Here is a 56,108-nt window from a genome sequence, read left to right as displayed (position 1 = left end):
CGACCATTTCCGCAGCGACGCCGATGCCCCGGCACGGCAACCGGCGATGGCCACGCGCACGCCGGTGTTGCATCACGACGGTCGCGATCTGGCGGCGGCCTGGGTGACCATCCTCGAGATCGGTGATCCGGGCGCACTGGCGCGCAGCGTGGAGGATGCGTTCCCGGGCGCCACGGTGGGGTTCGAGGAACTGGATGGCCGGCTGGCCCTGCGCTTCCACCAGCCGGGGCTGCTGCGGCCGTTGTCGATGGCCGAGCTGTCCGACGGCACGCTGCGCTTCCTGCTGCTGGCCGCGGCACTGCACACGCCGCGCCCGCCGCCGCTGCTGGTGCTCAACGAACCGGAGACCAGTCTGCATCCGGACCTGCTGCCGGCGCTGGCGCGGCTGATCATCGCGGCCAGTGCGCGCAGCCAGGTGTGGGTGGTCTCACACGCCAGCCGACTGATCGCAGCACTGGAGCAGGCGCCCGGCTGTCATTCGCTGCATCTGCACAAGGAACAGGGGCGCACGCTGTTGAGCGGGCAGGGCTTGCTGGATGCCCCGGCATGGCACTGGCCGCAGCGCTGACAAGGCGATTCGCACCCTGCGCGGATGCGCTCAATCGGCGATGTTGCGCGCCTCGGCCGTGCCAAGGATTTCCGGATGCTGCACCGGCTTGCGGCGGTTCAACAACGGATGCAGGAACACCGCGCCGACGATGATCGCCACGCCCAGGTAGAACCACGGGGTGACTTCGTGCTGCTCGCGCAGCAGCACCACCGCGAGCACCACCGCGTAGACCGGTTCCAGGTTGGTCACCAGCTGCACCGTGTAGGCGCTCAGGTGGCGTAGCGCGACCAGGGCCAGGGCGAACGGCAGCAGCGTGCAGAACCCGGCCAGTACCAGCAGCAGGATGCCGTCGTGCAGGTCCGGAACCACCCATAGCGGGCTGGCCAGCGCCGGCAGCAGGTAGGGCATCAGTGGCGCCAGCAGGGTCAGGGTGAGGGTGCCGGCGCCCAGCTCCAGTGCGGTGACCGTAAGCGGATCGGCGTGGCTGACCATGCGCTTGTTGAGCGAGCCGAACACCGCCACCAGCAACGCCGATATCGCGCCGATCAGTACACCCAGGCGCATGCCATCGGGCACGCCACCGACCACCAGTGCAACACCCGGCAGCACGGCCAGGCCGAAGGCGAGTTCACGCAGCTGGAACGGTCGCTTGGCTACCCACGGTTCGATGATCGAGGTGAATACCGGCGCCAGCGCGATGCAGGTGGCGGCCACCGAGGCGTTGGCCAGCTTCACCGCGCCGTAGAACGTCAGCCAGTGCAGGGCGACCAGCGCGCCGATGCCGGCGTAGCCCGCCACCAGGCGCAGTGGCAGGGTGCGCAATCCGCGCCAGACCCGCGGCAGCAGCGCCAACATTGCCGTTACCAGCAGCATGCGCCACCACACCAGCGGCAGCGCCGGCAGGGTGATCAACTTGCCGAGGATGGCGGTGACGCCCCACAGCAGGACACAGAAGTGGATCTGCCACAGCGCTTTGCGGGTGTCGGGTGTGCTCATCCGCCTATTGTGAGGCAAGGCGATGACCGCAGCGCTATCCGCGTGAGGAATTGCTGGCCCCATTTACCCGCCGCTGCAGGGCCATCGCCGCCGCCGGGTTGCGTGCCTTGCCCGCACCAATGCACAGCAGGTAGACCTCGCGCGGTTCTGACGGTGCCGGCGCGGCCTGGCAGGGCAGGTCGTCCACCGGCTCGCCGCGTGACCAGTGGAGCGCGCGTTCGGCCCAGCGCTGCTGCAGGGGTGCCGGCAGACCCTCGTTCAAGCGGGCCTGGCTGCGCTTGATCCTGGCGTAGACGAAGCCGGCACTGACATCGCCGTGTAGTGGCGCCTCGTCGCTGTCCTCGATCACCAGCGCCACGCCGTGTCGACGGGCGGCAGCAACCAGTGCCGGGCCATGTGCCTCGGCGTTGCGGACCTCCAGCGCATGCTGCAGCGTCACCCCTTCCAGTTGCTTCGGCAGCTGCGCCATCAGGGCACCCAATGCATCGGTATCGGCCGGATGGCGCGGATCGAACTGCCACAGCAACGGCCCGAGCCGGTCACCGAGTGCAATCGCCGCCTGCAGGAAGGGCGCGGCCGCTTCCACCGTGCTGGACAGGTCTCGGCGCTGTACCAGGTACCGTGGCGCCTTCATCGAAAACTGGAAGCCTTCCGGCGTCTGTGCGGCCCACTGCGCGCACTGCGCCGCGGTGGGCGTGCGGTAGAAGGTGCCGTTGATTTCGATGCAACGCAGGGCACGGCTGGCATGGGCCAGTTCTTCACGCTGCGGCAGGCCAACCGGGTAGAAAACGCCGCCGCGCCATTCGGGAAACACCCAGCCACCAATGCCGCAGCGGATCTCTGCCTGCCGGGCGGTCGCGGTCACTGGCCGTGGTCCGCGCGCCACGGGTCGTAGCTGCCGAACCACCACAGATAGCCTTCCGGGTCGGCGCAGGCGTAGCCGCGTCCGCCATAGTCCTGGTCGGCGATGTCGATGACAATGCGGGCACCGGCGGCCTTGGCCCGTGCATAGTGCGCATCGGCATCGGTGACGATCACGCAGGCGTTCTGGGTCTGGCGGCCGCCGACCTCATCAGGCATCGCCGCATGCTGGTTCCACTCGCTTTCCTTGTCGGCCGAGCCGAGCATGATCATGCCGGTGCCGAAGGTCAGCTGTGCATGGAACACCGTATCGCCATCGGCGTAGACGGCCTGGGCATGGAAGCCGAAGGCGCGCTGCAGCCAGTCGATGGCGGCCTGCGCGTCGCGATAGCGCAGGCATGGAATGATGGTGGAGCCGTTGCTCGGTTGGCCGTTCCCGCCCATGACACCCCTCCTATGGCACAGGGCAGGGTGCGCCGCAGACCGTTACCATCGCGCGAAACCCCGGTGACGGCCTGCACATGGCCGCCACCCCTGTTCGGAGATCGTGCTGGATGAAACCCTGGATTGGAGGAGCCGTGCTGCTGGCGTGCACGACCATGGCGAGTGCTGCCACCCCGGCGCAGCTGCAGGACCTGGATGCGACCGTCGAGCGCGTGCGCGCGCAGTTCGACGTGCCCGGCATTGCCGTGGCCGTGGTCAAGGATGGCGAGGTGGTGCTGGAACGCGGCTGGGGCGTGCGCGAGCAGGGCAAGCCGGAACCGGTGCAGGCCGATACGCTGTTCGCCATTGCTTCCAACACCAAAGCGTTCACCGCCACCTCACTGAACCTGCTGGCCGAGGACGGCAAACTGAAGATGGACGACAAGGTGATCGACCACCTGCCGTCGTTCCGCATGTCCGATCCGTTCGTGACCGGGCAGATGACGATCCGCGACCTGCTGTCGCATCGCAGCGGGCTGAGCCTGGGCGCAGGTGACCTGCTGTTCTGGCCGACCACCTCCTACAGCAATGCCGAAGTGGTGGAGCGGCTGGGCAAAGTGCCGCTGAAGGGCGGTTTCCGCGAGAGCTATGCGTACGACAACATCCTGTACGCGGTTGCCCAGCAGGTGATCGAGCATGTCTCCGGCATGAGCTACCAGCAGTTCCTGCAGACCCGCATCTTCGACAAGGTGGGCATGGCCGGCACACGCTACAACGCCGATCACCTGAAGCCGGGCGACAAGGCCGCGGTCGGCCACGCCAAGTACGATTTCAAGGACCTGCGTACCGTTGCACCGCTGACCTGGTCGAACAATGCCGGTGCCGGTGGCATCTATTCCAGTGCGCACGACATGGCGCGCTGGATGCAGGTGCAGCTGGACGAAGGCAAGCTGGCCGATGGCACTGCGCTGTTCAGCGACAAGAGCCAGCAGCATATGTGGCGGATGATCACGCCGCAGTCGATTCCGGCGCCGAGCGTGCCGGAGCTGGCGCCGGCGCGGGCCAACTTTGCCGGCTACGGCGAAGGCTGGAGCCTGAGTGACTACCGCGGCCGGAAACTGGTCTGGCATACCGGTGGCTGGCCGGGCATGGTCTCGCGTTTGACCCTGGTGCCAGGCGAGAAGCTGGGCGTGGTGGTGCTGACCAACCAGGAAGTAGGCGCGGCGTTCAACGCGATCACCCTGAGCGTGCTTGATGCTTACCTGGGCGGTGAGAAGCACGACTGGGTGGACGCCTATGCCAAGGCCGTGGCCAAGGGCCAGGACAAGGCCGACGAGGCCTGGGCCAAGCACCAGAGCGCGCGTGACAAGGGCAGCAAGCCATCGCTGGCACTGGCCGGCTACACCGGCACGTTCCGCGACCGCTGGTATGGCGACATGCAGGTCAGTGCCGAGGGCAAGGGCCTGCGCCTGCGCTTCATGAAGACCGCGCAGCTGAGCGGGCGCCTGGAGCATTGGCAGCATGACACCTTCATCGTGCGCTGGGACGACCGTTCGCTCAACGCCGACGCGTTCGTGAACTTCAGCCTGGATCCGGACGGCAAGGTGCGCGAGGTGCGCATGCAGTCGATCTCCGACCTGACCGATTTCAGCTTCGATTTCCAGGACCTGCTGTTCACCCCGGTGAAATGACGCCGCCGGGCGTGGCCCGGCGCTGCCGTTTGACGAATCCGAAGGGTAGTGCCGGCCGCTGGCCGGCAACCTCATGATCCCCGGATGCGTCGCAAGGGTGCCGGCCAGCGGCCGGCACTACCGGAACCGCGGTGATCATCGGCTGGCGTACACACGCGGCGTGGGATACTCCGCCGGCTATTGATGGCGAGGGAATGCGATGTTCCGTTGGTTTGAATCCCTGATTCCGGTGTTCCCACCCGTGGACGGGCGCATGCCGCCGCGCAAGGTGCTGCCGTTCTACCTGCACTACCTGCGCCCGGTGTGGCCGGTGCTGCTGGCCACCCTGATCGCCGGCCTGCTGCTGGCGCTGGTGGAAGTGGCGATGTTCGATTACCTGGGCCGCATCGTCGACATGGTCGCCGAGCAGCCGGGGGCCGATTTCTTCAAGCGCCATGCCAATGAGCTGGGCTGGATGCTGTTCATCACGGTCATCGCGCGGCCGATCCTGGTCGGCCTGCACAACCTGCTGGTCAACCAGGCCATCGTGCCTGGCCTGAGCAACCGCTCGCGCTGGCTGATGCACAACTACGTGGTGCGGCAGAGCCTGAACTTCTTCCAGAACGACTTCGCCGGCAGCGTGGCCAACCGGGTGATGCAGACCGGTACCTCGCTGCGCGAATCGGCAGTGCAGATGGTCGACTCGCTCTGGTACATCGTGGTCTACACCGGCACCGCGCTGTACCTGTTCGCGCAGGCCGACTGGCGGCTGATGGTGCCGTTGATCCTGTGGCTGCTGGCCTATGCAGTGATCCTGGCCTACTTCGTTCCGCGCGCGAAGGAACGCGCATGGATCGCCTCCGAAGCGCGTTCCAAGGCGATGGGCCGCATCGTTGATGGCTACACCAACATTCCCACGTTGAAGCTGTTCGCCCATGGCGGACGCGAGCAGGCCTATGTGGCCGAGTCGATCCAGGAACTGGCGGTCAAGCACCGTGCGCAGACCCGCATCACCACCGGCATGGACCTGACCATCGCCATCGTCAACGGTTTCCTGATTGCCGGTACCTGTGGGCTCGCGCTGTGGCTGTGGAACGGTGGCCACATCACTGTTGGCGCGATCACGCTGGCGACCGGCCTGGTGATCCGCATCCACAACATGTCCGGCTGGATCATGTGGACCATCAACGGCATCTTCGAGGACATCGGCACGGTGCAGGACGGCATCACCACCATCGCCCAGCCGCTGACCGTGCAGGACCGCGAGGATGCGGTGCCGTTGCAGGTGACCCGTGGTGGCGTGCACTTCCAGGACATCCACTTCCACTACGGCAAGAAGGGCGGTGTGATTGCCGGCCTGGACCTGGTGGTGAAGCCGGGCGAGAAGATCGGCCTGGTCGGCCCGTCCGGTGCCGGCAAGTCGACCCTGGTCAACGTGCTGCTGCGCCTGTACGACCTGGAAAGCGGCCGCATCCTGATCGACGATCAGGACATCGCCCATGTCACCCAGGAGAGCCTGCGCCAGCAGATCGGCGTGGTCACCCAGGACACCTCGCTGCTGCATCGCTCGATCCGCGACAACCTGCTGTATGGCCGCCCCGATGCCACTGACGAGCAGCTGCATGCCGCCGTGGCCAAGGCGCGCGCCGCAGCCTTCATCGATACGCTGGTGGACGGGCAGGGCCGGCGTGGCTACGACGCGCACGTGGGCGAGCGCGGCGTGAAGCTGTCCGGTGGTCAGCGCCAGCGCATCGCCATCGCCCGCGTGCTGCTGAAGGACGCACCGATCCTGGTGCTGGATGAGGCGACCTCGGCACTGGACTCGGAAGTGGAAGCGGCGATCCAGGACAGCCTGGACCAGCTGATGGGCGGCAAGACGGTGATCGCGATCGCGCACCGGCTGTCGACCATCGCACGCATGGACCGGCTGGTGGTGATGGACCAGGGCCGCATTGTCGAGACCGGCACCCATGCCGAGCTCATTGCGGCCGGTGGCCTGTACGCGCGCTTGTGGGCGCGGCAGACCGGTGGTTTTGTGGCTGCAGACCAGTAGACCAGTAGACCCACGCCATGCGTGGATGCATTCCTTGGGGTCGGAGGCCCGCATGATTCGTTCTCTACGCCCCCTGCTGCTGGCGCTGGTGCTGGCACTGGTCGCCACTGCCGCAGCCGCTGCATCGCCATCAGTGGAAGGCGAAGCCCTCGAGCAGGTCATCCTTCTCAGCCGCCACAACCTGCGCGCACCGGTGGTGGCATCGGGCGCGTTGGCCAATGCGACTCCGGAGCGCTGGCCGAGCTGGGACGTAGGCGCCGGCGAGCTGACCACCAAGGGCGGCGTGCTGGAGGTCTACATGGGCCGTTACATCGGCCAGTGGCTGCGGCAGGCAAAGTTGCTGCCGGCAACGGGCTGCCCGCAGCCGAGCGACTTCCACGCCCATGCCAACAGCCTGCAGCGCACCCAGGCGACCGCACAGTTCTTCGTTGCAGGTGCCTTCCCGGGCTGCCACGTTGCGATCGAGCAGCGCATGCCGCTGGGCACGATGGATCCCTTGTTCAATCCGGTGATCCACAACAGAGACACGCTCTTCCGCGAGCGTGCGCTGTCGGCGATGCAACAGGCGCAGGCCGCATCGGATCTGGCACCGGCGCTGGCGGCGGTGGAGGCGATCACCCGCTACCCGCAGTCGGCTGCGTGCGCAGGCCGCAGCGAATGCCACCTGACGCCGGCCGATTCCATTTTCAGCGCAGAGCCGGGCAAAGAACCGCGTACTTCCGGTTCGCTGGCCCTGGCCAGCGGGTTGGTCGATGCCTTGTTGATGGAGCACTACCAGGGAAGTGGCATCCCCCGCGAAGGGTGGGGCCGATTGAACACGGAGGCCAAATGGCAGGCGCTGGCGCAGATCCGCAACCGCTACCAGGACATCCTGTTCGGAACACCCGAGGTGGCGCGGGACGTGGCCGCGCCGCTTTTGGCAAGAATAAACGGGCTGTTCGAAGATCCGGCGTCACCGAAGGTGAGCCTGCTGGTCGGCCACGATTCCAACATCGGTTCCGTGCTGGCGGCGCTGGGAATCACGGACTACACGTTGCCGGGCCAGTATGAGAAGACACCGATCGGCGGCCTGCTGCAGTTTGAACGCTGGCGTGATCGTGGGGCCGGCGAAGTGCGTTTCCGCCTGGCCTACGTCTACCCGACCACCGCGCAACTGCGAGATGCGCTGCCGTTGAGCGATGCACAGCCACCCGGTCGGGTGGAGCTCGCGCTTCCCGGGTGTGGGCAGAATGGATGCAGTGACGTGCAGTTCGAGCGCCTGCTGCATCGCGCGCTGAATTGAATGCCATCCACGCATGGCGTGGATCTACTGGCAGGCGGGTAGTAGATCCACGCCATGCGTGGATGGGTCCACCCCGGGACGCCGAACAGAAAACGGCCCGGGTTTCCCCGGGCCGTTCTGTTTCCGCTCACACCGGCGCGATCACTCGATCGGCTGGTCCAGCATCAGCTGGCGTGCGAAACGCACCGGCGGCGCGCCGTAGGACAGCATCTGGTCGTGATAGGCCTTGAGGTTGAACTTGTCGCCCAGCTTGTCCTGCATCGCCTTGCGGGTGTCGAAGTGTTCCTGCGCACCGACGAAGTAGGTCGGCAGCTGTGCCGAGGTCAGCTGCGCGCGCACCCACTTGCCGGCGGCTTCGCTCTCCTGCTGGAAGGCATCATGGGTCATCAGGTGCATCGCCTTTTCGCGATCCCAGTTGTCCACGTGCACGCCCTGGTCGAGGATCGCGTTGGAGATCGTGCGCAGGTAGAACTTCAGCTGCACCAGGTGGAACAGCGGGTCGTTGTTGAGGTAACCCTGCTCCTGCATCATCCGCTCGGTGTAGACCGCCCAGCCTTCGGCGAACAGGCCCGAACGCAGCACCGCACGCAGGGTGGAGGGGAACTTGGCCGAGTGCCAGCCTTCCAGGTAATGGCCCGGAGTACCTTCGTGGATGCTCAGCAGGTGGATCATGCGCGAGTTGTACTCACGCAGGAACGAGTCGACCTGCTTGTCGTTCCAGTCGTCCGGAATCGGCGACACGGCGTAGAAGGTCTTCAGGTTCTTGTCCAGCGGGCCCGGCGAATCGCAGTAGGCCACGGCCACGCCACGCTGGAATTCCGGCATCAGGATGATGTCCACCGGCGCGTCGGGCAGGGTCATCAGATCGTGCTCGCGCACGAATGCGGTGGACTGCTCCAGTGCGGCCTTGGCATCGTCGACGACCTTGTCGCGTGCCGGCTTGTCGGCGTAGGCCAGCTCCAGCGCGGCCTCGATCGCCTTCTGCTGCTGCTCGTCGGTCGGCTGTGCCGGCATCTCCGGTGCGCCCGGCTTGTCCTTCAGCACGGTCTGCGCGATGCCGTACATGTCTTCGCGCACGCGCTTGAGTTCGGCGCGTGCTCGCTCACCGATCTCCTGGCGCGACAGCGACGAGTTCAGCGCGAACTTCAGCTTCTGGTCGTACTTTTCCGCACCGATGCGGAAGTCGCCCTTGGCGTTCGGCACCAGGGTCTTGTCCAGCCAGGTCTGCTGTTCGTCCACGGCCTTCTTCAGGCCGTCGATGGCGGCCTGCAGGCGCTGCTGGTCGGCCTGCGGCAGTTCACCGATGTGCGGGGTGATGAAGGTATCGACGATGCTGAGGATGCCCTTGTTCTGCTTGGCCACCGTCTCGGCATGGATCTTCGGCACGCGGGCCGGATCCAGGTTCTCGCGTGCCTGGGCGAAGATCGCCGGCAGCTTTTCCATACGCGCGGTGGCCGACTTCAGGCGCTCCGGCAGCGGCGCGAACTCGCGGGCCATCAGGCCGTAGATCGCGCTGCCGGCAATGCCGTTGTACAGCTGCGGGTCCCACTTGCCGGACTGCATGACCTCGGCATTCCAGATCTCGGACTGCAGCTGGTTGCGCAGGATCGCCGCGTCCACCTGGTTCTCGCGGCCCAGCTTGGCCACCTCGATCTTGTCCAGCTCGCCCAGCAGCGCCTTGTAGGCGGCCAGGGTCTTCTGCTGGCCGGCGGTGCTCAGGTCGTCGATCTCGCTGTCGTAGCGGTGGTCACCGATCTGGGTGGCGCTGACCGGCGAGAGCTGCATCCAGGTGTCCAGGGCGCGCTTGGACAGGTCGGCGAAGGCGGCATCAACCGCCGCGTCACCGGCCTGCTGGTTGGCGGCCGGGGTGGAAGCGTTGGTCGGGGCGTCGGCCGGCTGGCAACCGGCAAGGGCGGCGACCAGGGCGAAGGCAAGAAGATGCGGGCGCATCGGCGTTCCTGTACAGGGTCAAACCCCGAGCATAGGGCCCCGGGGCTGCTTTGTCCCCGTGCCATAGGATTACCATGGGCACTGACAAGGACCCTCCAGCGGAGCACAGGACATGGAATACCAGGGAAGCTGCCATTGCGGCAGGATCGCATTCACCGTACAGGCCGAGGCGCCGATCAGCGACGTCATCGACTGCAACTGCTCGATGTGCCGCCGTCGCGGCAGCCTGCTGTGGTTTGCCCCGCGCGAGGCGTTTCAGCTGAGCACCAATCCGGCGGACGTGGCCACCTACCACTTCAACAAGGCCCACATCGATCATCACCACTGCCGCGAGTGCGGCGTTGCCCCCTACAGCGAAGCGGTGGATCCGCGCACCGGCACGCCGATGGTGGCGGTGAACGTGCGCTGCGTACCGCAGGTGGACCTGGCCACGCTGGCGGTGATGTCCTACGACGGAGCGGCACTGTGACGCCGCTGCGCGCGTGGACGCGTGTGGTGGCAATGCCGGTGCTGCTGCTGGCGCTGGCGGCCTGTGCCAAGAACGGCGAGAGGGCGCAGGAGGCGGGTGCGGCCGCTGCCGATGCTGCTGTCGCTTCGCCGGAAGGTGCGTTCCTGGCCTACGAGCATGACGTGCAGATCCAGCTGGAAGCGGCGCAGATCGCTGTGCGCATCCAGCAGGTGGCGCAGGCCTGCCAGAGTGCGAAGTTCGGTGATTGCGCGGTGCTGCAGGTCGACCAGCGCAGTGGCGAGCAGCCCAGCGGTGAGGTCAAGGTACGAATCGCGCCGAAGGGCACCGAGCCGTTGATCGCTCTGGCCGGTGAGGGGGGCACGCTGCAGTCGCGCAATACGCGCGCCGAGGACCTGGCGCAGGAGGTAGCAGACACCGCACTGACCAAGGCGCGGCTGGAGAAGGAACATGCGCGGCTGCTGTCCTACCAGGACCGCAAGGACCTGAAGATCGAGGACCTGATGGCGATCACCACGCGCCTGTCGGAGATCGAAGCGGGCGTCGAACAGGCCAACAAGGATTCGGCGCAGCAACGCCGGCGCATCGATACCCAGCTGGTCACGATGCACTTCGATACCACCTCGGGCCAGCGCAGCCGCAGCGAGATTGGCGAGGCGCTGAGCGAATCGGGCAGCATCCTCAGTACCAGCGTTGCGTTCCTGATCCGCGCCGCGGCCGCGCTGCTGCCGGTGGCGGTGCTGGCCCTGATCGCGGCCTGGGGTGTGCGGGCGTGGTGGCGTCGCCGCCGCCGCAGGCTGCCGCCCAGCCTCTGAGGTGAAGGTTGATGCCGGCAACCCGCCGGCATCAGCCCTCGTCGGTCTCGTACTCGACGAACACGTCCAGCTCCAGTGCCAGTTCCTGCACGGCATCGCGCACCTTCTGCGCGGTGCTTTCATTGCCGACTTCCACTTCCAGTTCGTGGATGCCCGGGCCGATGTCATCGGACAGCCCGGCCGAACTGGAATCGTCGTCGTCCATGTGCGGCATCAGGTCGTCGGTTTCCTCGACATGTTCGATGCCGTCCAGGCCGAGCAGCAGGTCGCTGATGGCACGGGCGTCGTCTTCGGTTCCGGTGATGCGCAGTCGCAGCATGGCCATGGCGTCGATACGGTGTGGGGTTGCCTGCAGCCTAGCCAGCGTGAAGCAAAGAACGGGTGAGGGCGCAGTCAGGCGCGTGTGGCCGGGCGCCCGAGCAGGCTTTCCGGCAACGCGGGAATCGGCGTGCGTTCGTCCTGCGCCTGCTCCAGCAACCAGTCAATGAACAGGCGCGCGGCGTGGCTCGGCGGTTGCCCTTCGGCGTGCACCACGTGATACGCATAGCGCGCTTTCAGTGCCGGGCCGGGCAGGCGTACCACTTCGTAGCGCTGCAGGTAGGGCTGCGCGATGTGGGTACGTGCCAGCACCGCGCCCATGCCGTACACCGCGGCACGCATCGCATCGGTACTGTCGGCGAAGGTGTGCATCGGCGGCAGTGGCGAGGGTGGGCGCACGCCGGCATGGCGGAACCAGTCACGCCAGCCCTGCGGCGACAGATCGGTCAGCAGCGGCAGGTCGGCGATGCGCGCCGGATCGACCAGCGTTTCAACCCCGGCCAGCGCCGGCGAGGCCACTGGGAACAGGTAGTCATCCATCAGGTGCTGTGCACGCAGGCCCGGCCACTGGCCCAGGCCATAGCGGATGCCGACTTCCGGGCCGTTGTCGTCGTAGCGATCCAGCCCGCTGCCCGTGTGCAGTTCGATGCGGATGTGCGGATAGGCCTGGGTGAAGCGTGGCAGCCGTGGCAGCAGCCAGCAGTAGGACAGCGAGCGCAGCGTGGTGATCCGCAGCGGCACGCTGTCGGCATCCGGCTGCAGGTGATGGGCGACGGCCGCGACATCGGAGAAGGCGGCGCTGGCGGCGTCGGCCAGCTGCCGGCCCTCGGCAGTCAGGCGCACGCCGCGGGCGTGGCGCAGGAACAGCCGGGTTTCCAGCACCTCCTCCAGCCGGCGCACATGGTGGCTGACCGCGCTGGCGGTCAGGTGCAGCTCCTGGGCGGCCTGGGCGAAGTTCTGGTGGCGCGCGGCGACCGCGAACACGGCCAGTGCGGGGAGCAGGGAAGGGCGTAGCTGCATGTCGAGCCTCAAACCATATTTGTGGCTGGCAGCGATACTACGCGCTTGTGCGGCGGGCGTCTGCGCTCGATCCTATCTGCCTTGGCGAGGAACAGACGATGGACGGAGGCAGGGCATGAATGCGGTCCCACAGGCGGCCGAGCGCGACTGGCGCACGCCGCTGGAATTGACCCTGCTGGGCGCCATCTGGGGCTGCTCGTTCCTGTTCATGCGGGTGGCGGTGCCGTCGTTCGGCCCGTTCGCGCTGGTCGAGGTGCGGCTGGTGCTGGGCGCGCTGGTGCTGCTGCCGTTCCTGTGGCGCGCCCGCGCGCAGTTCCCGCCGCGGCGCTGGCTGTGGCTGGCACCGATCGGCCTGATCAACTCGGCGCTGCCGTTCGTGCTGTTCGCCTATGCCGCCGAACAGGCACCGGCCGCGATCGGTGCGATCTGCAATGCGATGACCGTGCTGTTCGCCGCGCTGATCGCCTTCCTGTTCTTCGGCGAGAAGATCGGCATGCGCCGTGCGGGCGCGCTGCTGGTCGGCTTCGCCGGCGTGGTGGTGCTGGCCACGGCCAAGGTCTCCGGCCTGAGCATCGGCACCGCGGTGCTGGCCGGTGCGGCGGCTTCGTTGCTGTACGGCCTGGGCGTGAACCTGGTGAAGCGGCACATGACCGGCCTGCCGTCGGCGGCCGCGGCGGCGGCAACGCTGTCGTGTGCCTCGCTGTGGATGCTGCCGATGGCGGTCAGCCATTGGCCGCAGGCGGCGATTCCGGCCAAGGCCTGGGGCGCAGCGATCGCGCTTGGCGTGGCCTGCACCGGGCTGGCGTTCCTGATGTTCTATCGTTTGATCGGCCGTATCGGCCCGTCGCGTGCGTCGACCGTGACCTATCTGATTCCGCTGTTCGGCGCGGCGTTCGCGTGGTTGTTCCTGGGTGAGCCGGTGACGCTGCAGATGCTGATTGCGGGTGCGTTGATTCTGGGTAGTGTGGCGGTGAGTCAGAAGGGCTGATGCGTTGGCGTTTTGCGCGTGGCGCGTGCTGAAGGTGCTTCATTGTTCATGGGCGTTACTTTTCTTTGTACGCAAAGAAAAGTAACCAAAAGAAACGTTCCGCCGGTCACGAGCCGATGCGCGTTGCGCATCGGTGCCCTGCGCTCCTCGGCCCGTCGAGGGACGGCGCGGGAACTCGCTGCGCTCAGACACCCGCGCCTCTTCGCCCTCGCCGGACCTGCGGTGCTCGGCTCGCTCAAGGCGGATCCAGATCAAAGGCCACAGCTGCACCCAGTAGATCCACGCCATGCGTGGATGCTTTTGCGGTTGATCTTTACCTTCCAGTCCGCCTTGAGCGAGCCGAGCATCGCAGGGGAATCAGGGGCGAAGAGGCGCCGATGTTTGAGCGCAGCGAGTTCGGCGCCGTCCCCTGATTCACCGAGAAGCGCAGGGGACCGGCGTGCGAAGCACGGCGGCTCGCGACCTGGCGGCGCGTTTCTTTTGGTTACTTTTCTTTTCGCGCGAAAAGAAAAGTAACGCCCATGAACGATGAAGCACCTTCAGCACGCGCCACGCGCAGAACCTGCGACGGCGTTACTTCACCGGTACCGGAATATTGCAAAGATCGATATGCCCCGCCGGGCGCTTGTAGAAATCATCCACGCGATTCCGCCGCGCTTCCACCGTATCGGCGAAGGTCTTCGAATCGGTGCGCAGCACCTGGATCGGCGTGCGCTCGGCTGCCGGCACGTCGCTGGCACGACGGATCGACACGATCGGCGTACGCAGCTTCGGGTCGGTGTAGAAGCCCATCGGCGCCGGGCCGCGCGGGGTCGCGCTGAGCAGCTCCATGCCCTTCAGCACGCGGCCGACCAGGGTGATGTTGCGGTCCAGCTGGCGCGGCGACTGGCCGGTCACCACGTACAGTTCGGCACCGATGCTGCTGTCTTCCTCGTTGCTGCGGCCAGCGCCGAGCATGCCGTAGCAATGCGCCAGCCAGGCCTTGCCGGCCTGCGGGTCCTGGCCGACCGGGAAGCCGTCGACGAAACCGGTCTGCGCGGCCCAGCCATCGCGGTCCGGCAGCACGCTGACCTTCAGGCCGGCACTGGCACGTTCGAACTCGGCCGGCAGCTTGCGCGCGGCGCTGCCGAACGGCTTGGCCTTGGCGGCGTCATCGGCGTCGGCATCGCCGAACTGCACCACGAAGTTGTCCTGCGAGCGGTAGATGCTGGTGCCGTCCCAGAAGTGCTCGTGGGCGAAGGTCTGGATGTTGGCGACATGGCGCGGAGCGAACTGCGGTGCCAGTTCGATGATCACCCGCCCGGCCGGCAGGTCCATGTACAGCAGGTTGGCGGGGTCGGGCGTGCGCCAGTCGCTGGCCGCCGAAGCATCAAGAATCTGCTGCGGGCTGCGGTAGGGCGTGGCCGAACTGGCCAGGGCGGGCAGCAGGCAGGACAGGGCGAGGGCGGTCAGGGCAAGGCGACGGCGGTGCGGCATGGGAACCCCGGAACATGAACGAGGCTTCGATTCTGCGCGAGCGGCCCGGCCACGCCAACCGGCAGAGTGACTAACGACACATTCGCTATACCGAACTTCGCACTACTGTGGACTTCAACGTAGTGGAGGGCCGGTCATGTCCGAGGACGATGTCCAGCTGAAGAAGTTCCAGAAGGAGCTCAGCGCCGGAACCGTGTCGCTGGCCCTGCTGGCGGTGCTGGCCCGGGCCGGCGAACCGCTGTACGGCTACCTGATCGCCAAGGAGCTGGAGCGGGTGGGCGAGGGCGTGCTGAGCGGCAAGCAGAGCGCGCTGTACCCGGTGCTGCGCAATCTGGAGGGCGCCGGCCTGCTGGAAAGCCATGTGGAGCCGTCCAGCAGCGGGCCGCCGCGGCGCTACTACCGCATCAATGAACGTGGCCGCGAGGTGTTGGCGCAATGGCGCCAGGCCTGGCAGGCCACACGCGATTCCGTCGATTCCGTGTTGGAGGGGGTACCACAATGAACGACCCGAGCCTGGCAGGCCGAGCCCTGCCCACGACCATCCCGCAGTACCTGGCGCAGCTGCGCGCGGCGCTGGAAGGCGCCGACCCGGCGATGGTGCAGGACGCGCTGTACGACGCCGAGGAGTACCTGCGTTCGGAGTTGGCCGCGCAGCCCGGCCGCAGCGAGGCCGAGGTGATCGCTGACGTCGCCGGCAGCTATGGCGCGCCGGACGAAGTGGCCGAGATCTACCGCGAGACCGAAGTGACGGTGAACCGTGCGTTGCGCTCACCGCGTGCGGATACCGCGCCGATGCTGCGTGCGGCCGCGCAAGCGAGTGGCGTGGAGCCTGCCGCGCCGCCGCCGACGCCGGTGCAGCGCTCGCTGCTGGCGCGTTTCTTCGGCGTGGTGGCCGATCCGCATACCTATGGTGCGCTGTTCTACATGTTGCTGTCGCTGGCGACTGGCACCTTCTTCTTCACCTGGGTGGTGACCGGCCTGTCGCTGTCGCTGGGCCTGCTGATCCTGATCATCGGCATCCCGCTGACCGTGCTGTTCTTCGGTTCGGTGCGCGGGCTGGCGCTGCTGGAAGGGCGACTGGTGGAAGCGCTGCTGGGCGAGCGCATGCCGCGTCGTCCGCGCTACACCGACCGCAGCCGCACCTGGCTGCAGCGCATCGGCGACATGTTCACCGACGGCCGCACCTGGCTGACCCTGCTGTACTTCGTGCTGATGCTGCCGCTGGGCGTCATCTACTTCACCATCGCGGTGACGTTGCTGTCGCTGTCGCTGAGCCTGATCTGGGCGCCGGTCGCGGCGATCTTCAGTGGCGACATCCCCGGCGTGTACGTCAACGACGTGAACGTGCTGCCGATGGCGGCCTCGCCGCTGGTGGCAATCGCGGTTGCCGCGGCGGGCGCGCTGCTGCTGCTGCTGACGATGCACCTGGCACGCGGCATCGGCAAACTGCACGGGCTGATCGCCAAGAACCTGCTCGTGCGGCTGTAAGCGGGTGCCGACGCTCCGGTAGGTGCCAACCTTGGTTGGCACGATCCATCAGTGCAGGGGCGCTTGGCGGAATTCGCTTTGGTAGGTGCCAACCTTGGTTGGCACAATCCTTCAGATACCGGGATTCAGGGTAGAGCGCCAACCAAGGTTGGCATCTACCAGGGCGTACCGACCAAGGTCGGCACCCACCCTGGGCGAGTTACCCCGCCTTTCGCCGCAACGGGGTGACGTTGCTCTTCTTCTTCGTGACCTTCGCCGCCGGTGCTTCGGCATGCGCGGCGAAGAAGTCGCGCACCTTCGGGTACACGACTTCGCGCCAGCGACGGCCGCTGAAGATGCCGTAGTGGCCGGCACCTTCGACGATGAAATGCTCACGGCGGCCAGCGTCGATGCCGGTGCACAGCGCCTGCGCGGCTTCGGTCTGGCCGAGGCCGGCGATGTCGTCCAGCTCACCCTCGATGCTCAGCAGCGCGGTGTCGCGGATCGCCGACGGATCGACCTTCTCACCGTTGACCACCCACTCGCCACGCGGCAGCAGGAAGTCCTGGAACACCACGGAAATGGTATCCAGGTAGTACTTGGCCGGCATGTCCAGCACCGCGTTGTACTCGTCGTAGAAACGACGGTGCGCGTCGGCGTCTTCCAAGTCGCCCTTGACCAGGTCGGTGTAGAAGTCCCAGTGCGAGCTGAAGTGGCGGCTCGGGTTCATCGACAGGAAACCGGCGTGCTGCAGGAAGCCCGGGTACACGCGACGGCCGGCGCCGGGATAGCTGGCCGGCACGGTGTGGATGACGTTGTTCTCGAACCACGACAGCGGGTTCTGCGTGGCCAGGTTGTTCACTGCGGTCGGGCTGCAGCGTGCATCGATCGGGCCACCCATCATCACCAGCGTGCGCGGCGTCGGCTCGCCACGGCTGGCCATCAGCGAAACCGCGGCCAGCACCGGTACGGTCGGCTGGCACACACTCACCACGTGCAGGCGCTCCACGCCGAGGTGGCGGATGAACTCCTGGATGTAGGCGATGTAGTCGTCCAGGCCGAACTCGCCTTCGCTGGCCGGCACCATGCGCGCGTCCACCCAGTCGGTGACGTACACGCGGTGGTCGCGCAGCAGCGTGCGTACAGTATCGCGCAGCAGCGTGGCGTGGTGGCCGGACAGCGGCGCCACCACCAGCACGAACGGCTGATTGAGCATCGTGTGCAGCTGGTCGGCCTCATTGCTGTGGCGCTTGAAGCGCAGCAGCTTGCAGAACGGCTTGCTCACTTCCTCGTGCACGACGATCGGCACGCGCTCGCCATCGACGTCGATTTCGTTGATGCCCCACTCGGGCTTCTCGTAATCCTTGCCGATGCGATGGAAGAGTTCATTGACCGCCGCCAGGCGATCAGCGCCGGGCATCTGCGACCACCAGTGGCCCTGGTTGGCGAAGAACCTGGCGTTGGCCTGGGCCTGGTGCACCCAGGGGGCGAGCAGGTTGCGGGTCAGTTCGTGCAGTTGATAGAGCATGACGACCGAATATGTATGGTCATATGTTGCCGCGCAGCATATCCCATCCGGGTGTCCCGCAGGTTAAGTTGGCTGAAAATAATGAATCCGGATTCACATCCGCTCCAGCGCGGCCGTATCGCCTGCCAGAGCGGGGCCGAGCCAGCAATGCGACCCTACCGGCTGCAGACCGTGCCGGGCCAGCGTCCGCCGGTACCAGCGCGCCGGGCGGGCCTGGAAACCCTCGTGGTCGCCCTCGAACGCGTCCTCGGCGGCGAAGGTCTCCAGGAAGGCCACGCCGCCGGTCAGCTCCGCCACGCCGGCCAGTCCGGCACGCAGCTCACGGTCGGGCACGTAGTGCATCACGTCCGAGCAGATCAGCAGGTCGACCGGGGCGCAGGGCCGCAGCCAGGCGAAATCACCGAAGCGGGCCAGGTGCAGGTTGCGGGTGCGGCCGTAGCGGCGCACAGCGTACTCGCTGCTGTCGAAGCCGAGGTATTCGACCTTCGGACGCAGCTTCAGCAGCGGTGCGCGCCAGGCGCCTTCGCCACATCCGATGTCCAGCACGCTGCGGATCGGCCGTTCCAGGTAGTACTCGGCGCTGGCCACGGCCAATGCCACCTTGCGTGCCAGGCGGGCGCTGCCACCGATGTCGGCACGTCGGTACCAGCGTTGGAAGTAGGCGGCGTCGTAGGTCTTGTCCATGGGGCGGTGCACGATCGGGGAAAACGGCGCTTATCGTACGGCGTTGCGGCGTGCCATGCGTCGATGTGTCGCGGCGTGCGTGCCTGCGGCGGCCTTGCCACGGCATGCGAGAATGGCCGCCAACCTACGCCAGCCACCGGAGCGAGCGCATGCAGAGCTATTACTGGGTCAAGACCTTCCACATCGTGTTCGTGGTGGCGTGGATGGCCACGGTGTTCTACCTGCCGCGCATCCTGGTGAACCTGGCCGAGACCGCTGGCCAGCCGGCGGTGACCGAGCGCCTGCAGCTGATGGGCCTGCGCCTGTACCGTTTCGGCCACTCGATGTTCGGTCTGGCATTCCTGCTGGGTCTGGTGCTGTGGCTGGGCTACAAGGTCATTCCGGATTTCCCGACGATGGTTGCCTCGGGCGGTGCCGGTTGGCTGCATGCCAAGCTGGGGCTGGTGGTGCTGCTGCTGGTGTACTTCAGCTGGATCGGGCGCCTGCTCAAGGGCGTGGCCAAGGGCAGGGCGCTGCCGTCGTCGCGCGCGCTGCGCTGGATCAACGAGATCCCGCTGCTGGCCTTCATCCCGATCGTGTGGCTGGTGCTGGCCAAGCCGTTCTGAGATCCCGCTATCCGTAGAGCCATGCTTGGCTCTACGGGTTCGCGTGATTCTTCGCCAAAGCAGAGGCATCCACGCGTGGCGTGGATCTACTGGGTGCAGCTGTGGCTTTTGATGTTCAGGTCCGCCATGAGCGAGCCGAGCATCGCAGGTGAAACAGGGGCGAAGAGGCGCCGATGTTTGAGCGCAGCGAGTTCGGCGCCGTCCCCTGATTCACCGAGAAGCGCAGGGAACCGGTGCACGGCACCGGCTCGCGTTCGGCGGCGTGTTCTTTGGTTACTTTCTTGCACGAGCAAGAAAGTAACAAGCCGATGAATCAGGCCGCTTCGTACGTGCCGTAGCTGCGCAGGCGGGCGTAGCGCTGTTCCAGCAGCTGCTCGGTGGACAGCTTGTCCAGCGCGTCCAGCTCGTTCAGCAGCACCGCCTTCAGGCGCTTGGCCATCTGCGTCGGGTTGCGGTGGGCGCCGCCGGTCGGCTCGCGCACGACCTTGTCGACCAGGCCCAGGCTCTTCAGGCGCGGGGCGGTCAGGCCCAGCTGTTCGGCGGCATCCTTGGCCTTGCCGGCATCCTTCCACAGGATCGAGGCGCAGCCTTCCGGGGTGATGGTCGAGTACACCGAGTACTCCAGCATCACGGTGCGGTCGCCCACGCCCAGCGCCAGCGCGCCGCCGGAGCCACCTTCACCGATCACGGTGCAGATGATCGGCACCTTCAGTTCGGCCATCTCGATCAGGTTGCGTGCGATCGCTTCGGACTGGCCACGCGATTCGGCATCGATGCCCGGCCAGGCGCCGGCGGTGTCGATCAGGGTCAGCACCGGCAGGCCGAAGCGCTCGGCCATCTTCATCAGGCGCAGGGCCTTGCGGTAGCCCTCCGGCTTGGGCATGCCGAAGTTGCGCTTGATCTTTTCCTTGGTGTCGCGGCCCTTCTGGTGGCCGATCACCATCACCGAACGGCCGTTGATGCGGGCCAGGCCGCCCATGATGGCCTTGTCGTCGGCGAAGGCACGGTCGCCGGCCAGCTCCTGGAACTCATCGAACATGACGCGGAGGTAGTCCGCGGTGTACGGGCGCGACGGATGACGGGCCAGCTGCAGCACCTGCCACGAGGTCAGGTTGCGGAAGATCTGCGCGGTGCGCATGCGCAGCTTGTCCTGCAGCGCGTGCACTTCCGCCTCGACATTGACCGCCGGCCCGGCACTGGCGTTGCGCAGTTCCTGGATCTTGGCTTCCAGGTCGGCGATGGGTTGCTCGAAGTCGAGGTAGTTCGGATTCATCGGAAGCCGTCGTGTAAAGAAGAGGGGAATTCTAGCCGAATGCGTGCAAACCACCCGTACGCCTTCGTCTGGAAGGCGACGGTAGCGCAGCCGGGCAGGGGGCGCCAGTCAGCTCAGGGCACCACCAGGGCGCTGCGGCCCATCAGCTGGCTGCGCTGGGAAACGAAGTCGTTGTAGGCCTCGTTGGCCTCCCGGCCCAGCCCGCTGCCCAGGGTGGCGGTGGCCGAGGTGAAGGCCATCTGCGCGGCGAAGTCCTGCTTGCGCAGGGCCTTCTGTTCATCGGCGGTGGTGGCCTTCAGCCAGCGCGCATAGACCTCACGCAGCGGCGCGGCATGCGCCTCGAAGGCCGGCACCAGCGCCGGCAGGGTGGCCGGGGCCGGTTCCAGGCTGAACGCCGGGGCCACGTAGCCGGCCGGCTGCTCGCGCTTGAACGCACCGGGCTCGCCCATGCCTTCTTCCACGTAAGCGATGAAGTCCGGCGCGGTGAACACCTTGGCCACGATCTGGCCGCCGCTGGCGTCGACGTGGGCGACCACCTTTTCCTTGGGGAACGGTTCGCGCACGCCGTAGGTCCAGGTCTTGTCGATGAACAGGTCGTGGCGCTTCTCGAACGGGCCTTCGAAGTCGACGCCGCCCAGCTCGATGCCGGCCTTGCCGGTGCCGAAGTTCTTCAGCTTGCTCTCGTCGGTGACATAGATCTCGCGGGCGATCACGTACTCGCTGAGGGTCGGATTGATCAGGCCGCCACGACCGTCGACGTAGACGATGAAGCGCACGTCGCCGAGCTTTTCGGTGTGCAGGCGATGTTCGCCGACGGCCAGCGAAATCGGGCGCGAGCCCTGTGCGGCCACCGGCAGGTCCTTGCCATCGATGCTCAGTGCCAGCGGCGTGTCGGTCGGGTTGTCGATCTGGAACTCGACCTTCGAGGGCGAACAGGCGGCCAGGGCCAGCGCGGCGGCGAACGGGAACAGCAGGGTCTTCATCGGCAATCGTCCTTGATACATGGAACGGGAAAGCAGGGGTTTCAGCAAAACCAGGGAGCCAGCTTCAGCTGGCCCACGGCGGGCTGTAGCGCACCTTCAGGGTGCGCACGGCCGGGTCGGCGCGCAGCGCCTCCATCAGCTTGGAATCGATGCGTACCGCGCTCTGCCCGGACACATCGAGCATGCCGGCGACACCGCCCTGCGGACCCTTCAGCAGCAGGTCCAGGCGCAGCGGCGTGCGGCCGGGGCGATGGCGGTCGAGCAGGGCGTCGATGCGCTCCCAGACCGGGCGCTGCTGGCGCAGGTCCAGGCGCAGCGAGAGCCGGGTGGCGTAGTTGGCGCAGACTTCGTCGAAGTCCCAGCACTGGCGGATGCGCAGCGCGAAGCCACCGTTGAATTCGTCCTCGCGCAGGCCACCCTTGACCACCAGGATGCGGTCCTTGGTCATCAGGTGGCCGAACTCGGCCATCGCGTCGGAGAACGCGCTGCACTCGACGCGGCCACGGCCGTCCTCGAGCTGGATGAAGATCTGGCTCTCGCCCTTGCGGCGCACGCCGACCACCTGGCCGGCCAGCACGGTCTGTACTTCCGGGCGCCAGCGCTTCTCGCCGCCGCCGCCGCCGCCACTGTTGGCGCTCCAGATCTTCTCCACCGAGCCCAGGTCGTTGCCGACCAGGTCGCGCACATCGTCGCGCCAGGGATCGAACGGGTGGCCGCTGAGGTAGAAGCCCAGCGTGTCGCGCTCGCCATTGAGGCGCTGCAGCAGCGGCCATTCCTCGGCTTCAGGCAGATCCAGCTGGATCGTGGTCGCGCTCGGGTCGGGGCCACCGAACAGCGAGTTCTGCCCGGACGCACGTTCGCGCGCCATCTGGTCGGTGGCCTTGATCACTTCCGGCAGCTGCAGCATCAGCGAGGCGCGGTTATGCCCGAGCTCATCCAGTGCGCCGCAGTTGATCATCGCTTCCAGCGTGCGCCGGTTGAGCTTGGCCGAGCCGACGCGGGTGCAGAAGTCGAGCAGGTCCTTGTAGTCGCCACCCTTCAGGCGCTCGTCCACCACCGCTTCGCAGGCACCCTGGCCGACGCCCTTGATCGCGCCCAGACCGTACTGGATGGTGTCCGGGGTGACGGCTTCGAACATGAAGGCCGAGTGGTTCACCTTCGGCGGCAGCACGGTCAGGCCGAGGTTGCGCACCTCGTCGAGGAAGCCGACCACCTTCTCGGTGTTGTCCAGGTCCGAGGACAGCGTGGCCGCCATGAACTCGGCCGGGTAATGGCGCTTCAGCCATGCGGTCTGGTAGCTGACCAGCGCGTAGGCAGCGGCGTGCGACTTGTTGAAGCCGTAGCCGGCGAACTTCTCCATCAGGTCGAAGATCGCGTCGGCCTTGGCCTCGTCCACGCCGTCCTTGGCCGCGCCTTCGCGGAAGATCTCGCGGTGCTTGGCCATTTCGGCCGGCACCTTCTTGCCCATCGCGCGGCGCAGCAGGTCGGCGCCGCCCAGCGAGTAGCCGCCGACGATCTGCGCCATCTGCATCACCTGCTCCTGGTACACCATGATGCCGTAGGTGTCCTTCAGGATCGCTTCGGTGCGCGGATCGGGATAGATGATTTCTTCCTGGCCGTGCTTACGCGCGTTGAAGGAGGGAATCAGGTCCATCGGGCCGGGACGGTACAGCGACACCAGCGCGATCAGGTCTTCGAAACGGTCGGGGCGCGCGTCCTTCAGCAGGCGGCGCATGCCCGAGGATTCGAACTGGAACACCGCGCCGGTGTTGCCGTTGGCGAAGATGTCCTTGTAGGTGGGCGTGTCGTCCAGCGGGATCGCGGCGATGTCCACCGGCGGGATGCCGGCGCGCTCATGGCGCTTGTTGATCGCCTTCACCGCCCAGTCGATGATGGTCAGCGTGCGCAGGCCCAGGAAGTCGAACTTCACCAGGCCCACTTCTTCCACGTCGTTCTTGTCGAACTGGGTGACCGGGTTCTTGCCGAGGCCGTTCTCGTCGTGTTCGGCGTACAGCGGGCAGAACTCGCTCAGCGGCTCCGGCCCGATCACCACGCCACCGGCATGCTTGCCGGCGTTGCGGGTCAGGTCTTCCAGCTGCAGCGCCAGATCGATCAGGTCGCGGACATCGTCCTCGGTCTCGTAGCGCTGGATCAGTTCGGCCGACGCCATTTCCGAGCTCGGGCCTTCCTTGCCCTTGCCCAGCGCATCCTTCAGGTGGATGCCGAGGATGTTCGGGATCAGCTTGGAGACACCGTCGACCAGGCCGTACGGGAAACCGAGCACGCGGCCGGAGTCGCGCACCACCGCCTTGGCGGCCATGGTGCCGTAGGTGATGATCTGGCTGACGCGCTCGCGCCCGTACTTGCGCGCAACGTAGTCGATCACCTCGTCGCGGCGGTCCATGCAGAAGTCGATGTCGAAGTCGGGCATCGACACGCGTTCCGGATTGAGGAAGCGCTCGAACAGCAGGTTGTACGGCAGCGGGTCCAGATCGGTGATCTTCAGCGCCCAGGCCACCAGCGAACCGGCACCCGAACCACGGCCGGGGCCGATCGGAATGCCCTGGTTCTTGCCCCACTGGATGAAGTCGGCCACGATCAGGAAGTAGCCCGGGAAGCCCATCTTGATGATGGTGTTGAGCTCGAACTCCAGGCGCTCGAAATACTCTTCGCGGGTCTTGCCCGGCGCCAGTGGATTCTTCTCCAGGCGCTCTTCCAGGCCATCGCGCGACATCTTCTGGATCCAGGTGTCCAGGGTCTCGTCGTCCGGCACCGGGTAGTTGGGCAGGAAGTAGGTGCCCAGCCGCATCTCGATGTTGCAGCGCTCGGCCAGCGCCAGCGTGTTGTCGATCGCATCGGGGATGTCGGCGAACAGCGCGCACATCTCCTCGGCCGACTTCAGGTACTGCTGGTCGCTGTATTCGCGCGGGCGCTTGGGGTCGTCCAGCACGCGGCCGGTGGAAATGCATACGCGCGCTTCGTGCGCGCTGAAATCCGTCGGCGACAGGAAGCGTACGTCGTTGCTGGCCACCACCGGCAGGCCACGCTGGCCTGCGGCCATCAGCGCGAACTGGTTGAAGGTTTCTTCGCCCTCGCGGCCGGTGCGGGTCAGCTCCAGGTGCAGGCCGTCGCCGAACACGCGTTGCCAGTCGGCCAGCTGCTGCTCGGCCAGTTCATGCTTGCCGTCCAACGCCAGGCGCCCGGCCAGGCTCTGCCGGCCAGCGAGTGCGAACAGGTTGGCGTTGCCGGCCTTCAGCCAGTCCGGGTGGATTGCCACGCCGCCTTCCGGGCGATGGCCTTCCATCCAGGCGCGGGTCAGCAGGCGCGACAGGCTCAGGTAGCCCTCACGGTCGCGGCACAGCAGGGTCATCCGCCACGGGTCCTGGCCTTCCTCGGCGATCAGCACGTCGGCGCCGGCGATCGGCTTGATGCCCACGCCTTCGGCGGCCTTGTAGAACTTGACCAGGGCGAACAGGTTGTTGAGGTCGGTCACCGCCAGCGCGGGCAGGCCGAGCTCGACCGAGCGCGACAGCAGATTGGCCTGCTTGGCCTTCTTCGGGTCCGCCTGGTCGGGCTTGGCCGGCACGCGGATGGTCGAGTCCGCCAGCGAGAACTCGGTGTGGACGTGGAGATGTACGAAGCGGGAGTTGGACATGCCGGACCAGGTTGGAGCGCGCGGGCCCCGGGTGCCGACGGAGGAATCGTCGCCGGGGTCGGGAAGCGCTGGAGTGCCCGGTCAGGGTAGCGAGGGCAGGGGGAGGCGACAAGCTCTTGACGGCACGCGATATCGCATTCGCGCTCTCGCTGCCCACGGTTCGCAGGCGAACCGCGGGCCCCGTCTCACCATGCTTCCACACCCCCGCGCCCTTGGCGCGTCCCCCTGACTCAGGGGGACTGTTCCCCAGCAGGGTTGCGGCAGCCGTTCAGGTGATCGCGATGGTGGTCGCCTGCGGGGTGTCCAGGCACTCGCGCACCGGGGCGAAGCTGCGCCGGTGCTCCACGCAGGGGCCGTGCTCGCGCAGGGCGGCCAGGTGGGCCGGGGTGCCGTAGCCCTTGTGCTGCTCGAAGCCGTACTGCGGATGGCGGGCATGCACCTCCTGCATGTAGCGGTCGCGCGAGACCTTGGCCAGGATCGAGGCGGCCATGATCGCGCGGTCGATGCCATCGCCGCCGACCAGCGCCTGCGCCGGCAGTACCAGCCCCTTGGGCACCACGTTGCCATCGATGCGCGCGAAGCCGGCCACGTGGGCGACCGCTGCGACCACGTCGCGCATGCCCTGCAGGGTGGCCTGGTAGATGTTCAGACGGTCGATGGTGTCCACGTCCACCAGCACCACATGCCAGGCCAGGGCGCGCTCGATGATGCGGTCATGCAGCTGCTCGCGGCGCGCCGCGGTCAGCTGCTTGGAATCGTCCAGGCCGTTGATGCGCGGCCGTGCCGGGTCGAACACCACGGCCGCCACCGCGACCGGCCCGGCCAGCGGGCCACGACCGGCTTCGTCGACGCCGGCGACCAGGCGCTCCGGCTCGACCACCGCCGCGCCATCGAACAGGGTCAGGCTGGCCGCTGCGGCATGGCGGCGGCTCATGCCTGGGCCTGGTCGCGCATCAGCAGCTCGCCGACGGCGTCGGCGGCACGTGCCGACGCATTGCGGCGCAGGCGCTCATGCAGGCGGGCATAGGTGTCCTGCAGGTCGGTCACCCGCTGCGGGTGGTCGAACCATTGCTGGATGGCCGCAGCCAGCTTGTCCGGCGTGCAGTCATGCTGCATCAGCTCCGGTGCCAGGTCCTGGCCGGCCAGGATGTTGGGCAGGGCGAAGCGGTCGACCTTGATCAGGCCGAATGCCTTGACCAGACGGTAGGTCAGCTCGTTGACACGGTAGCCGACCACCATCGGCCGCTTCACCAGCATCGCCTCCAGGGTCGCGGTACCGGACGCCAGCACCACCACGTCGGCCGCGATCATGGCGTTGCGCGCCTGGCCGTCGAGCACATGCGAGTACGCGACCGGCAGCGCCGAGCGCGACAGCTGCTCTTCGATCAGCCGCTTGCATGCGGGGTTGGCGGCAGGCACCACCACGTGCAGGCCGGGGATGCGCTCGGAGACCTGCCAGGCGGCTTCGAAGAAGGGTTCACCGAGGCGCGAGATTTCGCCCAGGCGGCTGCCTGGCAACACCGCCAGCACCTTGGCCGACGTCGGCAGGCCAAGCGCGGCGCGCGCTTCCTCGCGGTTGCCCTGCAGGGGGATGTCATCGGCCATCGGATGGCCAACGAAGCGTGCGTCGATGCCGTGCTTGGCATAGATCGGGGGTTCCATCGGGAACAGGCACAGCACCAGGTCGGCGCTGCTGCCGATCTTCTCGGCGCGCTTCTCGCGCCAGGCCCAGACCGAGGGGCTCACGTAATGCACGGTGCGCACGCCCCGCTGCTTCAGCCAGCGTTCGATGCCCAGGTTGAAGTCGGGCGCGTCGATGCCGATGAACACGTCCGGCTGCCATTCCAGTGCACGCTGGCGAAACGCGGAACGCAGTTTGAGCAGGCGTGGCAGGTGGCGCAGTACTTCGGTCAGGCCCATCACCGCCAGCTCGCTGGCATCGTGCCAGGTCAGGCAGCCGGCGCTGCGCATGGCATCGCCACCGATGCCGGCGAACTCGGCATTCGGAAAGCGTGCCTTCAGTTCGCGCACCAGGCCCGCACCCAGCAGATCACCGGAGGCCTCACCGGCCACCAGTGCGATCCGCAACGGGCGCTCGCTGAGCACCCGCTGCGCGGGGACGCTGCCGGCCATCGAGGCCAGCGGAATCACGGCGGCGCCGGCCGGCGCCTGGCCGGTCGTGCTGCTCATCGCAGCAAGGGCCTCTCGGCGTGCTCGATGAAGTCCAGCATGGCCTTCACGTCATCGCTGTCGCGCGCCTGTTCGGTCAGCTGCACCTTGGCTTCGGCCAGTGGCAGGCCCGCCACGTACAGCGTGCGGTAGGCACGCTTGATGGCGGAAATGCGCTCGGCGTCGAAGCCGCGGCGCTTCAGCCCTTCGCTGTTGATGCCGCGCGGGCGGCCCAACGAATCGGTGCCGACCATGGTGAACGGCGGAACATCGCCATTGGTCAGCGCGCCCATGCCGAGGAAGGCATGCGCGCCGATCCGGCAGAACTGGTGGGCCCCGGCGAAGCCGCTGATGATCACGTAGTCACCCACGGTCACGTGGCCGGCCAGGGTGGTGTTGTTGGAGAACACGCAGAAGTTGCCGACATGGCAGTCATGCGCCACGTGCGTGTAGGCCAGCATCCAGTTGTCGTCGCCGATGGTGGTGATGCCGCCGCCGCCGCCGGTGCCACGGTTCAGCGTGACGAACTCGCGGAACACATTGCGGTCGCCGATCACCAGCTCGGTGCGCTCCCCTGCATACTTCTTGTCCTGGGGTTCGCCACCGACGGCTGCGTGGCCGATGAAGCGGTTGTCGCGGCCGATCTTCGTCGGGCCGTGGATGCTGCAGTGGGGGCCGATCACCGTGCCGGCACCGATTTCCACATCGGCCCCGATCAGGGTGAACGCGCCCACCTGGACGTCATCGGCCAGGCGCGCGGCCGGGTCGATGACGGCGGTCGGGTGGATCCGCGGTGCGTTGTCAGTCATTCCTGCCTCCAGTGGATCAGCCCTTGGCGCCGGCGCACATGACTTCGGCCGAGGCAACGACTTCACCGTTGACCTTGGCTTCGCCGTAGTACCAGCCCATGTTGCGGATCAGGCGCTTCATCTGCACATCCAGCATCAGCACGTCGCCGGGAACGACCTGCTTGTTGAAGCGGGCGTTTTCCACCTTGACCATGTAGAACAGCTTGGACTGCGAGTCACGGCCGAGCGTGAGCTGGGTCATCACGCCACCGGCCTGCGCCAGCGCTTCGATGATCAGTACGCCGGGCATGATCGGGCGGCCCGGGAAGTGGCCCTGGAAGAACGGCTCGTTGATGCTGACGTTCTTCTGCGCAAGGATGCGCTTGGCGTCGATGTCGAGCTCAAGCACCCGGTCCACCAGCAGGAACGGGTAGCGGTGCGGGAGCAGTTCCTGGATCTGGCAGACGTCGATCGGAAGCTGCAGCGTGTCGTTCATTCTTTCTCCTTGCCAGCAGCCAGGACGCGGCGAGCCAATGCGTCCAGCTGCTTGAAGCGCGCGGCGTTCTTGCGCCACGTGCGGTTGTCGGTCAACGGGGTGCCGGACGAGTACTCGCCCGGCTCATGGATGGAATTGCGGACCACCGACTTGCCGGTGATCACGACCTTGTCGCAGATCTCGAGGTGGCCGACCACGCCAACGTGGCCGCCGAGCAGGCAGTAGCGGCCGATCTTGGCGCTGCCGGCGATGCCGGTGCAGCCGGCGATGGCCGAGTGCGCACCGATCTGCACGTTGTGCGCGATCTGCACCAGGTTGTCCAGACGCACGTCTTCGTCCAGCACGGTGTCTTCCAGCGCACCACGGTCGACGCAGGTGTTGGCGCCGATCTCGCAGTCATCGCCGATGCGCACGCCGCCGAGCTGCGGCACCTTGATCCACTTGCCGGCGTCCATGGCCAGGCCGAAGCCATCGGCGCCGAGCACGGCACCGGGATGCACACGAACCCGCTTGCCGAGCATGACCCGGGTGACCAGGGTGACCCGCGCGATCAGTTCGCAGCCGTTGTCCAGGCTGCAGTCTTCGCCGATCACGCTGCCGGTGCCGATGATGCAGTTTTCGCCGACCACGCTGCGTGCGCCGACGGAGACGAACGGGCCGATATGCGCGCTGGCGGCGACCTGCGCGCTGGGATCGATGACGGCGCTGGGGTGGATGCCCGGCGGGCGCGTCGGCGCGATGTCGAACAGCGCGGCGATCTTGGCGAAGGTGGTGTACGGGTCCTTGGCCACGAGCGCGGCGCCGGGGGCGGCCTCGGCGTCGTCGGCACGCAGGACTACCAGCGAGGCCTGGCTGTCGGCCAGCTGGGCGCGGTAGCGCGGGTTGGCGAGGAAGGTCAGCTGGCCAGGACCGGCATGGGCGAGGGTGGCCACGCCATGGATGGCGGTGGCGGGGTCGCCGTGGACCTGCAGGCCGAACTGCTCGGCGAGTTGCTGGGCGGTGTAGGTGGGAGTATTCACGGCGGGAGTTTAACGTGTGACGGCATTGCGGTCATGCGGGGTCAAAAGCGGCGCCTGCCTGATGTCCCGGGGTGATGGCGCAGGGGGCTGCCCAGGACACGCCGTAAACCCATCCCTGGGGGCTCGATGGCGCCATCCATGGCGCCAACGGTCCTGGTCAGCCCCCTGCGCCATCACCAGATGATTTCACGCGAGCGCGGGAAGTAACGGCGGCGGCGAGCAAGTAAAACGAAAACGCCGGGCAATGCCCGGCGCTTCGCATCCCGTCTGGTGGAGAGCCCCCCTTTGTTAAGGGGGGCGCGCCAGCGGCGCGGGGGATAGGTGAAATGCGCGGGCAATTCACCGGAGGTGGATCAGTTCTGAGGAACGACGTTCCTCAGAACTGGCCACCGAACGTGAATTGCAGACGTTCGATCTTGTCATCGTCTTCCTTCTTCAGCGGGAAGGCGTAGCTGATCGAGATCGGGCCGACCGGGGCGCGCCACAGCAGGGCCACACCGGTGGACACGCGCAGTTCGTTGGCCTTGAAGTTCTTGGTGCCGTTGTAGACGTTACCGAAGTCGACGAAGGCGGACACGCGTGCCGACGGGCTGTCGAACAGGCGCGGGAAGTAGGCTTCGACCGAACCGACGGTCTTCAGCGAACCACCCAGCGGCTGGCCTTCCGGGTAGCCGTTGGTGACTTCGCGCGGGCCGAGGGTGTTGTCTTCGAAGCCGCGCACCGAGTTGGTACCGCCGGCGTAGAAGTTCTCGAAGAACGGCAGGCCGCTGGCGGTCACCGTACGGGTGGTGCCGTCCGGGTTGGTCAGCGTGCGGGTGTAGTCGTTGCCATAGGCATCGCCGTAGCCCACTTCGGCACGGGTGTTGATCACCAGCGACGGCATGATCGGCCAGTACTTGCTGATCTGGTAGTTCAGCTTGTAGTACTCGATGGTCGAACCCGGCAGCGTGGTTTCCAGGCCGATGCGCTGGTAGGTACCGCGGGTCGGCATGAAGTAGTCGTTGCGCGAGTCGCGCGCCCAGCCCAGCTCGGTGCGCCATGCATGGAACGTGCGCTTACCGACGGCGTTGATGTAGTCGATGATCGACTGCGGGGTCGAGCCCTGGTAGGTGGTGATCTGGTTGCTGTCGATGCCGAACATCAGCGAGACGGTATCGGTCTCGGTGATCGGCACGCCGAACACCACCTGCGCCGAACCATTGGTGCTGTTGTACTGCGCGGTGTTGAAGTCGGAGTAGTCCAGTTCGCGCCAGGACAGGTTGTAGCCCAGCGACACGCCGTCATCGGTGAAGTACGGGTTGGTGTAGCTGAAGCCGTAGCGCTGCAGGTAGCTGCTGCGCGAGGCTTCGACCGACACGCGGTTGCCGCCGCCGAGGAAGTTGTTCTGCGACAGCTGCACCGAGGTGGTCATGCCGTAGGACTGCGAGTAGCCCAGGCCGAACACGAAGCTGCCGGACGTGGTTTCCTTGACGTTGTAGACGACGTCGACCTGGTCGTTGCTGCCGCTCACGGCCGGGGTTTCAACGTCCACCGACTCGAAGTAGCCCAGGCGCTGCAGGCGGATCTTGGAGCGGTCGATCGCGGCCTGCGAGTACCAGCTGTTCTCGAACTGGCGCATTTCGCGACGCATCACTTCGTCGGACGTACGCGTGTTGCCACGGAACAGGATGCGACGCACCGATACGCGCGGGCCGGGCACGACCTGCATGTTGATCGCCACGGTCTGCTCGGGGCGGTTGGTGGTCGGGATCGGGTTCACCTTGGCGAACGCGTAGCCGATGTTGGACAGCGAGTTGGTGATGGTGTCCGAGCTGAATTCCAGCAGCGCACGCGAGAACGTGTCGCCGGACTTCTGGATCACCATGCGCTCGACGTCCTCCTGCGGAAGGATCGTGTCGCCGCTGACCTTGATCTCGGAGATCTTGTACTGCGCACCTTCGGTCACGCCGGCGGTGAGGAACATGTCGCGCTTGTCGGGGCTGATCGACACCTGGGTCGAATCAATGCTGAAGTCGACATAGCCGCGGTCGAGGTACCAGGAATTGAGCTTTTCCAAGTCGCCGGACAGCTTTTCCTTGGAGTACTGGTCGTCACGGCGGTACCACGATGCCCAGTTGTGCTCCTTGGACTCCCAGGTCTCCAGGATGTCCTTGCTCTCGAACTTCTCGGTGCCGACCAGGTTGACGTGACGGATCTTGGCCGCCTTGCCTTCCTTGATGGCGATCGCGATGTCCACGCGGTTGCGGTCCAGCGGGCTCACCGTCGGGGTGATCTCGACGTTGTACTTGCCGCGGTCGTTGTACTGGCGGCGCAGTTCCTGGGTCACGCGGTCCAGGCTCAGGCGATCGAAGGTGCCGCCCTCGGTCAGGCCGATGTCGGACAGGCCCTTGAGCAGCTGCTCGGACTTGATGTCCTTGTTGCCGGTCACGGTCAGCTTGTTGATCGCCGGGCGTTCCTTGACGGTCACCACCAGGATGCTGCCCTGGCGGTCCAGCTGCACGTCTTCGAAGAAGCCGGTCTTGTACAGGGCGCGGATGGTCTCGCCGACCTTGTTGTCGGTGACCGTCTCGCCACGCTCCACCGGCAGGTAGGTGAATACCGTGCCCGAGCTGATGCGCTGCAGGCCATCCACGCGGATGTCGCTGACAGTGAAGGGCTCGGCTGCCTGGGCCAGGGCGGGAGCGCCGGTGACGGCGGCGAGGGCGAGGGCCAGCAGGCGGCGATTGGGGAGTCGCGTCATGTCACGTCCGGTAGGAAGGTCGATTTCATTGGTGCGGGATGCCGACGCTGTAGACGGCAACAACGTGGAAAAGTTCATCGCGGGACCAGGCCGAGGATGTCGTTGTAGAACGCCAACCCCATCAGCCCGGCCAGCAACGCCAGGCCGATGTACTGGCCGGCGGCGATGGCACGCTCGCTCAGCGGGCTGCCCTTGACCAACTCGATAAGGTAATACAGCAGGTGGCCGCCGTCCAAGATCGGGATCGGCAACAGGTTGATGATGCACAGGCTGAGTGACAGCAGGGCAAGGAACTGCAGGAACCAGTCCAGGCCGCGTTTGGCCGAGATGTTGGCTACCCGGGCGATGGTGACGGGCCCGGAAACGTTCTGCAGCGAGGCTTTGCCGGTGACGATGCGGCCCATCATGCCCAGCGAATCGGCCGCCAGGCGGCCGGTTTCGCGCACGGCCACGGTGACCGCGTCGAGCGGGCCATAGCGCAGCAGGGTGTCGTAGGGAGGGCTGAACGAGGTCGGGAACTGCACGCCGATCTGCCAGATCGGCTCGCCCTTTGAATCCTTGCCCTGGCGCGGGGTGACTTCCAGCGCCAGGCGCTCGCCGCCCCGCAGGACCTCGATCATGCCCGGGCCGCCGGCGCGGCCCAGCGTCTGGATCTCGCCGATGACCTGGTCGGCGCCGTCGATGCGCTGGCCGTCGATCGCTACGATCAGATCGCCCGGCTGCAGCTGCCCGGCCACCACGGAGTCCGCGGTGAGCGACTCGACCAGCGCCGGTTGCAGCCACGACTGCCAGTACAGGCCAGCCAGGATCGGCACGCGCCGTTCATCGAAGCCGGGGGGCAGCTGCGACAGCGGCAGGCTGCGCACGCGCACCTGGTCGGCCGGGTCCAGCACTTCCAGCTTCACGTCGCGGCGGTCCATCGCGGCGGCGGTCAGCGCCATGCTGGCCTCGCCGAGGGTGACCACTGGGCGCTCGTCCACGCGCAGCACGCGGTCGCCGCTGGTCAGGCCGGCGCTGGCGGCGATGCCGCTGACACGGCCGATGGTCGGCGAATAATCCTGCTTGCCGATCACGAACATCGCCCACAGCAGCAGGATGCACAGCAGCAGGTTGGCGATCGGTCCGGCGGCGACGATGGCGATGCGCTGCCAGACGGTCTTGTGGTTGAAGGCCTGGCCGCGCTCGTGCGGGTGCACTTCGACCTCGCGCTCGTCCAGGAACTTCACATAGCCACCCAGCGGGATGGCGGCGATGGCGAACTCGGTGCCGTGCCTGTCCCGGCGCGACCACAGCGGCCGGCCGAAGCCGACCGAGAAGCGCAGGATCTTGACCCCGCACAGGCGCCCGACCCAGTAATGCCCGAACTCGTGGAACGTGACCAGCAGCCCGAGGCTGACAATCATCCACCAGACCGATCCGATGAAGTCAGTCATGCAGGCTCACAGTGGCGGGCAGGGGCGGCGTCGTCATGCTGGGCGAGGCGGTCGTTCAGGCGGCGTCGATGGCGTTCAGGGTCAGCTGGCGTGCCCGCTGGTCGGCGGACAACAGGACCTCCAGTGTATCGGCTGGCTGGGTCGGCAGTGTTGAAAGAGCGTTAGCAACCAGCTCCGGGATGGTCAGGAAACCGATCCGGCCCTGAAGAAACGCTGAAACCGCCTCTTCATTGGCAGCGTTCAGCACCGCCGGGGCGGTGCCGCCGGCCTGCATCGCCTGCCAGGCCAGGGCCAGGCAGGGGAAGGCGTCGGTGTCCGGGGCCTCGAAATCGAGCCGGCCCTGGGCCAGCAGATCCAGTCCGGATACGCCCGATTCGATGCGTTGTGGCCAGCCCAGGCCAACGGCCAGTGTGGTGCGCATGTCCGGCAGGCCCATCTGCGCCAGGGTTGAGCCGTCCACGAACTCGACCAGCGAGTGGACCAGGCTTTGCGGGTGCACCAGCACTTCGATGCGCTCACCGGGGATGCCGAACAGGTGGTGGGCCTCGATCACTTCCAGGCCCTTGTTCATCAACGTCGCCGAATCGACCGAGATCTTCGGCCCCATCGACCACTTCGGGTGGGCAACGGCCTGGGCCGGGGTGACCTGGGCCAGTTCGGCGCGGCTGCGGCCACGGAACGGGCCGCCGGAGGCGGTCAGCAGGATCCGGCGCACGCCGGCGCCATCCACGCTGGCATCGCGCGAGCGCAGGCACTGGAAGATCGCGCTGTGTTCGCTGTCGATCGGGATGATCTCGGCGCCGGCGCGTTCAGCGGTGCGGGTCAGCAGCTCACCGGCCAGCACCAGCGATTCCTTGTTGGCCAGCAGGATGCGCTTGCCCGCGGCGGCGGCGGCCAGGGTGGAAGACAGCCCGGCCGCACCGACGATGGCGGCGACCACGGTGTCGCAGGCATCGCTGGCGGCCAGCTGGTCCAGCGCGGCATGGCCGGCATGCGCCTCGGTGGCCAGTCCGGCATCGCGCAGGCCATCGCGCAGCTCAGCGAACAGCGATTCGTCGGCGATCACCGCGTGCGCGGGCCGGTGCTGGCGGCACAGTGCCAGCAACGCCTGCACCTGACGACCGGCGGCCAGCACGGTGGCCTGGTAGCGCTGCGGGTGGCGGGCGATCACGTCCAGCGTGGAGGCACCGATCGAGCCGGTGGCGCCGAATACGGCGACCCGGCGCAGGTCTGCGACAGCATTCATGGTCAGAACCCGAAGATTTCCTTGCCGAGTGCGAACACCGGCACTGCAGCCAGGACGCCGTCGACACGGTCGAGTACGCCACCATGGCCCGGAATCAGGTGGCCCGAGTCCTTGGCGCCCGCGTGGCGCTTGATCAGGCTTTCGAACAGATCACCCAGCACCGAGGCGAATACGGCCACCACCGAAGTGATCAGCAGGCCCGGCAGGTGTGCGGTATCGATGCCGGCCAGCCAGCCCAGGCCGACGGCCACGGCGACACCGGCCAGCAGGCCGCCGAACAGGCCTTCCCAGGTCTTGTTGGGGCTGATGCGCGGGGCCAGCTTGTGCTTGCCGAAGTGACGGCCGGCGAAATAGGCGCCCGAATCGGCCGCCCAGACCAGTGCCAGCGCAGCCAGCAGCCACAGGTGGCCCTGCTTGCCCGGCGGATCGCCGCCGGCATGGATCAGCACCAGCGCGGCCCAGGCCGGAACGATGGCCAGCGTACCGGCCAGCATCTTCACGATGCGCGAGGGTGCCGACGGCTGCGCGCCGAAATTGAAGAAGCGCAGCCAGACCAGCGCCGCCAGCCACCAGGCAACACCGGCCAATGTGGTGATCTGGAACAGCACCAGCGTGCTGCCATCGGCCCACACCAGCAGCACCATCAGCAGCAGGTTCAGTACCAGCAGCACGGTGCGCGCCAGGGTGTCTTCGATGCCGGCCAGCTTCAGCCACTCCCACAGGCCGATCAGCAGCACCGCAGCGGCCGCCGCTGCCAGCCATTGGGTCGGCAGCAGCAGGATCGCGGCAATGGCGACCGGCGCCATGATCAGCGCGGCAAGGACTCGGGTCTTGGTCATGGGCTGGAAGTCTCGGTGGCCAGTGCGGCGATCTGGGCGCTGGTCAGGCCGAAACGACGCTCACGGCTGCCGTAGGCGTCCAGCGCCTGCTGCAGCAGGGCGGGATCGAAGTCTGGCCACAGTGCCTCGGTGAACCACAGCTCGGTGTACGCCAGCTGCCACAGCAGGAAGTTGCTGATGCGGGTGTCGCCACCGGTGCGGATGAACAGGTCCGGTGGCGGCAGGTCGGCCAGGGCGACCTGGCCGCCCAGCAGCGATTCGTCGATCTGTTCGGGCAGCAGGCGGCCGGCGGCGACTTCAGCGGCCAGCGCGCGCGCGGCACGGGCGATGTCCTGGCGGCCACCGTAGCTGGCGGCGATCGACAGGGTCAGGGTGGTGTTGTCTGCGGTGCGCTGCTCGGCCAGCTGCATGCGGCTGACCAGCCCGGCACCGAAGCGTTCGCGCTCGCCGATGAAGCGCACGCGCACGCCACGCCGATGCAGCTCGTCCACTTCGCGGTCGAGCGCGCCGAGGAACAGCTTCATCAACGCATCGACTTCTTCCTGCGGCCGGCCCCAGTTCTCGCTGGAAAACGCGAACAGGGTCAGCGCCGGAATGCCCAGCTCAAGGCAGCGCTCGATGGTGCGGTTGACCGCACGCGCGCCGGCCCGGTGGCCGATCACGCGCGGACGACGGCGCTGCTGTGCCCAGCGTCCATTGCCATCCATGATGATGGCAATGTGGCGGGGCAGGGCGGCCGGCAACGGAGGCGGGACTGAAGGCATCGACTTCAGACCGACAGCAGTTCTTTTTCCTTGTCGGCAACGACCTTGTCGACGTCCTTGATGTTGGTGTCGGTCAACTTCTGGATGTCGTCCTCACCGCGCTTCTTCTCGTCTTCGCTGATCGCCTTGTCCTTGACCAGCTTGGCGATTTCCTTGTTCGCGTCCTGACGGATGTTGCGGATCGCGATCTTGGCGCCTTCGCCTTCCTTCTGCACCTGCTTGGCCAGCTCCTTGCGGCGCTCTTCGGTCGGCGGCGGCATGTTGATGCGGATCGCGGTGCCCAGGGTGTTCGGGGTGAACTCGGCGTTGTAGAGACCCTTTTCGATCTCCTTGATCATGCTCTTGTCGAACGGCGTGACCAGCAGCGAGTGGGCGTCGGCGTTGGAGATCGATGCGACCTGGTTCAGCGGGGTGCTGGCGTTGCCATAGGCGCTGACCGTGACGCGGTCCAGCAGGGCCGGGGTGGCGCGGCCGGTGCGGATCGAGGTGAGGGTGTGCTTCAGAGCGTCGATGCTCTTGGCCATGCGCGTCTGCGCGTTGTTCTTGATGTCGTTGAGCATCGCCCGGTCCTGGGTGTAACTGGAATCGGGCGATTATAGGCGAATACGGGACGCTGCCGGGCCAGAATCGGCCCGGAGCTCGCCTGGCGCTCAGGCTCAGGCCGGGTCGCGGCCCTGGACCAGGGTGCCGATGTTCGCGCCGCTGAGGATCTTCAGCAGCTCGCCCGGCTGGCCCATGTCGAACACGCGCATCGGCAGGTCGCTGTCACGGGCCAGTGCGAAGGCCGCGGTATCCATCACTTCCAGGCCGCGGCGGATCACTTCGTCGTAGCTCAGGCTGTCGAAACGGACCGCGTCGCTGTGCTTGTTCGGGTCCTTGTCGTACACGCCATCGACCTTGGTGGCCTTCAGCAGCAGGTCGGCACCGATCTCGATCGCACGCAGCGCGGCGCCGGAGTCGGTGGTGAAGAACGGGCTGCCGACGCCGGCGGCGAAAATCACCAGGCGGCCCTTTTCCAGGTGGCGGATGGCGCGGCGGCGGATGTAGTCCTCGCACACGTCGTTGATCTTGATCGCGCTCATCACGCGGGCCTTGGCGCCCAGCTTTTCCAGGGCGTCCTGCATGGCCAGGGCGTTGATGACCGTGGCCAGCATGCCCATCTGGTCGCCGGTGACCCGGTCCATGCCGCCAGCGGCCAGGCCGGCGCCGCGGAAGATGTTGCCGCCGCCGATCACCAGCGCCACTTCGGCACCGGCCTGCTGGGCTTCGATGACCTCACGGGCCAGGCGATTGATGATCTTCGGGTCGATGCCGTAGTCCTCATCTCCCATCAGCGCCTCCCCGGACAGTTTCAGAAGGATGCGACGATAGGCGAGCTTGGACATGGGGACCTCGGGTGCGTGGAAATCGCGGGCGATTCTACGCGCATGCGGCGTTGGGCCAAAGTGTTTTGTGCACTGCGGCGCGAAATCCTGCCGTCCGCCCCGCTCACGCGGGGCGTCCCGTTCAGCCCAGCTCGGCGCCGGCGGTGGCTGAAAGCTCGTCGTGGCCGAGGGCGCCGGGGGAGCGGGCGATCACCCGGTTCCGGCCCAGGTTCTTCGAGCGGTACAGCACATCGTCGGCTGCGCGCAGCAGGTCCTGCACGTCGGCAAAGCGTTCGTAGCCGCCCTGGGTGGCCACGCCGGCGGAGAAGGTGACGAACAGCGGGCCTCCCTCCAGCTCGGCCATCGGCGTGGCGACGATGTTGGCCAGCACACGCCGGATCACGTCCAGCGCCACCGATTCACTGGTGTTGGGCAGCAGCGCGACGAATTCCTCGCCACCGAAGCGGGCCACGGTGTCGCTGTTGCGCAGCTGGCCCTGCAGCTTGCCGGCAAAGGCGCGCAGCACCTCGTCACCGGTCAGATGGCCGTGGGCATCATTGATTTTCTTGAAGTCGTCCAGGTCGATGAAGGCCACCGACAGCGGCCAGCCCTGGCGCCCGGCGCGCAGGAACTCCTGTTCCAGCACCGCCTCCAGCTGGCGGCGGTTGAGCACGCCGGTCAGGGCGTCGCGGTGGGCCTGGTCGGCCAGGCGCTTGGCCCGCGCCTCGAATTCGTCGGCGCGGCGGCGTGCCTGATCGGCATCCTGCAGCTCGCGCAGGTTGCGCAGGGTGGCCAGTTCCTGCGCGTGGTCGATCAGCTCACGGACCCGCGAGGGCGAGTTCAGGCCGGCCTCGAACAGGCTGGCGATATCCGGCAGGGCATCGCTGATGCGGGTCAGCACCTGATCGAAACGGGCGCTGTCGAGCTCCAGCCGGTCATGCACCTGGTGCAGGGCGCGTTCGCGGGCGGCATCGGCGTCTTCGTCCAGCCAGATGTCGGCAACAGCGCCGGACAGCTGCACGCATGCCTGGAACGGCGAATCGGCAGCGTCGTCGTCCTCGCTGTGGCTGATGCTTTCCACCAGGTAGCGCGGCAGGCCCCACTGTTCGGCCACCCAGGCGCCGACATCGGCGTGGCTGCAGCCCAGTTCCTCGCGCTCGCGTGCGACCAGATCGGTATTGTCACGGGCTTCGCGCAGCAGTGGCAGGTAGCGCTCCGATTCGGCCTGGGCCAGGCACAGCACGCCCAGGTCCTGCAGCAGCCCGGCCAGCATCAGTTCCTCCAGCCGGCGCAGGCCGCGTGCCTGGCCCAGCTGGCTGGCGGCCAGGGCGCTGAGAATGCTGCGCTTCCACGCGCGCTGGCGCAGGTCGTGGTCGGCACCGCCGCCACCGGTCAGGCCCTGGGTGACGGTGAAGCCGAGGGCGAGGCTGATCGTGGCATTCAGGCCGAGCATGGTCAGCGCCTGGCCGAGGTTCTCGATGCGGCGGCGGCTGGCGTACAGCGGCGAATTGGCGATGCGCAGCATGCGAGCGCTCAGCGCCATGTCGATGGCGATGATGTCGGCGGCGGTGGCGATATCCGCTTCCGGGTCCTGGGCCAGCTCGATGATGCGCAGGGCAATACCGGGTGGCGAGGGCAGGTTGCGGCAGAGCGCCAGGGCAGCTGTCAGCTCGGGAGGCATGTCGGGTCGTTCAATTCCATTGGGACAAGAATACCTAGGAATGCATCACAGTCCGCGATTTTCGTTCCTGCTATGTGACTGTGGATTCCCTGCGCCGAGTATCGGCTTGATTCGCGCGCAACGCAAAGGTGCCGGTTGTGCGCACCAACGGTGCGCACCCACCGATGGGGCATGGGTTCATCCCTTGGCCCATACATAAAAAAAGAGCCGCGGTTTCCCGCGGCTCCTTCTGGTCGCTTCACAGCCGGAAGGCTGGAATCAGACCTGCATCGCCTTGGCAACTTCAGCGGCGTAGTCTTCCACCACCTTCTCGATGCCTTCGCCGACGATCAGCAGCTTGAAGCCAGCCACGTCGGCGCCAGCGGCCTTGACCACCTGCTCGACGGTGGTGTCGCCCAGCACGTAGGTCTGGCCGTACAGGGTCACGTCGCTGACGATCTTGTTGATCTTGCCGCTGATGATCTTTTCCAGGATCTCGGCCGGCTTGGCCTTGTCCTTTTCGGACATCTTGGCCAGCTCGATTTCCTTTTCCTTCTCGACGAACTCGGCCGGGACGTCCGCAGCCTTGTTGTGCGGCGGCTTCAGGGCTGCCACGTGCATGGCCAGGCCACGGGCCAGCTCGACGTCGCCGCCGACCAGGTCGACCAGCACGCCAACCTTGCCGTTGGTGTGGACGTAGGCGCCGATGGTGTTGTTGCCATCAACCTTCACCATGCGACGGATCTGGATGTTTTCACCCAGGGTCTGCACGGCGGTGGCGCGGGCTTCTTCAACGGTGCGGCCATCGGCCAGCTTGGCAGCCTTCACGGCTTCGACGTCGTTGGCGCCCGATGCCAGGGCGGCAGCGGCGACGGCATTGACGAAGGACTTGAAGTTGTCATCGTTGGCGACGAAGTCGGTTTCCGAGTTGACTTCGACCAGCACGGCCTTGCCGCCATCCTGGGCCAGGCCCAGACGGCCTTCGGCGGCCACGCGGTCAGCCTTCTTGTCGGCCTTGGCAGCGCCGGACTTGCGCATGGCTTCAGCAGCAGCGTTGATGTCGCCGTTGGCTTCGGTGAGAGCCTTCTTGCATTCCATCATGCCGGCGCCGGTGCGCTCGCGCAGTTCCTTGACCAGGGAAGCAGTGATTTCCACGGGATTACCTCACGAAAGAAAGGGGTTGGGCCGGCATGGTGGCCGGCCCGTGTGACACGGTCCTGTCACGCGCCAAAGGCTGCGCGCAGGGAGGGTGGACGCCGGGCGTCCACCCCGGGGCCTGGATCAGGCCTGGGCGTCGTCGCCCTTCTTGGCAGCCTTCTTGGCCGGAGCGCGGCGGGCCGGCTTCTCTTCGCCTTCAGCAGCGGCTTCGGCGAACTCTTCCTCACGCACCGAAGCAGCGTGCGGAGCAGCAGCCTTGCCTTCCAGCACGGCGTCGGCAGCGGCGCGGGCGTACAGCTGCACAGCGCGGATGGCGTCGTCGTTGCCCGGGATGGCGTAGTCCACCAGTTCCGGGTTGTAGTTGGTGTCGACCACGGCGATGACCGGGATGCCCAGCTTCTTGGCTTCCTTGATCGCGATGTCTTCGTGGCCGATGTCGATCACGAAGATGGCGTCCGGCAGACGGTTCATGTCCTTGATGCCGCCCAGCGAGGCTTCCAGCTTGTCGCGCTCGCGACGCAGGCCCAGCACTTCGTGCTTGACCAGCTTCTCGAAGGTGCCGTCGGTTTCACCGGCTTCCAGTTCCTTCAGGCGGGCAACCGACTGCTTGACGGTACGGAAGTTGGTCAGGGTGCCGCCCAGCCAACGCTGGTTCATGAACGGCATGCCGCAACGCTCGGCTTCTTCCTTGATGGTTTCGCGGGCGCTGCGCTTGGTGCCCAGGAACAGGACGGTGCCGCGCTTCTGGGCAACCGACGAGATGAAGTTCATCGCATCGTTGAACAGCGGGACGGTCTTTTCCAGGTTGATGATGTGGATCTTGCCGCGGGCGCCGAAGATGTACGGAGCCATCTTCGGGTTCCAGTAGCGGGTCTGGTGGCCGAAGTGGACGCCGGCTTCCAGCATCTGACGCATGGTGACCTGGGGCATTGCAATACTCCTGATATGGAACCGGCGATTCCGCCCGCGGGATAGGTATGCGGGACGCGTGGAAGCGCGGATGGTTCCGGGGTTGGGCTTCCCTGTTGCCTCCGTGGCCGAACTCCTTGCGGAGCACCCCGGCACGGATGGGGGCAGCAGGTGTGGATTCACCGGTGACGTCCGGTGTGGACGGTCTCCCGCGCACGCAGGCGGCAGGAATCCGGTCGATTATAGCCCGCTGGGAGCGCTCGCTGCAATTGCCGGGTCCGGCGCGGTCAGATCGACCACGCGGCCGTCCTGCAACCGGGCCTGGAAATGGCCACCGGCGTAGCCGTCGGCATGGACGGGGAGGGCCCAGCGGCGTTCCCGGCCCGCCAGCAGGTAGCCGGCCAGTCCCGGCAGCAGCAGGGTGCGGCGTCCATCGCCGGCGACGAACGCAAGATCGTGCAGGCGGGCGTGAACGGAACCTGCGTTGCGCAGTCGCAGAAGAGGCTGCGACGTGCCGGGCTCGATCCCGGCATGCAGGTCCGGCCGCGCCAGGGGCGTCGCATGCCCCCGAAACAAGGGCAGCGAGTAGCGTGGCAGGCCCTGTCCGCTGGGGCTCAGGATCACCCGGTAGGCCTGCTCGACGGCAACGGGCGACGTCTCCCGAGGCAGCAGCCAGATGCGTTGACGGGTGCCGGGCGGGAGGTCGAGCCGGGCGGGGCTGGCCAGGATCTGGTCGCTGGGCCGCAGCTTTTCCGCATCGACCTGCTGTTCCCAGGCCAGGATCCGAACCTCGCCCTGCCAGCGGCCGGGCCCGGGGTTGTACAGCCACAGCTCGCCGTGCCCCCCTTCGGCGGGCAGCTGCAGGGTGGTGGGCACCAGGTCCAGCGCCGCAGCGGGCAGTGCCAGCAGCAGTGCCAGCAGGCTCAGCAGGATGCGCATCAGTAGATGAGGGTCACGGCAGGCGCCGCGTCGTCGCTGTCGGCCGGCGGCGCGAGGTCGCGGATCTGTTGCGGAAGCTCGGGCGCGTCGCTGCGCCGGTGCGGTGCCGTGCATCGGGTGTTGCCGGCATCACTGCTGCAGCCCTCGACCACAGTCAGCCGGATCTGCAGGGAGGTGCTGCCGGGATCGGCCCACGCGGGCGTACTGGCGACCAGCATCGCCCCGATCAGAAGTGCGCGAACCACCTGCCATCCACCGTACTGTAGGACCCGTTGCGCGGTATCGGCCGGATCGGCCGAATCTGTAGGCTCGACTGCCAGTCGACTGGTCCTGGCGCAGGAGGGATGCGCACATCCACGCACGGCGTGGATCTACCGGAACCCACCCCGGTGGGTGCCGACCATTCCAATCCATCCCGGTGGATGCCGACCGTTGGTCGGCACACAGGTCAGTAAGTGATCGTCACCTGCACCAGATCGTTGTAGGTACCGGCCGGGGGCTGGCCGGTGACCGGCGGCACCCGGCCATGGATGGTCAGCTGCTGCGCGCTGCCACTTCCGGTGCCGCCAACGGTATCGACGTTGAGGGTATTGCCCCAGCGCAGGCTGCGCGCGGCGTCGCGGTACAGCTCATAGGGGAGGTAGTAGGTGCCGCTGCCAATGGTGGTGGCCATGCGCCGGGTGGTGGAGGCGGCGGGGTTGTTCTGGCCGTTGTTGAGGCTGATCTGGTAGGCGGTGTTCTTCAGGCAGGTCAGCGTGAGCGTGGCGGTCCGGTCGATGTTGGCGGGAATGCTGCCGGTGACGTTGCCGAAGTCCATGTTGGTGGTGACGTAGCTGCCGCATTGCGGCAGCACGTTGGCAGTGGCAGTGAAGCTGAAGGCCGCACTGGCGCTGTTGGTGCCGGTTGCGCCGCCGTTGCAGGCGGCCGGCACGGTGGCGTTGCCGAGCAGGACTTCATTCCAGGCCCAGGTGAGCACCACGTTGGCGCCACTGAAGGTGCTGCTGTAAGCACCCGAAGCGAGGATCTGGTTGGCGGGGATCTGCGCGAACAGCTGCACGGATTGCGCACCGCTGCCGCCGGTCAGCAGCGGCACGTTGTAGCTCATGGTCAGTTCCTGCGCCGGCGGCGTGCCGCGTGGCACCAGGCCGGTGACCTGGCCGTAGCTGGCGTTGTTGTAGAGCTGGAAATTCATGGTGTCGCTGCTGGAAGTGGACATCGTGCGGAAGGTGGAGCTGCTGCCGCCGCCACTGCCTGCGCCGACACCCACGCAGACGCGGACGCCGGTGGTGGCCAGCAGGCTCAGTGCGGCGGTGGTGCAGGTCACCGTGATGTTCAGCGTCGCCGCCGTAGGGCCGGGAGCGTTGCTGTTGATGTTGCCGAACGGCAGGGTCGGGTTCGCGGTTGCCGTGCAGACCGCTGTCGCCTGGGCCGGTAGTGCCGCGAGCAGGCCGGCGAACAGCAGCATGCCGAGCAGCAGCACTCTCATGGCGCCACCTCCGGGATGCACGGCAGCGGTGCCGGCTTCGGCCGGGCGCCGGACGCCACTACCTTGGGCTGCTCGGGTACCTTCACCCGGCACTGGCCGCGGCTGGTGGTGATGTACAGCACGCTGCCGGCAGCGACGTCTTCCAGATACAGCAGGCCGTCATAGCCCACCGTGGCCTGGCGTCCGCCGGGCAACTGCACTTCGCTGCCCACTTCCAGCGGCTGCCCGTCCATGCTCTGCAGCGTCAGGCTCAGAGAGGGCCGCGAGCGCAACTGGAATGTCACGTGGGTCCCAGCGCGCTGGCGCGGCGTCACCCAGTCCTCGATGCGGTCGGCACGCATGTCCTCGGGCAGGTCCAGGGTGTCGATCGAGACCCGGTTGCGCTGCCAGGACAGCAGCGGGCTGACCAGCAACAGGCCACGATCATCGGTGACGCCGATCAGGCGGTTCTCCAGCCGCACCGGCACGCCACCGACACCATTGGTGCTGATCACCGCGAATGCATCGGAGACCTCGCGGGTGGCAAACGCGTGCCCGCCCATCCAGACCAGGCTGCCACTGGCGCTGCCGTAGGCATAGTTGAGCCCGCCCTGGCGCGAGGCCCCGAAGGAGTAGCGGCCGACGTCATTGAGGATGCCGACTTCGGCCAGGCCGCCACTGCCGTCCTCGCCGTGGCGCACCTGCGCGCGCCAACCGATGCCGCCTGCACTGCCATCGCCGGGCACCGGCTGGGTGACGTCGGCCACCCAGGTCTGGCTGTCGCCATTGCGCTGGCTGGACAGGCTGGCCTGGCGGTTGTTGCCCAGGCTGGCCGTCACCGACAGATAGATGCTGCGGTCATCACTCTGGTCCAGGTTCTGGTTCACCGAGAGGTAGGCTGACCAGCGCTGGCTCCAGGTACGCGACCAGAACAGGCTGGCGTAGCGGTTGTCTTCGCCATCGGGGTAGCGCAGCCGCAGGTAGCTGGCGCTGAGCGTGCCCAGCCGCAGCAGATCCGCGCCGACCGTGGCCTGTTCGCTGATGCTGGGTGGCAGGTTGCCCTGCAGTGCGCCCAGGTCGCGGTAATCACCATGGCTGCGCATAGTGCGCAGATTGACGTTGAGTCGGCGGTTGTTCCAGCTGTAGCCCAGTGCCCATTGCCCGCCCTGCAGGCCGTGATAGTCACTGTGCGCATAGGCGGCGTTGAACACGCCCGCGCCACCCAGCAGCCACCAGCCGCCGATGCCGGCCTGGGCCAGGCCACCACCGCCTTCGGCATGAGCCTCGCCGGTGAACGTGTCACTGATGCCACCGCGCCAGCTGGCACTGGCCACGGTGCGGTCGTCGTAGGCGAAGGAGCGTTGGCCGAAGTCCTCACGCAGGTGGCCGATGCCGGCGGACCAGTCCGACAGGCCCTTGGCCAGCAGCTGCTGGGTGCCATAGAAGCTGAAATCCAGGGTCTGCATGCGGCCGAACGCATCGGTCACCACCACCTGTGCGCTGCCGGTGCCGCTGATCCCCGGCTGTGCGGCCAGCTGGAACGGGCCCACCGGGACCTGGCCGCTGTACTGGCGCAGGCCATCGACGTACAGCTCGACCGTGGACGGCACCACCGCCTGGCCGAGGAAACTGGGCGTGGGGGTCAGCACGCGATAGGGCTGCAGGCCGTAGTTGCGACCGATCTGCAGGCCACCCAGGCGCACCGGACGGGTCCAGTCGACGAAGCCGCTGTAGAAATCGCCGACCTCCAGCGTCATCGCCTGGTCGGGGAAATCCAGGCTCCAGCGCGTATCCAGGCGCACGCTCTCCCCTCGCCAGCGACGGTCGCCAGGCTGCTGGTAGCGCCTGCTGACCGCGGTGTTTTCGAAGGTGCCGTTGCCGACGCCGAACAGGCGCAGTTCGGAGCTCAGGCTGAGGTTGCCCAGCGTATCCACCCGGCTGCCATACACGTCGTAGTTGAGCAGCAGTCCGGGTGAGGTACTGCCTGCGGGCGCGCGTGTCTGCGGGCGGCTGAGCACGGTGGTTGGCAGGGTCAGCTGGTCCAGTGGCACGTCCAGCGCCAGGGTCTGCAGGCGTGCGTCATAGCGCACCACCGCGCCGCTGATCTGGTCCAGGTACACCGGTGCATCGCCGTGGGCGTTGAAGCCGAGCTGGCGCAGTACGTCGGGGCTGGCCTGCAGGCGGCCACGGTTCTCGATGAAAGGCAGCAGTCCGCGTGGGGTGCTGTTGAGCGAAACGTCCAGGTACAGCGTCTGGTTGGCGGTCAACGGTGTGGGCGGTGGCAGCATCGCATCGGCGGAGATGCCTGATACATCGGCGGTGGCGGTAGCCGCTGCACCGGACACATCGGCGGCTTGGGTCGCCGCAGGAGCCAGGGCAGCAAGCAGCGCGCCCATCAACGCCTCAGCGAGCCGATGGGGGCGACAGCGGCGTCTGTTCCGACTCGCCATTGAGCTTGGCCGTGATCTGGTCGTTGTCGCGGTCGATCGCCGTGCGCTCGATCGGCCAGCGCATCACCTGCCCGGGCAGCACGTAACCCAGCAGTCCGGGATGCACGATGCGTGGGCGCGTGGGGCTGCCCAGCGCAAGATCGGCGATCTGCGCATAGCTGTTGCCTGCGTTGGCCACCTCGACGCCGTTGCGGCCATCGGGCAACTGCACCAGGCGGGCCTGCAGCTGCGGCGCAAGCTTGCCGGCGGCGGGCTGCACGAACACCGGTATCGAATAGCGCAGCACGAACTGCATGCCGTCGGCGCGGGTGGCCAGGTCGGGCACCTCGTCGACAATCAGCCTGTAGTACTGCTGTGCCGGCGGTGGCGTCCTGTCCGGACGCATCACCCGGACCAGCTGCTGCTGCCCGGCAGCCAGTTCCTGCATCGGCGGGGTGACCACCAGTTCATCGGTGGGCAACAGTTGCTCCTGGCCGTCCTGCTGCACCCAGCGGAACACCCGAACCTGCAGCTTCACCGGCGAGGTGCCACTGTTGGTCAGCCAAAGCTCGCCGGCACGCTGGCGCGCTTCCAGCTGCAGGCTGGTCGGGGCGACCTGCAGGCTGGTGGCTTCGACCGGGGCGGCGAATACCAGGCTCAGGACGAGCAGCGCCACGCCGGTGGCGCGCCACGGGCGGGGTCCGGCCATGCGGGCGTGCTCCATCAATAGGTGATCGTGGCGGTAACCGTATCCAGGTAGTTGCCGGTCGCCGGGTTGTTGGTGCTCAGGTTCAGGATCTGGCCGTAGACGATGTAGGGCACGGCCAGGCCGGTGCCGATGCCAGCCTGGGTGTTGGTGCCGGAGGTGGCACCCCAGACCAGGGTGTGCGCGGCGTCCTGGTAGAGCTGGTAGCCGACGTAGTTGTTGGCGGTCACCGCGGCGTTGGTGTTCTTCATCCGGCGAGTGGTGACGTCATTGGCGGTGCTGGCATTGGCACCCGCATTCAGTGAAATCGTGTACGGGGTCAGTGCCGAGCACTGGGCGGTCACCGTGCCCTGGCCCAGGGTGGGGGTCGCGGTGGTCGAGGCCGCCGTGCCGAAGTCAACGTTGGTGGCGGCAGCAGCCGTGATCGTGCAGGCCTTGGTCACCACCAGGGTGACATTGAAGGTGGTGGTGTCTGCGGCCAGGGCCGGGCCGGACAGCAGGACCCCGGCCAGGGCCCAGGCAAGCGGGGAACGAAGCGCGGATCGCATGGACAACCTCCCTGACCCGAAGGTCCGTTGAACAAGGCGAAGGCGGCACGTTCGGCACCGCTTCGGCGACGGTGACCCCAGCTTAGGAGGCGTAAGTGTCTGTATTCCGTGATAAACAGGGAGACGAAAGGGGGGCGGCGATCACGCTTTCACTTTCCTTGCCGGAACCGTGCATGGCCCGGATCGCCAGTTGGGTGGCGTTCGTTCAGATTGTGGCCGGATCGGCGATAATGGGGGCCATGAGCGTGAATCTGAAAACCCCGCAGGAAATCGAGATGATGCGAATCGCCGGCCGCATGGCCAGCGAAGTGCTCGACATCGTCACCCCCCACGTCAAGCCCGGTGTCACCACCGAGGAACTGGACCGCATCTGCCACGACCACATCGTGAACGTGCAGGGCGCCGTTCCGGCCAACGTCGGCTACCGCGGCTTCCCGAAGACCGTGTGCACCTCGGTCAACAACGTCATCTGCCATGGCATCCCCAGCGAAGGGAAGGTGCTCAAGGATGGCGACATCATCAACATCGACGTCACCGTCATCAAGGATGGCTGGCACGGCGACACCAGCCGCATGTACTTCGTCGGCACCCCGTCGGTGATGGCCCGCCGCCTGGTGGAAACCACCTACGAAGCCATGTGGCGCGGCATCCGCGCGGTGCGTCCGGGCGCGACCCTGGGCGACATCGGCCATGCCATCCAGAGCTATGCCGAAGGCGAGCGTTTCAGCGTGGTGCGCGAGTACTGCGGCCACGGCATCGGCAAGGTCTACCACGATGAGCCGCAGGTGGTGCATTACGGCCGTCCGGGCCAGGGCCTGGTGCTGCAGCCTGGCATGACCTTCACCATCGAGCCGATGATCAACGAGGGCACCCGCTACAACAAGGTGCTGCCGGATGGCTGGACCGTGGTGACCAAGGACCGCAAGCTGTCGGCACAGTGGGAGCACATGATCGCGGTCACCGAGACCGGCGTGGACGTGCTGACCCTGTCGCCGGGCGAGTCGCAGGTCTCCTGACGATGCTGCCGGCGAGTTCGCTGCTGGACACGCCGGCCGCGTCGCTCAACGACCCGGACTGGGCTGCTGCCGCGCGCCAGGCGCTGCAGCAGGCCGACGCGCGCCTGTACCGCCGCTTCGACCAGGGCGACAACATCGAGCGCCTGCTGGCACTGCGCGCGCGCGCTGCCGACCATCTGATCCGCCTGGCCTGGCAGCGCTGCCTGCCGGCCGACAGTGGCCTTTCACTGTTCGCGGTGGGTGGGTACGGACGCGGTGAACTGTTCCCGCGTTCGGACATCGACCTGCTGGTGTTCGGCGATCCGCCGGCACAGCTGGCCCATGAGGCGGCGCTGGCGCGCCTGTTCGCGCTGCTGTGGGACTGCGGATTGGCCGTCAGCCATGCGGTGCGTTCTTCATCGCAGTGCCGCGAGGCGGCAGCGGACCAGACCGTGCTGACCGCGCTGATCGAGGCGCGCCCGATCCTGGCCGATGATGTGGCGCGCCGCGCGCTGCGCGAGGCCGTCGACGATCGTGAACTGTGGCCGGCGCGCACCTTCTTCCTGGCCAAGCTGGAAGAGCTGCGCAACCGACACCAGCGCTTCGGCGACACCGCCGACAACCTGGAGCCGGATCTGAAGGATGGCCCCGGTGGGCTGCGCGATCTCAACACGCTGGGCTGGATGGCACTGCGTGCCTTCGGCGTGCGTGACCTGGAGGCGCTGGTCGGGCTCGGCCATCTGGGCGCAGACGAAGCCGCAGCACTGAAGCGCGAACGTGCGGTGCTGGCGCGGCTGCGCTTTGGCCTGCATCTGGTCGCGCGTCGCCCGGAAGAGCGCCTGCGTTTTGATTACCAGAAGACCCTGGCGGCACGCCTGGGCTTTGAAGACGATGCCGAGAATCTCGGTGTCGAGAAGATGATGCAGGGGTTCTACCGTGCTGCACTGGTGGTGCGCCGGATCAGCGACCGCCTGTTGCAGCGCTTCGAGGAGCAGTTCGACGGCGAGGCGCAGCCGGAGCCGTTGACCGTGGGTTTTTCCCTGCGCCGTGGTTACCTGGCGGCCAACGAAGCCGACTGGCCGCGCGGCGACATCGGCCAGGTGTTCGCGCTGTTCGCCAGCTGGGCCAACAATCCGCAGGTGCGCGGCCTGCATTCGCTGACCGCGCGTGCGCTGGCCGAAGCGCTGCCACTGCTGCCGGCCTACGACCAGGCTGATGCCGATGCACGCGAGCAGTTCCTGGCGCTGCTGCGCGGCCAGCGCCCGGTCGATACGCTCTCGCGCATGGCGCGGCTGGGCGTGCTTGGCCAGTGGATTCCCGCGTTCGCCCAGGTCAGCGGGCGCATGCAGTTCGACCTGTTCCATGTCTACACCGTCGACCAGCACACGCTGATGGTCCTGCGCAACATCGGCCTGTTTGCCAGCAGCCGTGCCGACGAGCGCTTCTCGATCGCGCACGAAGTGTGGCCGCGCCTGCGCAAGCCCGAGCTGCTGCTGCTGGCCGGCCTGTTCCATGATATCGCCAAGGGCCGTGGCGGCGACCACTCGGAACTGGGCGCGGTGGACGCGCGCGCGTTCTGCCAGGCGCACGCGCTGAGCACGTCCGATACCGAACTGGTGGCGTGGCTGGTCGAACAGCACCTGCGCATGTCGGTGACCGCGCAGAAGCAGGACATCGCCGATCCGGAAGTGATCCATCGCTTCGCCACCCTGGTCGGCAGCCGCGACCGCCTGGACTACCTGTACCTGCTGACCTGCGCCGACATCGCCGGCACCAGCCCCAAGCTGTGGAATGCATGGAAGGACCGCCTGCTGGCCGACCTGTACTTCGCCACCCGGCGCGCGCTGCGCGAGGGGCTGGAACACCCGGTGCCGGCGGCCGAGCGCGTGGCCGAAGCGCGTGACAGCGTACGCGCGCTGGTGCGCGAGCGGGGTTACGACGATGCCACCATCGATCGCCAGTTCGCGGTGATGCCCGACGAAGGCTTCATCCGCCTGCGCCCGGAGCAGCTGGCCTGGCAGGCTGCCGCGCTGGTGCCGGTGAAGCAGGGCCAGGCGCTGGTGAAGGTACGCCGGATCAGTGTCGACGATCCCGCGCTGGAAGTCTTCGTGCATTCGCCGGACCGCGACGGCCTGTTCGCAGCGATCGTGATGACGCTGGACCGCAAGGGCTACGGCATCCACCGCGCACGCGTGCTGGACGGTCCGGCCGATACCATCTTCGATACCTTCGAAGTGAACCCGGCCGATACCTTCGCCGATGGCAGCAGTGCCAACCTGGAAGCGGCGCTGCGCGACGCACTCAGTGGTGACCTGTCGCGCCTGCGGCCGTCACGCCGGGTGGTGCCACGGCAGCTGCGGCACTTCCGCTTCGCCCCGCGCATCGAATTCCGCGATGAGCCGGGCGCAACCCGTTTCGCCCTGGTCGCCCCCGACCGCCCCGGCCTGCTGGCCGATGTGGCGTTCGTGCTGCGCAATCAGGGCCTGCGCGTGCATGATGCGCGCATTGCCACGTTCGGCGAACGCGCCGAAGACACCTTCGTGATCAGTGACGAACACGACCTCCCCCTGACTGAACCTGCCCGGCAGCAGCTGCATGACGCGATGCTGGCCTGCCTGGACCCTGATCGAAACGCCGGAGACCCCGCCTGATGGCCACCAAGCCCGCCAAGAAGACCGCCGCGACCCCCAAGAGCGCAGCGGCCCGGAAACCTGCTGCTGCCGCACCGGCCGCGAAGAAGACCCCAGCGCCGAAGAAGGCCGCTGCGGTGACGGCCCCGGCGAAGAAAGCGGCTGCGGTGAAGCGTGCTGTGAAGAAGCCGGCGCCGGCCAAGAGTGCCGAAGCGGTCCGCGCCGAAACCATCGCCCGCAAGTCGCTGCGCAAGCCGTCGGCCCCGGGCGTGGAAGAGCTGAAGTTCGGCATCGAGAGTGCCTTCGAGCGCCGCGCTACCTTGACCCTGCACGAGCTGGAAGGCTCGACCAAGCCGCTGGTCAACCGCGTGATTGACGGCCTGGAGAGCGGTGAGTTCCGTGTTGCCGAGCCGGACGGCCAGGGTGGCTGGAAGGTCAACGAGTGGCTGAAGAAGGCCGTGCTGTTGTACTTCCGTGTCAATGACATGGCCGTGGTCGACGCCCGTCCGGCGCCGTTCTGGGACAAGGTCGAATCGCGCTTCGCCGGCTATGACGAGGCGAAGTTCCGCCGTGGTGGCGTGCGCGTGGTGCCGGGCGCGATCGCCCGCCGCGGCACCTACTTCGGCAAGGACGTGGTGCTGATGCCGAGCTTCACCAACATCGGCGCCTACGTCGGCGAAGGCACCATGGTCGATACCTGGGCCACCGTCGGCTCTTGCGCGCAGATCGGCCAGCACTGCCATCTGTCCGGCGGCGCCGGTATCGGCGGCGTGCTGGAACCGCTGCAGGCCAGCCCGACCATCATCGAGGACCACTGCTTCATCGGTGCGCGCTCGGAAGTGGTGGAAGGCGTGGTGGTCGGCCACCATAGCGTGATCGGCATGGGCGTGTTCCTCAGCCAGAGCACCCGCATCTACAACCGTGCCACCGGCGAAATCACCTACGGTTACATCCCGCCGTACAGCGTGGTGGTGTCAGGCTCGCTGCCGAGCAAGGACGGTACCCACTCGCTGTACTGCGCGGTGATCGTCAAGCAGGTTGATGCCAAGACCCGCAGCAAGACCAGCGTCAACGACCTGCTGCGCGGCCTGGCCGACTGAAGGTGACTGCGCCGGAGGATCTGGCGCAGTCCGCGATCTACCGGCATCCGTCCGACACCCTGGTCGGGCGGATGCTGCCGCGCCTGCTGCACGCCCCGCGCTGGACCCGGCTGCGCCGCGCGCTGTCGCGGCGCTGGCCGATGCCGGCGCTGGTCAGTGACGTGCGCGATGTGGTCTACGTGAGCTGGTGGGTCGACGTGCGTCACGCACCGATGCCACCACCAGGCCATCACTACGTGGTCCATGCCGGACGCACGCCTTACACCATCCTCAGCTACCGTCACGGCCACTTCGGGCCCGCGCTGGCTGGGCCGCTGCGTTCCCTGATGCCGTCGCCACGGCAGAGCAACTGGCGCTGGTACCTGCGTCGTGACGACGATCCGGACGGGACGCCGGTGGTGCTGTTTGATCGCAACGTGATGGACCAGCTGGCCTTCGTCGCCGGCGCGCGCGTTTTCAGCGATGCCATGCAGCCGCATCTGTCCGCGCGCTTCGAGCATGTGGTGCGCACCGATGGCGATGGGCACACCCTGATCGAAGGTGGGCAGGGCAGTGCGCCGAGGTTGCACCTGCAGTGGCAGGCCGCTGCAGGCTGGGAGGATGTGGCGGCGTGGGCGGCGGCCTTCGGCAACCATCAGGCCCTGCTGCGTTTCCTCACCTGCCAGGACGAGGCCATCGCCCGTACCTGCGACGGCCGCTGGGCCAGCACCCGCATCGCGCTGCCGGTGGAGATCGACAGCCTGCAGCCCCTGCGCCTGATCGGTGAGCAGCAGTGTCCGCGGCTGCAGGCGATGGACTTGGCGCTGCAGGAAGGGCTGGCCTTCCGGCTGCCACGGGTGCCGTTCCGGGTCGTGTCCGAGCGCCTGTTGTGAGATTCTGGCCCTCTGTTTTCCAGCATCACAGATGGCCATGAGCACCACTGTCTACGGTTTGAAGAACTGCGATACCTGCAAGAAGGCGACCAAGTGGCTGGACCGCTTCGGCGTGCCTTACACCTTCGTCGATTACCGCGAGAACAAGCCGAGCCCGGAAACGCTGCTGGCATGGGCGGCGCAGCTGGGTGGCCTGGCCGCGATGGTCAACAAGTCCTCCACCACCTGGCGGCAGCTGCCGGACAACCGCAAGGCCGCCGACTCCGAGGCCGAATGGAAGCTGCTGCTACGCGAGTACCCGCAGCTGATCAAGCGCCCGCTGGTGGTCACCGCCGACGGCGCGGTCAGCCAGGGTTTCAGTGACAACGGCTTCAAGGCCCGCTTCGGCGTGGGTGACGCATGAGCGCGGTCCTCGACCTGACCTGCGAACTGATCGCACGACCCTCGGTGACGCCGGATGATGCTGGCTGCCAGACACTGCTGGCGGCACGCCTGAAGCAGGCCGGGTTCCAGTGCGATCACCTGCGCCTGGGCGAGGTCGACAACCTGTGGGCGACCCATGGCCAAGGCGCGCCGGTGCTGGTGCTGCTGGGCCACACCGACGTGGTGCCGACGGGCCCGCGCGAGGCCTGGGCCAGCGACCCGTTCACGCCGCAGATCCGTGACGGCGTGCTGTACGGCCGTGGCACTGCCGACATGAAGGGCAGCGTGGCGGCGTTCGTGGTGGCGGCCGAGCAGTTCGTGGCCGCACATCCTAATCACCCCGGCACGCTGGCGGTGCTGTTGACCAGCGACGAGGAAGGCGATGCCATCGATGGCGTGCGCCACGTCGCACGGCTGTTCGCCGAGCGCGGCCAGCGCATCGACTGGTGCATCACCGGCGAGCCGTCGTCGACCGCGACGCTGGGTGACCTGCTGCGCGTGGGTCGTCGTGGCAGCCTGTCGGCCAGGCTGCGCGTGCAGGGCGTGCAGGGCCATGTGGCGTATCCGGAGAAGGCACGCAACCCGATCCACCAGGCGGCGTCGGCCCTGGCCGAGCTGAGTGCACGGCGCTGGGACGACGGCTACGAGAGTTTCCCGCCGACCAGCCTGCAGATCTCCAACATCCATGCCGGCACCGGTGCCAACAACGTGATTCCTGGCGAGCTGGAGGTGGATTTCAACATCCGCTACAACCCGCACTGGGATGCACCGAAGCTGGAAGCGGAGATCACCGCATTGCTGGACCGCCATGGCCTGCAGTACACGCTGAAGTGGCACCGCAGCGGCGAGCCGTTCTACACCCCGGAAGGCACACTGCGCGCCACCGCGCGTGCGGTGCTGGCCGAGCACATCGGCCGTGCGCCGGAAGAAAGCACCGGCGGCGGCACGTCAGATGCACGCTTCATCGCACCACTGGGTGCACAGTGCATCGAAGTGGGGCCGGTCAACGCCAGCATCCACCAGGTGGATGAGAACGTACGCGTGGACGATCTGGAAGCGTTGCCGGGGCTGTACCAGCGCCTGGTGGAACGGCTGCTGGTGGGAACCCGATGACGGAATGAATTCCGCGAGGGTGGGTGCCGACCGTTGGTCGGCACGCCTCCCGCCGGGGCCGCTTCTCTACTCGGAAAAGATGAAGAACGGCGGCTCGACCGCTTTCTTCCAGTAACTTGGCGCGGCCATGTAGAAGTGTTGCGCCTCGGCTCTGGCGAACCAGCGCGCCGCCGCGTCGGTGTCTTTCTCCACACCCGGCGCACTGCGGCCCAGCAGCAGACCGGCGAAGTACTGGCCGAACACATTGCCCTTCTCACCGGCGCGCTGGTACAGCTGCAGCGCACGCGCCGGATCGCGCGGCAGTCCCATGCCTTTCTCCAGCAGCGCGCCCAGGTCGACCTGCGCTTCGGCGTCGCCGTGCTCGGCACGACGCTGGATCTGCGCCACCAGCGGATGCACGGTGTCACCCTGTGCGGCCACCGCATCCGGCAGTCGCGACGACGAACTCGGGTAGCGCTCGTAGATCATTCCGCGCAGGTCCCAGCGCAGCGCCTGCTGCGCGTCGCCTCGCTGGCGGTAGGCCTTGGCGAGCCCGTAGAACGCATAGGGATTGCCGTGGTTGGCAGCCGCCAGATACGCGCGTTCGCCACGTCGCCAGGACGCGCGCAGGACAGGTGCCGGGTTGATGTGGGGGCTGTCGGCATGCTGCAGCGTACCGGAGGTCCAGATCCGTCCCAGTGCTTCTTCCGCTTTGGAGTTGCGGAAGGTCCAGGGCGTGATCGCGGCAGCACGCTCGTAGTAGGTAACGGCGCGCGGATCGTTGAATCGTTCGAAGGCCTGCGCAGTGTCCCAGGCTCCGTCGAAGCTGCCGTCGGTGCCGCGTTGCTCCAGTGCCTGCTGCTGCGCCAGCGGCAGCGTGGAGGGCGGAGGCAGGGTCTGGCAGGCGGCCAGGCCCAGGCAGAGCAGGGCGGCCAGCGCCGCGTTGCGTCCAGTGCGGTGTTGCATTTCCATTACACGTTTCACGGCGGGCCATTATGCGCGCCGGGGAGTGGTTGCCAACGCAACGGTTGCGCCGTGCCGGAAACCGGGGTAGGGTCGATGCCATGTCGATCCGCCTGGCCACCGCCGTCAATAACAACAACCGCAATAATCTGCGCGCGAATAATCGTGCGCGGCCGATGCGGGACTGCGCCCTGGGTAGATAGACAGCAACACACGCCCGGACACCAGAAAACCCGCATCAGCCGATGCGGGTTTTGTTGTGCCCGGGCGCAGCCCCACCCGGGCCTGGATGGCCGGT

Annotated in this window: 51 protein-coding genes (1 of these 51 running past the window's edge); 16 read left to right on the top strand and 35 right to left on the bottom strand. The window is 67.1% G+C overall.

Features of this window, described 5'->3' with window-relative positions; translation table 11 throughout:
- Positions 1-568 carry the 3' portion of an AAA family ATPase gene (locus QRO95_RS09425; RefSeq protein WP_032128350.1) on the top strand. Its footprint begins 593 nt before the window's first position, so 568 of the gene's 1,161 nt are visible here — the last part of the coding sequence; its start codon lies beyond the left edge, outside the window; the stop codon is at positions 566-568.
- Positions 569-598: 30 nt separating this feature from the next.
- Here QRO95_RS09425 and QRO95_RS09420 read toward each other — a convergent pair whose 3' ends face one another.
- The 3 genes from QRO95_RS09420 to QRO95_RS09410 are packed head-to-tail and all read right to left on the bottom strand — an operon-like array spanning position 599 to position 2,851.
- Positions 599-1,546: a DMT family transporter gene (locus QRO95_RS09420; RefSeq protein ID WP_032128349.1), complete on the bottom strand. Its 948-nt coding sequence runs from the start codon at positions 1,544-1,546 to the stop codon at positions 599-601.
- 34 nt (positions 1,547-1,580) lie between these two features.
- Positions 1,581-2,411 (bottom strand): DUF72 domain-containing protein, encoded by an 831-nt coding sequence (locus QRO95_RS09415; RefSeq protein WP_285302398.1) that lies wholly within the window; start codon positions 2,409-2,411, stop codon positions 1,581-1,583.
- The gene (locus tag QRO95_RS09410; protein ID WP_032128347.1) at positions 2,408-2,851 is read right to left on the bottom strand and encodes a VOC family protein; all 444 of its coding nucleotides are present in this window, start codon (positions 2,849-2,851) and stop codon (positions 2,408-2,410) included. The genes QRO95_RS09415 and QRO95_RS09410 overlap by 4 nt, the downstream gene beginning before the upstream one ends.
- Positions 2,852-2,961: 110 nt before the next feature.
- Between QRO95_RS09410 and QRO95_RS09405 the strand changes: the two genes are divergently transcribed.
- From QRO95_RS09405 to agp, 3 genes are all read left to right on the top strand, one after another.
- Positions 2,962-4,521, top strand: a complete 1,560-nt coding sequence (locus tag QRO95_RS09405; RefSeq protein WP_285302395.1) for a serine hydrolase — start codon at positions 2,962-2,964, stop codon at positions 4,519-4,521.
- Positions 4,522-4,720: 199 nt separating this feature from the next.
- Positions 4,721-6,553: a multidrug efflux ABC transporter SmrA gene (gene smrA, locus QRO95_RS09400; RefSeq protein ID WP_180844846.1), complete on the top strand. Its 1,833-nt coding sequence runs from the start codon at positions 4,721-4,723 to the stop codon at positions 6,551-6,553.
- Positions 6,554-6,605: 52 nt separating this feature from the next.
- Complete coding sequence (agp, locus tag QRO95_RS09395; RefSeq protein ID WP_285302392.1) at positions 6,606-7,835, top strand: bifunctional glucose-1-phosphatase/inositol phosphatase; 1,230 nt, start codon at positions 6,606-6,608, stop codon at positions 7,833-7,835.
- A 141-nt stretch (positions 7,836-7,976) separates the two neighbouring features.
- Here agp and QRO95_RS09390 read toward each other — a convergent pair whose 3' ends face one another.
- On the bottom strand, positions 7,977-9,785 hold the full coding sequence (locus tag QRO95_RS09390; RefSeq protein WP_285302390.1) for a DUF885 domain-containing protein: 1,809 nt from the start codon (positions 9,783-9,785) through the stop codon (positions 7,977-7,979).
- Between the two features lie 112 nt (positions 9,786-9,897).
- Here QRO95_RS09390 and QRO95_RS09385 point away from each other — a divergent pair, with 112 nt between their 5' ends.
- Both QRO95_RS09385 and QRO95_RS09380 read left to right on the top strand, forming a co-directional pair.
- A complete protein-coding gene (locus tag QRO95_RS09385; RefSeq protein ID WP_046983156.1) occupies positions 9,898-10,254 on the top strand; it encodes a GFA family protein in 357 nt (118 codons plus the stop codon).
- A gap of 32 nt (positions 10,255-10,286) precedes the next feature.
- Positions 10,287-11,066, top strand: a complete 780-nt coding sequence (locus QRO95_RS09380; protein WP_285302408.1) for a DUF4349 domain-containing protein — start codon at positions 10,287-10,289, stop codon at positions 11,064-11,066.
- A gap of 31 nt (positions 11,067-11,097) precedes the next feature.
- Here QRO95_RS09380 and QRO95_RS09375 read toward each other — a convergent pair whose 3' ends face one another.
- Positions 11,098-11,391, bottom strand: a complete 294-nt coding sequence (locus tag QRO95_RS09375; protein WP_005415831.1) for a hypothetical protein — start codon at positions 11,389-11,391, stop codon at positions 11,098-11,100.
- Between the two features lie 68 nt (positions 11,392-11,459).
- Positions 11,460-12,404 carry a LysR substrate-binding domain-containing protein gene (locus tag QRO95_RS09370; protein WP_285302385.1) on the bottom strand — a complete coding sequence of 315 codons (945 nt, stop codon included), beginning with the start codon at positions 12,402-12,404 and terminating at the stop codon, positions 11,460-11,462.
- A 115-nt stretch (positions 12,405-12,519) separates the two neighbouring features.
- On the opposite strand from QRO95_RS09370, the gene QRO95_RS09365 reads away from it, so the two are divergent.
- Positions 12,520-13,392, top strand: coding sequence for a DMT family transporter (locus QRO95_RS09365; protein WP_032128339.1), 873 nt, complete (start codon positions 12,520-12,522; stop codon positions 13,390-13,392).
- Between the two features lie 39 nt (positions 13,393-13,431).
- Here the strand turns inward: QRO95_RS09365 and QRO95_RS09360 are convergent, their stop codons facing one another.
- Positions 13,432-13,680, bottom strand: a complete 249-nt coding sequence (locus QRO95_RS09360) for a hypothetical protein (protein ID WP_285302382.1) — start codon at positions 13,678-13,680, stop codon at positions 13,432-13,434.
- A gap of 285 nt (positions 13,681-13,965) precedes the next feature.
- Positions 13,966-14,868: a peptidylprolyl isomerase gene (locus QRO95_RS09355; protein WP_285302380.1), complete on the bottom strand. Its 903-nt coding sequence runs from the start codon at positions 14,866-14,868 to the stop codon at positions 13,966-13,968.
- Between the two features lie 136 nt (positions 14,869-15,004).
- Between QRO95_RS09355 and QRO95_RS09350 the strand changes: the two genes are divergently transcribed.
- Both QRO95_RS09350 and QRO95_RS09345 read left to right on the top strand, forming a co-directional pair.
- On the top strand, positions 15,005-15,370 hold the full coding sequence (locus QRO95_RS09350; protein WP_032128337.1) for a PadR family transcriptional regulator: 366 nt from the start codon (positions 15,005-15,007) through the stop codon (positions 15,368-15,370).
- On the top strand, positions 15,367-16,356 hold the full coding sequence (locus tag QRO95_RS09345) for a sensor domain-containing protein (RefSeq protein WP_285302378.1): 990 nt from the start codon (positions 15,367-15,369) through the stop codon (positions 16,354-16,356). Before QRO95_RS09350 ends, QRO95_RS09345 begins: the two co-directional genes overlap by 4 nt.
- Positions 16,357-16,555: 199 nt before the next feature.
- On the opposite strand, the gene QRO95_RS09340 is transcribed toward QRO95_RS09345, so the two are convergent.
- Both QRO95_RS09340 and QRO95_RS09335 read right to left on the bottom strand, forming a co-directional pair.
- Complete coding sequence (locus tag QRO95_RS09340; protein ID WP_197655704.1) at positions 16,556-17,863, bottom strand: polyhydroxyalkanoate depolymerase; 1,308 nt, start codon at positions 17,861-17,863, stop codon at positions 16,556-16,558.
- A 93-nt stretch (positions 17,864-17,956) separates the two neighbouring features.
- Positions 17,957-18,547, bottom strand: a complete 591-nt coding sequence (locus tag QRO95_RS09335; RefSeq protein ID WP_049399560.1) for a class I SAM-dependent methyltransferase — start codon at positions 18,545-18,547, stop codon at positions 17,957-17,959.
- A 149-nt stretch (positions 18,548-18,696) separates the two neighbouring features.
- On the opposite strand from QRO95_RS09335, the gene QRO95_RS09330 reads away from it, so the two are divergent.
- Complete coding sequence (locus tag QRO95_RS09330; RefSeq protein WP_032128333.1) at positions 18,697-19,152, top strand: CopD family protein; 456 nt, start codon at positions 18,697-18,699, stop codon at positions 19,150-19,152.
- A 313-nt stretch (positions 19,153-19,465) separates the two neighbouring features.
- Here QRO95_RS09330 and QRO95_RS09325 read toward each other — a convergent pair whose 3' ends face one another.
- The 24 genes from QRO95_RS09325 to QRO95_RS09210 form a co-directional block, all read right to left on the bottom strand.
- Positions 19,466-20,425 (bottom strand): acetyl-CoA carboxylase carboxyltransferase subunit alpha, encoded by a 960-nt coding sequence (locus tag QRO95_RS09325; protein WP_285302375.1) that lies wholly within the window; start codon positions 20,423-20,425, stop codon positions 19,466-19,468.
- A 113-nt stretch (positions 20,426-20,538) separates the two neighbouring features.
- Entirely contained in the window at positions 20,539-21,408 is an 870-nt protein-coding gene (locus QRO95_RS09320) for a hypothetical protein (RefSeq protein WP_285302374.1), read from the bottom strand.
- A 64-nt stretch (positions 21,409-21,472) separates the two neighbouring features.
- Positions 21,473-25,063, bottom strand: coding sequence for a DNA polymerase III subunit alpha (dnaE, locus tag QRO95_RS09315; RefSeq protein ID WP_125893833.1), 3,591 nt, complete (start codon positions 25,061-25,063; stop codon positions 21,473-21,475).
- A 268-nt stretch (positions 25,064-25,331) separates the two neighbouring features.
- Positions 25,332-25,997, bottom strand: a complete 666-nt coding sequence (locus QRO95_RS09310) for a ribonuclease HII (RefSeq protein WP_197610386.1) — start codon at positions 25,995-25,997, stop codon at positions 25,332-25,334.
- Entirely contained in the window at positions 25,994-27,196 is a 1,203-nt protein-coding gene (gene lpxB / locus QRO95_RS09305; protein WP_100437555.1) for a lipid-A-disaccharide synthase, read from the bottom strand. Before lpxB ends, QRO95_RS09310 begins: the two co-directional genes overlap by 4 nt.
- A gap of 53 nt (positions 27,197-27,249) precedes the next feature.
- Complete coding sequence (gene lpxA / locus QRO95_RS09300; RefSeq protein WP_032128327.1) at positions 27,250-28,041, bottom strand: acyl-ACP--UDP-N-acetylglucosamine O-acyltransferase; 792 nt, start codon at positions 28,039-28,041, stop codon at positions 27,250-27,252.
- Positions 28,042-28,057: 16 nt separating this feature from the next.
- Complete coding sequence (fabZ, locus tag QRO95_RS09295) at positions 28,058-28,516, bottom strand: 3-hydroxyacyl-ACP dehydratase FabZ (RefSeq protein WP_032128326.1); 459 nt, start codon at positions 28,514-28,516, stop codon at positions 28,058-28,060.
- Positions 28,513-29,535, bottom strand: a complete 1,023-nt coding sequence (gene lpxD, locus QRO95_RS09290; RefSeq protein WP_285302373.1) for a UDP-3-O-(3-hydroxymyristoyl)glucosamine N-acyltransferase — start codon at positions 29,533-29,535, stop codon at positions 28,513-28,515. The genes fabZ and lpxD overlap by 4 nt, the downstream gene beginning before the upstream one ends.
- Before the next feature lie 376 nt (positions 29,536-29,911).
- Positions 29,912-32,275: an outer membrane protein assembly factor BamA gene (bamA, locus tag QRO95_RS09285; protein ID WP_049436473.1), complete on the bottom strand. Its 2,364-nt coding sequence runs from the start codon at positions 32,273-32,275 to the stop codon at positions 29,912-29,914.
- Positions 32,276-32,349: 74 nt separating this feature from the next.
- Positions 32,350-33,708: an RIP metalloprotease RseP gene (rseP, locus tag QRO95_RS09280; protein WP_032127946.1), complete on the bottom strand. Its 1,359-nt coding sequence runs from the start codon at positions 33,706-33,708 to the stop codon at positions 32,350-32,352.
- Between the two features lie 55 nt (positions 33,709-33,763).
- Entirely contained in the window at positions 33,764-34,954 is a 1,191-nt protein-coding gene (locus QRO95_RS09275; RefSeq protein WP_049399539.1) for a 1-deoxy-D-xylulose-5-phosphate reductoisomerase, read from the bottom strand.
- Positions 34,955-34,956: 2 nt separating this feature from the next.
- The gene (locus QRO95_RS09270) at positions 34,957-35,793 is read right to left on the bottom strand and encodes a phosphatidate cytidylyltransferase (protein ID WP_010486331.1); all 837 of its coding nucleotides are present in this window, start codon (positions 35,791-35,793) and stop codon (positions 34,957-34,959) included.
- Positions 35,790-36,557 (bottom strand): polyprenyl diphosphate synthase, encoded by a 768-nt coding sequence (gene uppS, locus QRO95_RS09265; protein WP_285302371.1) that lies wholly within the window; start codon positions 36,555-36,557, stop codon positions 35,790-35,792. The genes QRO95_RS09270 and uppS overlap by 4 nt, the downstream gene beginning before the upstream one ends.
- 5 nt (positions 36,558-36,562) lie before the next feature.
- A complete protein-coding gene (frr, locus tag QRO95_RS09260; RefSeq protein ID WP_032127942.1) occupies positions 36,563-37,117 on the bottom strand; it encodes a ribosome recycling factor in 555 nt (184 codons plus the stop codon).
- 96 nt (positions 37,118-37,213) lie between these two features.
- Positions 37,214-37,942, bottom strand: coding sequence for a UMP kinase (gene pyrH, locus QRO95_RS09255; protein WP_032127941.1), 729 nt, complete (start codon positions 37,940-37,942; stop codon positions 37,214-37,216).
- A 121-nt stretch (positions 37,943-38,063) separates the two neighbouring features.
- Positions 38,064-39,602, bottom strand: a complete 1,539-nt coding sequence (locus QRO95_RS09250; protein WP_049399536.1) for a GGDEF domain-containing protein — start codon at positions 39,600-39,602, stop codon at positions 38,064-38,066.
- 258 nt (positions 39,603-39,860) lie between these two features.
- Entirely contained in the window at positions 39,861-40,736 is an 876-nt protein-coding gene (tsf, locus tag QRO95_RS09245) for a translation elongation factor Ts (protein WP_032127939.1), read from the bottom strand.
- 126 nt (positions 40,737-40,862) lie between these two features.
- Positions 40,863-41,669, bottom strand: a complete 807-nt coding sequence (gene rpsB, locus QRO95_RS09240; protein ID WP_005408748.1) for a 30S ribosomal protein S2 — start codon at positions 41,667-41,669, stop codon at positions 40,863-40,865.
- Between the two features lie 219 nt (positions 41,670-41,888).
- Complete coding sequence (locus QRO95_RS09235; protein ID WP_049463629.1) at positions 41,889-42,587, bottom strand: molecular chaperone; 699 nt, start codon at positions 42,585-42,587, stop codon at positions 41,889-41,891.
- The gene (locus QRO95_RS09230) at positions 42,587-42,805 is read right to left on the bottom strand and encodes a hypothetical protein (RefSeq protein WP_049399532.1); all 219 of its coding nucleotides are present in this window, start codon (positions 42,803-42,805) and stop codon (positions 42,587-42,589) included. Before QRO95_RS09230 ends, QRO95_RS09235 begins: the two co-directional genes overlap by 1 nt.
- A 230-nt stretch (positions 42,806-43,035) precedes the next feature.
- The gene (locus QRO95_RS09225) at positions 43,036-44,073 is read right to left on the bottom strand and encodes a spore coat U domain-containing protein (protein ID WP_049463631.1); all 1,038 of its coding nucleotides are present in this window, start codon (positions 44,071-44,073) and stop codon (positions 43,036-43,038) included.
- Entirely contained in the window at positions 44,070-46,448 is a 2,379-nt protein-coding gene (locus QRO95_RS09220) for a fimbria/pilus outer membrane usher protein (RefSeq protein WP_285302369.1), read from the bottom strand. The genes QRO95_RS09225 and QRO95_RS09220 overlap by 4 nt, the downstream gene beginning before the upstream one ends.
- A gap of 7 nt (positions 46,449-46,455) precedes the next feature.
- Positions 46,456-47,205 (bottom strand): molecular chaperone, encoded by a 750-nt coding sequence (locus QRO95_RS09215; protein WP_049399527.1) that lies wholly within the window; start codon positions 47,203-47,205, stop codon positions 46,456-46,458.
- Positions 47,205-47,735, bottom strand: coding sequence for a spore coat U domain-containing protein (locus QRO95_RS09210; protein WP_032127934.1), 531 nt, complete (start codon positions 47,733-47,735; stop codon positions 47,205-47,207). The genes QRO95_RS09215 and QRO95_RS09210 overlap by 1 nt, the downstream gene beginning before the upstream one ends.
- Positions 47,736-47,908: 173 nt before the next feature.
- On the opposite strand from QRO95_RS09210, the gene map reads away from it, so the two are divergent.
- Genes map through dapE form a run of 6 tightly spaced genes read left to right on the top strand, consistent with a single transcriptional unit; the run spans position 47,909 to position 54,868 of the window.
- Positions 47,909-48,751 (top strand): type I methionyl aminopeptidase, encoded by an 843-nt coding sequence (map, locus tag QRO95_RS09205; protein ID WP_080355365.1) that lies wholly within the window; start codon positions 47,909-47,911, stop codon positions 48,749-48,751.
- A gap of 2 nt (positions 48,752-48,753) precedes the next feature.
- Positions 48,754-51,381, top strand: a complete 2,628-nt coding sequence (locus QRO95_RS09200; RefSeq protein WP_032127932.1) for a [protein-PII] uridylyltransferase — start codon at positions 48,754-48,756, stop codon at positions 51,379-51,381.
- Positions 51,381-52,460, top strand: coding sequence for a 2,3,4,5-tetrahydropyridine-2,6-dicarboxylate N-succinyltransferase (gene dapD / locus QRO95_RS09195; protein ID WP_032127931.1), 1,080 nt, complete (start codon positions 51,381-51,383; stop codon positions 52,458-52,460). The genes QRO95_RS09200 and dapD overlap by 1 nt, the downstream gene beginning before the upstream one ends.
- A gap of 2 nt (positions 52,461-52,462) precedes the next feature.
- Entirely contained in the window at positions 52,463-53,332 is an 870-nt protein-coding gene (locus tag QRO95_RS09190) for a hypothetical protein (protein WP_285302368.1), read from the top strand.
- Positions 53,333-53,363: 31 nt separating this feature from the next.
- Positions 53,364-53,735: an arsenate reductase gene (locus QRO95_RS09185; protein WP_204305881.1), complete on the top strand. Its 372-nt coding sequence runs from the start codon at positions 53,364-53,366 to the stop codon at positions 53,733-53,735.
- A complete protein-coding gene (gene dapE, locus QRO95_RS09180) occupies positions 53,732-54,868 on the top strand; it encodes a succinyl-diaminopimelate desuccinylase (protein ID WP_285302367.1) in 1,137 nt (378 codons plus the stop codon). The genes QRO95_RS09185 and dapE overlap by 4 nt, the downstream gene beginning before the upstream one ends.
- A 66-nt stretch (positions 54,869-54,934) precedes the next feature.
- Here dapE and QRO95_RS09175 read toward each other — a convergent pair whose 3' ends face one another.
- The gene (locus tag QRO95_RS09175) at positions 54,935-55,813 is read right to left on the bottom strand and encodes a tetratricopeptide repeat protein (RefSeq protein ID WP_121504084.1); all 879 of its coding nucleotides are present in this window, start codon (positions 55,811-55,813) and stop codon (positions 54,935-54,937) included.
- Positions 55,814-56,108: the final 295 nt, after the last annotated feature.

The sequence above is a fragment of the Stenotrophomonas maltophilia group sp. Smal13 genome, assembly GCF_030236855.1.
GTDB lineage: Bacteria > Pseudomonadota > Gammaproteobacteria > Xanthomonadales > Xanthomonadaceae > Stenotrophomonas > Stenotrophomonas maltophilia_A.
The sequence above is the reverse complement of the archived record's forward strand: the minus strand, read 5'-3'. Positions and strand labels throughout refer to the sequence as shown.

Excerpts from the sequence above, each read along its gene's own strand:
- fabZ (WP_032128326.1), bottom strand. The coding sequence starts at position 28,516 with ATGAACGACACGCTGCAGCTTCCGATCGACGTCTGCCAGATCCAGGAA.
- pyrH (WP_032127941.1), bottom strand. The coding sequence starts at position 37,942 with ATGTCCAAGCTCGCCTATCGTCGCATCCTTCTGAAACTGTCCGGGGAG.
- QRO95_RS09350 (WP_032128337.1), top strand. The coding sequence starts at position 15,005 with ATGTCCGAGGACGATGTCCAGCTGAAGAAGTTCCAGAAGGAGCTCAGC.
- lpxB (WP_100437555.1), bottom strand. The coding sequence starts at position 27,196 with ATGGCCGGCAGCGTCCCCGCGCAGCGGGTGCTCAGCGAGCGCCCGTTG.
- QRO95_RS09275 (WP_049399539.1), bottom strand. The coding sequence starts at position 34,954 with ATGAATGCTGTCGCAGACCTGCGCCGGGTCGCCGTATTCGGCGCCACC.
- QRO95_RS09235 (WP_049463629.1), bottom strand. The coding sequence starts at position 42,587 with ATGCGCATCCTGCTGAGCCTGCTGGCACTGCTGCTGGCACTGCCCGCT.
- QRO95_RS09335 (WP_049399560.1), bottom strand. The coding sequence starts at position 18,547 with ATGGACAAGACCTACGACGCCGCCTACTTCCAACGCTGGTACCGACGT.
- frr (WP_032127942.1), bottom strand. The coding sequence starts at position 37,117 with ATGCTCAACGACATCAAGAACAACGCGCAGACGCGCATGGCCAAGAGC.
- QRO95_RS09330 (WP_032128333.1), top strand. The coding sequence starts at position 18,697 with ATGCAGAGCTATTACTGGGTCAAGACCTTCCACATCGTGTTCGTGGTG.
- QRO95_RS09225 (WP_049463631.1), bottom strand. The coding sequence starts at position 44,073 with ATGAGAGTGCTGCTGCTCGGCATGCTGCTGTTCGCCGGCCTGCTCGCG.
- rpsB (WP_005408748.1), bottom strand. The coding sequence starts at position 41,669 with ATGCCCCAGGTCACCATGCGTCAGATGCTGGAAGCCGGCGTCCACTTC.
- agp (WP_285302392.1), top strand. The coding sequence starts at position 6,606 with ATGATTCGTTCTCTACGCCCCCTGCTGCTGGCGCTGGTGCTGGCACTG.
- smrA (WP_180844846.1), top strand. The coding sequence starts at position 4,721 with ATGTTCCGTTGGTTTGAATCCCTGATTCCGGTGTTCCCACCCGTGGAC.
- QRO95_RS09390 (WP_285302390.1), bottom strand. The coding sequence starts at position 9,785 with ATGCGCCCGCATCTTCTTGCCTTCGCCCTGGTCGCCGCCCTTGCCGGT.
- QRO95_RS09185 (WP_204305881.1), top strand. The coding sequence starts at position 53,364 with ATGGCCATGAGCACCACTGTCTACGGTTTGAAGAACTGCGATACCTGC.
- bamA (WP_049436473.1), bottom strand. The coding sequence starts at position 32,275 with ATGACGCGACTCCCCAATCGCCGCCTGCTGGCCCTCGCCCTCGCCGCC.
- QRO95_RS09270 (WP_010486331.1), bottom strand. The coding sequence starts at position 35,793 with ATGACCAAGACCCGAGTCCTTGCCGCGCTGATCATGGCGCCGGTCGCC.
- QRO95_RS09380 (WP_285302408.1), top strand. The coding sequence starts at position 10,287 with ATGCCGGTGCTGCTGCTGGCGCTGGCGGCCTGTGCCAAGAACGGCGAG.
- QRO95_RS09355 (WP_285302380.1), bottom strand. The coding sequence starts at position 14,868 with ATGCCGCACCGCCGTCGCCTTGCCCTGACCGCCCTCGCCCTGTCCTGC.
- QRO95_RS09405 (WP_285302395.1), top strand. The coding sequence starts at position 2,962 with ATGAAACCCTGGATTGGAGGAGCCGTGCTGCTGGCGTGCACGACCATG.
- QRO95_RS09310 (WP_197610386.1), bottom strand. The coding sequence starts at position 25,997 with ATGAGCCGCCGCCATGCCGCAGCGGCCAGCCTGACCCTGTTCGATGGC.
- QRO95_RS09175 (WP_121504084.1), bottom strand. The coding sequence starts at position 55,813 with ATGCAACACCGCACTGGACGCAACGCGGCGCTGGCCGCCCTGCTCTGC.
- QRO95_RS09375 (WP_005415831.1), bottom strand. The coding sequence starts at position 11,391 with ATGGCCATGCTGCGACTGCGCATCACCGGAACCGAAGACGACGCCCGT.
- QRO95_RS09365 (WP_032128339.1), top strand. The coding sequence starts at position 12,520 with ATGAATGCGGTCCCACAGGCGGCCGAGCGCGACTGGCGCACGCCGCTG.
- QRO95_RS09215 (WP_049399527.1), bottom strand. The coding sequence starts at position 47,205 with ATGGAGCACGCCCGCATGGCCGGACCCCGCCCGTGGCGCGCCACCGGC.
- rseP (WP_032127946.1), bottom strand. The coding sequence starts at position 33,708 with ATGACTGACTTCATCGGATCGGTCTGGTGGATGATTGTCAGCCTCGGG.
- dapE (WP_285302367.1), top strand. The coding sequence starts at position 53,732 with ATGAGCGCGGTCCTCGACCTGACCTGCGAACTGATCGCACGACCCTCG.
- QRO95_RS09385 (WP_046983156.1), top strand. The coding sequence starts at position 9,898 with ATGGAATACCAGGGAAGCTGCCATTGCGGCAGGATCGCATTCACCGTA.
- QRO95_RS09345 (WP_285302378.1), top strand. The coding sequence starts at position 15,367 with ATGAACGACCCGAGCCTGGCAGGCCGAGCCCTGCCCACGACCATCCCG.
- QRO95_RS09420 (WP_032128349.1), bottom strand. The coding sequence starts at position 1,546 with ATGAGCACACCCGACACCCGCAAAGCGCTGTGGCAGATCCACTTCTGT.
- QRO95_RS09325 (WP_285302375.1), bottom strand. The coding sequence starts at position 20,425 with ATGAATCCGAACTACCTCGACTTCGAGCAACCCATCGCCGACCTGGAA.
- QRO95_RS09200 (WP_032127932.1), top strand. The coding sequence starts at position 48,754 with ATGCTGCCGGCGAGTTCGCTGCTGGACACGCCGGCCGCGTCGCTCAAC.
- QRO95_RS09410 (WP_032128347.1), bottom strand. The coding sequence starts at position 2,851 with ATGGGCGGGAACGGCCAACCGAGCAACGGCTCCACCATCATTCCATGC.
- QRO95_RS09340 (WP_197655704.1), bottom strand. The coding sequence starts at position 17,863 with ATGCTCTATCAACTGCACGAACTGACCCGCAACCTGCTCGCCCCCTGG.
- uppS (WP_285302371.1), bottom strand. The coding sequence starts at position 36,557 with ATGCCTTCAGTCCCGCCTCCGTTGCCGGCCGCCCTGCCCCGCCACATT.
- QRO95_RS09250 (WP_049399536.1), bottom strand. The coding sequence starts at position 39,602 with ATGCCTCCCGAGCTGACAGCTGCCCTGGCGCTCTGCCGCAACCTGCCC.
- QRO95_RS09230 (WP_049399532.1), bottom strand. The coding sequence starts at position 42,805 with ATGCTGGTCGCCAGTACGCCCGCGTGGGCCGATCCCGGCAGCACCTCC.
- QRO95_RS09360 (WP_285302382.1), bottom strand. The coding sequence starts at position 13,680 with ATGGCGTGGATCTACTGGGTGCAGCTGTGGCCTTTGATCTGGATCCGC.
- map (WP_080355365.1), top strand. The coding sequence starts at position 47,909 with ATGGCCCGGATCGCCAGTTGGGTGGCGTTCGTTCAGATTGTGGCCGGA.
- QRO95_RS09220 (WP_285302369.1), bottom strand. The coding sequence starts at position 46,448 with ATGGGCGCGCTGCTTGCTGCCCTGGCTCCTGCGGCGACCCAAGCCGCC.
- lpxA (WP_032128327.1), bottom strand. The coding sequence starts at position 28,041 with ATGACTGACAACGCACCGCGGATCCACCCGACCGCCGTCATCGACCCG.
- dapD (WP_032127931.1), top strand. The coding sequence starts at position 51,381 with ATGGCCACCAAGCCCGCCAAGAAGACCGCCGCGACCCCCAAGAGCGCA.
- QRO95_RS09370 (WP_285302385.1), bottom strand. The coding sequence starts at position 12,404 with ATGCAGCTACGCCCTTCCCTGCTCCCCGCACTGGCCGTGTTCGCGGTC.
- QRO95_RS09320 (WP_285302374.1), bottom strand. The coding sequence starts at position 21,408 with ATGAAGACCCTGCTGTTCCCGTTCGCCGCCGCGCTGGCCCTGGCCGCC.
- QRO95_RS09210 (WP_032127934.1), bottom strand. The coding sequence starts at position 47,735 with ATGCGATCCGCGCTTCGTTCCCCGCTTGCCTGGGCCCTGGCCGGGGTC.
- dnaE (WP_125893833.1), bottom strand. The coding sequence starts at position 25,063 with ATGTCCAACTCCCGCTTCGTACATCTCCACGTCCACACCGAGTTCTCG.